Genomic DNA, 57,671 nt, shown 5'->3' on the forward strand with positions numbered 1-57,671 from the left:
ATGACTAAAACTGCTCAATCGGTATGGGAAAACTGTTTGTCTTTTATAAAGGACAATATTCAAGATCAAGCATACAAAACTTGGTTTGAACCAATCAAATCAGTTGAGCTAACCGACAACGCGTTATACATTCAAGTACCAAGTAAATTTTTCTATGAATGGCTCGAAGAGCATTACGTAAAATTATTGAAAGTTGCGCTTACCAAAGAACTGGGAAAAAACGCAAAGTTACTCTATAAAATTAAAATGGAGAACACTTATGGAAATAAACAGCCTTTTACCGAGCAGCTGCCAAGTTCCAACAGAGTTCCGATGAAACCGCAAGAGGTTGATGCTCCGTTTAAAAACTTAAATCCTGAACTTAAAAATCCGTTTGTAATTCCGGGGATCAGAAATTTAAAAATTGAATCACAGTTAAATCCTAATTATAGTTTTGACAATTTCCTTGAAGGAGACTCCAATCGTTTGGCTCGTTCTGCAGGTATGGCTGTTGCCAACAAACCTGGAGGAACATCCTTTAATCCATTATTGATTTTCGGAGGAGTTGGATTAGGAAAAACACACCTTGCACACGCTATAGGTGTGGAAGTAAAAGATAAATATCCTGAAAAAACGGTTTTATACATTTCTGCCGAGATTTTCACACAACAATATATTGATTCGGTAAAAAAGAACAATCGTAATGATTTCATTCATTTTTATCAATTAATCGATGTTTTAATTATTGACGACGTTCAGTTTTTATCCGGAAAATCAGGAACACAGGACGTATTTTTCCACATTTTCAACTATTTGCACCAAAACGGAAAACAGGTAATTCTAACTTCTGACAAGGCACCTGTTGACATGCAGGATATTGAACAGCGTTTGTTGTCTCGTTTCAAATGGGGACTATCTGCTGAATTACATCAGCCGGATTACGAAACCAGAATTTCGATCTTAAAAAACATATTGTATCGTGATGGTGTTGAGATGCCGGAAGATATTATCGAATACGTAGCACGCAATATCAAAAGTAATGTTCGAGAATTAGAAGGAGCTATTATTTCCTTAATCGCTCAGTCTTCTTTCAACAAAAAAGAAGTTACTATTGAATTGGCCAAAAGTGTTGTAGAGAAATTTGTTAAAAACGTAAAGAGAGAAATCTCTATCGATTATATCCAAAAAATTGTATCTGATTATTTTCAGCTTGATATCGAAACGCTTCAATCGAAAACTCGAAAGAGGCACGTGGTACAGGCGAGACAATTGGCCATGTTTTTTGCAAAGAAATTCACAAAAGCTTCCTTAGCAAACATTGGCTCACAAATTGGAGATCGCGACCACGCCACCGTATTACACGCTTGCAAAACAGTTGATAATTTAGTTTCTACAGACAAACAATTCAAAAAATTTGTCGAAGACATTAACAAAAAACTAACGCTATAAACGCGCACCATGCCAGTAAAAATCTTAATGGTTTGTTTGGGGAACATTTGCAGATCCCCTTTAGCTGAAGGTATTTTAGCTTCAAAATTGCCCAAAAATAACTTCATCGTTGACTCAGCCGGAACCGGATCCTGGCATGTAGGCCACTCCCCTGACAAACGATCTATAGCAGTTGCCAAAAAAAAAGGCCTCGACATTGGAAACCAAAAAGGAAGACAATTCAAAACTGCTGACTTCACTACTTTTGATTACATCTATGTGATGGATTCTTCGAATTATGACGACGTTATCAAACTGGCTCAGAACGAAGCACAAAAAAATAAAGTTTGTCTAATTTTAGACGAATTATTTCCGGGCGAAAATGTAGATGTCCCGGACCCCTACTTCGGTGTCACCAACGGATTTGACAATGTATATCAGATGTTAGACGAAGTAACCGATATCATCTCGAAGAAACTTATCGAAAAACACTTATAAGTTCTTCTTTTTCTAACAACATAAAAAGACATATATGAAACTTCTCGGAAAACTTTATTTAATTCCAACAACAATGGGGGAAAGCGATCCGATGGATGTTTTACCTCAAACTGTTAAAAGAAGTATTGATTTTATAGACCACTATATTGTTGAAAACGAAAAAACGGCCCGTAAATCAATAAAAGCGGTGTCTCCAGAGAAAAAACAATCCGAACTAATTCTTTTTACGCTTAACAAACGTACAGAGCCAAGCGAACATTTAGACTTCATCAAACCTTTACTCGAAGGAAAAAATGTGGGTTTAATGAGCGAAGCCGGTTGTCCCGGAGTTGCCGATCCAGGTGCTGTAATTGTAAAACTGGCACATGAAAAAGGAATTCAAGTAGTACCATTGGTTGGTCCGTCTTCTATTTTATTGGCTATGATGGCTTCTGGTATGAACGGCCAAAGTTTTACTTTCAACGGTTATTTGCCAATTGATAAAGACGAGAAAAAATCGGCATTAAAGTATTTTGAAAAACTGTCTCAGGATAAAAATCAGTCGCAGCTTTTTATTGAAACACCTTATAGAAACAACAAATTAGTGGAAGACATTTTGCAAATTCTGAATCCTTCAACTCATCTTTGCATTGCAACCGATATTACCCTTCCAACGGAATTTATTAAAACTATGCGAGTTTCTGATTGGAAAAAATTGAAAGTTGATTTGCATAATCGACCAACGATTTTCATTATTCATAAAATGTAAAAAACATTATTTATGAAAAAATTATTATTCCTTATTTTAATTTGTTTTGCACAGAATATGTTTTCTCAACACAAGGAAGTTAAGAAGTCCCAAGATGATTTACGAGACAATCTGAAAAATTACAAAGAGGAAGAAATAATTATTGATGAAAATCACATCTATAATACTGCTGGATTAGAAATTCTTCCCAGATTTCCCGGAGGACAGCAAGCACTGGATAAATTTATTAAAGAAAATTATAAAAATCCAAAAGATAAAACACTTATAAGGAAACGTATATGTAACTTTTATAATTGAAAAAGATGGCTCATTAAGTGATATAAAGTATTAAGAGATATTGGTTCCGGAACTGGCGCTGAAGCTATTCGTGTTTTAAAGACTTCTCCAAATTGGATTCCCGGAAAACAAAACGACAATGTTGTTAGAACTTTATATTCATTACCCATTTCTATAAATAATTTCTATAAATAATTTCTTAAAGTAATTATTTATAGAAATAAAAATTACCTTATATTGTACTCAAAAGTTTCCCCTAATCAAACTTTATCATGAGTAAACTCCCAAACATTACCACCAGTATTTTTACAGTCATGTCTAAAATGGCGACGGAACACAATGCGATTAATCTATCACAGGGATTTCCGAATTTTCCTGTAGACGAAAGATTAACTGACATACTGGCAAAACTCACAAAAGAAAACGTGCACCAATATACTCCAATGGCCGGTTATCCGCCATTGATGGAGCAAATCGCAAAATTGGTTCAAACCTCCTATAACCGAATCATCAGACCCGAAGCCGAAATTCTGGTTACGGCCGGAGCTACTCAGGGAATTTTTACTACCATTCTGGCTTTGGTAAAAACAGGAGATGAAGTCATCATCTTAGATCCGAGTTATGATTCGTATGAATCTCCAGTTTTATTATGTAATGCAAAACCAATTCGTGTCGCGCTAAATGACGACTATACTCCTAACTGGGAAACGATAGCAAAAGCCTGCTCTTCAAAAACGAAGATGATTATCATCAATAATCCGCACAATCCCACAGGAAAAATTTTAACTGAAGATGATTTTCTTCAACTTGAAAAATTATTAGAGCAACACCCGGATGTTCTGGTATTATCTGATGAAGTTTACGAATACATCACTTTTGAAGAAAAACACATTTCGGCACATACTAAAGAATTTCTTTTAAATCGCTGTATCATGGTTTCATCTTTCGGAAAATCATTTCACATTACCGGCTGGAAAATTGGTTATACCGTTGCTCCGAAACATTTAATGAACGAGATCAAAAAAGTACATCAATTTCTGGTTTTTAGCGTGAATAGTATTTCACAGGCAGCTATTAGCCAGTATTTAGAAATTGTTGACGTCAGCCTGCTTGGGAAATTCTATCAGGAAAAAAGAGATTATTTTCAGAAACTGCTTCAAAACAGCCGATTTGAATTAAAACCTTGCGAAGGAACTTATTTTCAGGTGGCTTCTTATGCCGGCATTTCAAATGAAGACGATGTTACTTTCTGTAAAAATTTAATCACCGAACATGGAGTTGCTGCAATTCCAATTTCTTCTTTCTATTCCGATCACAAAGATCAAAAACTAATACGTTTTTGCTTTGCCAAAGACAATTCTACCCTCGAAGCAGCTGCAAAAAAACTATGTGATATTTAAAGTTTATCAAAAATTTATAACATTATTATGCGTGCATCCTATTTATTTAATTAATATTGTAATAAAAAGAAAATCATATGAGCTATACAGATAAAATGTTAAGAGATGACGCTTTAAAAGGCAAAGTCATTGTTGTTACAGGCGGAGGAAGCGGTTTAGGAAAAGCTATGACCAAATACTTCCTGGAATTAGGGGCTCAGGTAGCCATTACTTCAAGAGATTTAGAAAAGCTTAAAAATACTGCTACTGAACTTGAAACTGAAACCGGAGGAAAATGTTTACCGCTTCAATGTGACGTTCGTCATTACGAAGAAGTAGAGAACATGCTTCAGGAAGTTTTAAAAACTTTTGGAAAAGTGGATGTTCTTTTAAACAATGCTGCCGGAAACTTTATCTCGCCAACAGAACGTTTATCTGCGAATGCTTTTGATACTGTTATTGATATTGTATTAAAAGGATCTAAAAACTGTACACTGGCTTTTGGTAAACACTGGATTGACACCAAACAAACCTCTGCTACGATTTTAAATATTGTTACGACTTATGCCTGGACAGGTTCGGCATACGTAGTGCCAAGTGCTACTGCAAAAGCAGGAGTTTTAGCTATGACTCGCAGTTTGGCAGTGGAATGGGCAAAATACGGAATCCGTTCTAACGCAATTGCTCCGGGGCCTTTCCCTACAAAAGGAGCCTGGGACCGATTATTACCGGGAGATTTGGCCGAAAAATTCGACATGGCCAAAAAAGTACCATTGAAACGCGTAGGTGACCATCAGGAATTGGCTAATCTGGCTGCATATTTAGTTTCAGATTTTTCAGCTTATGTAAACGGAGACGTTATTACAATTGATGGTGGTGAATGGCTAAAAGGTGCCGGACAGTTTAATCTATTGGAAGCAATTCCCGAAGAACTTTGGGACCAGCTTGAAATGATGATTAAAGCAAAAAAGAATAAATAATTACAAGTGCTTACTAAATTCAGAATACTTTTTTAAAACTATACTGATTGCACGAAATCCCGATGGCCTTGCTATCGGGATTTTTTTTGTATAACTAAAAATCATATTACCAAAATAGTAGTAGAAGTACCTCTGTGCGCATTTCCCTATATCGAGCACCACATAGAAAAATCAAAATTACTATTTGATTTACACAATTCACAATTTACTCAATCAATCCGGGATCTCTATTAAACTTCTACTTATAAACACAATTTTAAAGTTCGGATTCCATTATCAATCCAGTTAAATTATTATTTTTGCCGTACAAATATATAACACAAATTTTATGCTCATTATTGGACTTGCAGGAGGAACAGGAAGTGGAAAAACGACAGTAGTACACCAAATCATGAATGAATTACCGGACACTGAAGTGGGCGTAATTTCTCAGGATTCGTATTATAAAGAGACTACCAATTTGTCGTTTGACGAAAGAGCATTAATCAACTTTGACCACCCGCGTGCGATAGATTTTGAATTACTGGTAAAGCACCTTAAAGCACTAAAAGCTGGCGAAACTATCGATCAGCCTGTATATTCTTTCATACAGCACAATAGAACTGATGATACGGTTTCAACTCACCCGAGAAAAGTTATGATTGTTGAAGGAATTTTAATTTTAACAAATCCGGAATTACGTGATCTTTTTGACATTAAAATCTTTGTTCACGCAGATTCAGACGAAAGATTAATCCGACGTTTAAAAAGAGACATCTCAGAACGTGGACGTGATATTGACGAAGTTTTAACTCGTTATCAAAACACTTTAAAACCAATGCACGAACAGTTTATAGAACCTTCTAAAGCTTTCGCGGACATTATCATTCCAAACGACAAATACAATACCGTTGCAATTGATGTTGTCCGGGCTGTAATTAATCAACGAATTTTATAATTTTTATTGTAAATTTATTGCATCAAAATTAGAAGATCCATTTAACCTTTTGTGCCTCACAACGGCACAAAAGGATTATCACTTCTACCAGAATCAAAAACACCAATCGAAATTACACAACACAAGCGGTTAAATAAAAACTAAAATGAAAAACCCATATAAAGACAAAAAATGGTTCAAACTCCTAGGCAACAAATATGTTTGGGTGTTATTATTTTTTGTAGTATGGATGTTATTCTTAGATAATTATTCTTATTTTGATCATCGTTTTCTGGACAACCAAATCCACGAATTACAAGACAATAAAAAATACTATCAGGACGAAATAAAAAAGGATCAGGAACAGATCAAACAGCTTAAAAATCCTGAACAAATAGAGAAATATGCTCGCGAGAAGTACTTTATGAAAAAAGACAGCGAAGATATTTACATCATCCAATTTGAAGGAGACACCATTCAAGATAAAGAATAACCCGAAAAAACACCCAATGGCCACTACCCTATTCGACGATTTTAATCCGATTTCATCCAAACAATGGAAACAAAAAATTCAGTTTGAATTAGATGGAGCCGATTACAACCAGACTGTAATTTGGAATTCTCCCGAAGACATTCAGGTAAAACCATTTTACCACAGTGATGAATTCACAAAAGCTGTAACTGTACAAACTCAAGTTTCAAATTTTAACATTTGCCAGAACATTTTTGTTTACGATATAGAGAAATCGATTCAAAGAGCCATCAATACTCTTGAAAGAGGTGCTGAAAGTTTACGTTTTACAATCGAAAATGAAACCACTGATATTCAAAAATTACTAGAGGCACTTCCTTTAGAAAACAGAATCGTTTACTTTAATTTGAATTTCATTTCAATCGATTTCGCACAACTACTAGACCGCATATCAATTCAAAAGAAGGCGACTTTTTATTGTAACATCGATCCTATTGGTCATTTAGCAAGAGAAGGAAACTGGTTTACAACAGCCGAGAAAAGCAATTTTGAGACCCTCGAAAAAATAATAAAAACTGTAACCAATATATCCATCTTAAGTATAGATTCGGGTTTGTATCAAAATGCCGGCGCTAATATCACACAGCAAATCGCATACAGTTTAGCACATGCTAATGAATACCTGAACCTATTTCCTAATACGACCCAACCAATTGTTTTTGAAGTATCAGTAGGAACCAATTACTTCTTTGAAATTGCAAAACTTCGCGCATTACGAATGCTTTTCGGATTAATCGCCGCGGAATACAATTCAGACTTAAAATGTCATTTATTGGTCACTCCAACCAAACGAAATAAAACGATTTACGATTATAATGTTAACATGCTGCGTACCACAACAGAATGTATGTCGGCTATTTTAGGTGGTGCAGATGCTGTAGCCAACTTACCTTACGATTCTTTGTACCATAAAGACAATGAATTTGGTGATAGAATTGCCCGCAATCAATTGCTGGTTTTAAAACACGAAAGCTACTTTGACAAAGTCGATAATCCGGCTGACGGCAGTTATTATATTGAAAGCCTTACCCTGCAGCTCGCAGAAAAAAGCTTAGCACTGTTTAAAGACATCGAAGCAAACGGAGGTTTCTTAAAACTTTTGAACGACGGATCGATCAAAAAGAAAATTCAGGAAAGTGCCGCAAAAGAACAGGAATTATTTGACTCTAAAAAAGAAGTTTTGTTAGGAACAAACAAACATCCCAACAAAGAAGACAAAATGAAACATGACTTAGAATTGTTTCCTTTCGTAAAAGTAAAACCCCGAAAAACATTAATTACTCCAATAATAGAAAAAAGACTGGCCGAAAAACTGGAGCAGGAACGCTTAGAACTTGAATAATCTTTTTAAAGTAATTAATTAAACCCTACAACGAAGAGTCTCCATGATTAGAAAAGACCTCACACATATTACGTTAGATATCAACAGTGCAAAGTTAGACGTGCAGGTGCCTGACTCAGAATCCTTACTTGAGAACTTTACAACAGCCGAAGGTATTGAGCTCAAAAAGAAATACGCTGAAAAGGATATTGAAGATTTAGAGTTCTTGAATTTCGGAGCCGGATTTGCACCCAATTTACGCGGCCCCTACGCTACAATGTACGTAAGACGTCCGTGGACGATTCGTCAATATGCAGGATTTTCGACCGCAGAAGAAAGCAATGCTTTTTACAGAAGAAATTTAGCTGCCGGACAAAAAGGACTTTCCATTGCTTTTGACCTACCAACCCATCGAGGTTATGATTCAGATCATGAGCGGGTAGTTGGTGATGTTGGAAAAGCTGGAGTAGCAATCGATTCTGTCGAAGACATGAAAGTATTGTTCGATCAGATTCCACTTGACGAAATGTCGGTTTCGATGACGATGAACGGAGCCGTTTTACCTATTATGGCTTTTTATATTGTTGCAGCCGAAGAACAGGGTGTATCTATTGAAAAACTATCCGGAACCATCCAAAACGATATCCTGAAAGAGTTTATGGTGCGTAATACTTACATTTACCCACCAACTCCTTCGATGAAAATCATTGCTGATATTTTTGAATTTACGAGCAAAAAAATGCCAAAATTCAATTCTATTTCTATTTCGGGATATCACATGCAGGAGGCCGGTGCTACTGCTGATATTGAATTGGCTTATACCCTGGCCGATGGTCTTGAGTATATTAGAACCGGACTTTCAACCGGAATGACTATTGACGATTTTGCTCCAAGATTGTCTTTCTTTTGGGCCATTGGAATGAATCACTTTATGGAAATTGCCAAAATGAGAGCAGGTCGAATGATCTGGGCAAAATTAGTACAACAATTCAATCCTAAAAGTGACAAATCTTTAGCCCTGAGAACACACTGTCAGACGAGTGGCTGGAGTTTAACAGAACAGGACCCTTTTAACAATGTAGCCAGAACTTGTATCGAAGCAACCGCGGCAGCTTTTGGAGGAACACAGTCACTGCATACCAATGCATTGGATGAAGCTATTGCTTTACCTACTGACTTCTCGGCAAGAATTGCCCGTAATACCCAAATCTTTTTACAGGAAGAAACTAAAATTACCAAAACCGTTGACCCTTGGGGAGGAAGCTATTATGTGGAGAGCTTAACCGATGAAATACTCAAAAGCACCTGGAAACTTATCGAAGAAGTAGAGGAATTAGGCGGTATGACAAAAGCCATTGAAGCTGGAATTCCAAAATTAAGAATCGAAGAAGCGGCAGCGAGAAAACAAGCAAGAATAGACAGCGGACAAGATATAATTGTAGGTGTAAATCAATATCGCTTAGAAAAAGAAGATCCTTTGCATATTCTGGATGTTGACAACCAAATGGTCCGCAAGCAGCAAATTGATCAGCTTAAAACAATTAAAGAAACCAGAGATACTGAAAAAGTAAATCAATCACTCGAAAAATTAATTCATTGTGCAAAAACCGGAGAAGGAAACTTATTAGCAATTGCAATTGAAGCCGCCCGAAACAGAGCGACTTTAGGAGAAATTAGCGATGCTCTTGAAAGTATATTCGGCAGATTCAAAGCACAAATTAAATCCTTTAGCGGTGTGTATAGTGCAGCAATAAAAAACGACGAAAATTTTGAAAAGGCAAAACAATTAGCAGATGCCTTTGCTAAACAAGAAGGAAGACGTCCCCGAATTATGATTGCAAAAATGGGGCAAGACGGACACGATCGAGGTGCAAAAGTAGTCGCTACAGGTTATGCCGATGTAGGTTTCGACGTAGACATAGGTCCGCTTTTTCAGACGCCGGCTGAAGCTGCCAAACAAGCTGTTGAAAATGACGTACACATATTAGGTGTTTCATCACTTGCTGCGGGGCATAAAACTCTGGTACCTCAGGTAATTGAAGAGCTTAAAAAACACGGACGAGAAGACATTATGGTTATTGTGGGCGGAGTAATTCCGGCACAGGATTACCAATTTCTCTTTGATGCCGGAGCAGTAGCAGTATTTGGTCCCGGGACAAAAATTAGTGAAGCTGCTATTAAAATCTTAGAAATTCTAATTGACTAACATAAAAAAATCCCGAGTTTATCGGGATTTTTTGTTCTTTTGTTTGATGTTTTTTAAGGGTGTATTGTAGCGTTACTATCGGCTTCAATATAAGAAAGATCATAACCTGCAAAGGCTTTCAGGTAACTTTTTAATGAAGTTCCATAAGCATCCCTAAAATGCCTGCCTCCGTTATTCTTAAAAAAGTTTTTAACTGAACCGGCACCTCCAAGATGTGCAGCGGCTAAAATACCAGACTCGGTAATTTCAATACCACTGATCACTTTCCCTTCATACTTTTCGATTTCATTACGCAAAATCCATTTGTTTTTGGACAATAGCGCAATAAAAGCTTTTTCCTGTAAGGCAGGATCCTTTAAAAAGGCTTTGTTGTTTCGAACACCAATCGCTCTCAGTGCCTGAGTCCCAAATTGATATTTCCCCATATAACCAAGTGAATTTACCAAACGGTATTTTCCTTGAGATTCTTTAAAAGCCACTGCTTCTTTGAAACCAATAAGACGTTTTCCGGTAAATGGGGTGTTTAATTTGTGCAAGGTAGGATAATCATCCTCTTCCTGCGATGGAAATAAGTATTCAGATCCATCTGTTTTTTCTATTAGAAACCACGGTTTGGTTTCCAGATTAAAGGGTTTAAAACCCAAAGTCAAAAATGTAATAATAACGATCAAACTCGCATAAAAATACCACTTCTTTATCATAAATTGTTTTTCTTCAAAACGCTGTCACCTTTTTGAAATTTCTACGGTGCAAAGGTAACAAAAAACAAACAATACTGATAATCAATAAGTTAAGGTTTTCTAAAAATAGAAGACATGTGCTTTCAGCCCTTTATTGGCGGAGTATTCGAGAGTTGGAGCCGGAATTTTTATAGTGTTAAAAACAGAAAAAATAGTTTTCAAAAAATGCGATTTTGTTTCAATTTTCGTCAAATCTACGTCAAAACTAAGATAAATCTGACGAAATATTTCAGGGTTTTGAGCGAAATCCAGATTATCTTTTTGTAAATTTCCTGTTAACATTCCCTCCGCTCCATAACCAAAAGCGAGATTTAACCACTTTGGAATTTTGCTTTGTTTTGCGAAAGAATGAAGGTTTACAGAAAGCCAATAGGTTTGTCCATTGTAATCTTTTAAGACCTCCTCATTTAACGAGCTTCCCAATACCTTAGGCCTTAAATTTGCGTAATGTGTAGTATGAAAAGAAAATTTTGGAATAATACGCTGTTCTTTCCAAAGTAATTCTTGAGAAACATATAAGGCAGTACCGGTTGCATTGGCAATAATATCACCTGAAGAAGCACCCCATTCGGCCGAAAAGCCATCCAGAACTTCAACAGCCGTTAAAAAAGCAAAACCCAAACCTGCTCCGTAAATCAGTTGCTTTTTTTGATTGGCACCACTCCAATTCATCATTTCAGCGCCAAACCTTCCCAAATGATATGCTGAATACATATGCCCTACTTTATCCATCTGAAGCCATTCGTTATTATCATTTATAAAATGAAAATTAGAACGCGGATAATCGGCATACCAAAGCTGATTTAAACCCAGTAAGGTTACTGAAGCCAGAGCAGCTTCAGTAACGATAACTGTATTTTGTCGTTTCTTATTTAAGCTGTCCGAAGGGGTTAAAAAACTTTCGTACCTTCTTTGGGCATTCACAGAAAAAATACCCGACAACATCAAAACCGATAAGAAAAATATATTTTTAAAACTCAAAACTATCTTGTTACGCCCTGACTAGCAATCCAGTCTGAATATTTTTTTGCATTTACATTATGTTCGGCTAAAGTAGCAGCAAATTCGTGGTATCCGAAACGTTCAACACTAGCGCAAAAATAAATATAATCGTTTTTTTCCGGATTTAAAACCGCTTCGAGAGCTGTAATATCAGGCATCGCGATCGGTCCCGGAGGAAGTCCAATATTCACATACGTATTGTACGGAGATCTCATAAGCAAATCGTTGTAGAATACTCTTTTGATAACCTGATCAAAATTGTTATCTCTTAGTTTTAAAGCATAAATTACAGTCGGATCTGCCTGTAATGGCATTTCTAAACGCAAACGATTCAAATAAACACCGGCAATACGAGGTCTTTCATCTTTTTTTACTGACTCTTTGTGAACGATCGAAGCTAAAATAGTAACCTGAACTGGAGTTAATCCTTGTTTTTTTGCCTTTTCAATTCTCTCGGCCGTCCAAAAATTATGGTATTCCTTGATCATTTTATCACGGAATTTCTCTGCAGAGGTATTCCAGTAAATTTCATACGTATTCGGGATAAACATGGCAAAGACGTTGTCTTCGTTGAAACCGTTTGCTGCCAAAAATTCCGGATCTTTAAAGGCTTTCATCAAAGACAAACTGTCGGCTTCGATTTCAGAACCTACTCTTCCTGCAAAATTTTCCAGACGCTCCTGATTGTTAAAAGCCAATTTTACCGGAACATTAGAACGCATAGCACGAACCAAATCCATATTATTCATATCTTTTTTAAGCAAAAAACGACCTGACTTTACATTTTCAGGATAACTTCTTTTGCTGGCCACCATTTCAAAATCCTCAAAATTCTTGATATAGGGCTCTAATATTTTCTTCACATCGGTATAATTCGCTCCTGTTGGAACATACACGTACAATTCTTTTTCCTCGAATTTGGTATTGGCACTAAAGATTTTACTAATTAAAATAAATCCGTAAACCATTAAAACTGAAATTACGGCAACAGCAGTTAACGTGATGATTTTTTTTATGCTCAAAGTTTTAAATTTAAATGTGTTTGTTAATTAACTGAAACATTGCTTCGTCCTGATACTGGTTGTGGAGCAAAATCCAATCTTTCTTAATTCCTATTTTCTCAAAGCCAAATTTAGTAAAAAGAGCTACACTTGCTACATTTCCCACAGCAATATTTGCATATAATTGGTGCAAATTTAAATTACGAAATGCATAGTTAATTAAAAGCCCTAATGCCTCAGATCCAACTTTTTGATTTCTGTTTTCATCCTTCTGAATGACAATTCCAATACCTGCTCTGTTGCTTTTTGGATCAAACTCAAACAAATCAATTAATCCAATCGCCGGAAAGTCCTGATCCTGACAAATAGCCAAACGCAGTTGCTTGGCCTCATAAATATCCTGTTGTGCATTTTCAAGATACTGACGTATCAAAAACCTGCTGTAAGGGGTTTGTGTGTTACTCACTTCCCAAATGCTTTCATCATTTTCCATAGCATACACAAATTCCAAATCATTGGGTTCTAATGCACGCAGATAAATCGAGTCGCCTTTGAGTGTTATCATGTAATTTTAGATTGTAGATTGCTGATTTTTGAATGGTCTTTGTGCTCTTTGTGATTAAATTTCAATAGTTCCTTTGAAAACAAATTTAGCAGGTCCTGTCAAAAAAACATTGGTAAAATGATCTCCAGATTTGTCAAAAGAAACGACCAGTTTACCGCCTTCAACATTCAGATTAATGGAAGTTTCATTTGTTAAACCAATAGCATTCATCGCGATTGCTACTGCGGTTGCTCCTGTTCCGCAAGCCAAAGTTTCATCTTCAACACCTCTTTCATAAGTACGCAATGAAAAGGTACTGTCATCTACTTTTTTCACAAAATTAATGTTACTTCCTTTTTCTCCGTATAACTCACCATAACGAATTGCCGCACCATTTTCTTTCACATTGTAATGCTCTAAATCATCCACAATCTGCACATGATGTGGCGAACCAGTATTTAAAAAAGTATAAGAATCATTCTTTTGCACTTCATCAACATCAATCATCTGCAATGAAACAATAGCATCCTCCCCTACCGAAGCATGATGCAAACCATCGGTCGCAATAAAAGTAGTTTTATCTTCAATCACCCCCAATTGATTAGCAAAAGCGACCAGACAACGGCCACCATTTCCACACATCGAACTCTGATTACCATCTGAATTATAATAGACCATTCTAAAGTCGGTTTCGGTATCATTTTCTAACAAAATAAGTCCATCCGCACCTATCCCGAAACGTCTGTCGCACAAGCGTTCAATCAATTTAATATTTTCTTTTGGGAAGAACTCTGATCGGTTGTCAATCATAACAAAATCGTTCCCTGTACCTTGGTATTTATAAAATTCTATTTGCATTTTTTTTACATTAATAAACACAAAAGTACGAACAAATAATTAATGAAATGTTAATCAATGTTAAAGAGCGTTAAACCGTTTTATCAAATAATTTTTTGAAGTATTTTTACGTTAAAATAACCAATAATATAAACTGTAATATGAAAAGATTTTCAACCTTATTTTTAGTTTCACTACTTAGTGGTGCAACTACCCTTGGTGCTTACAAATTATTATTTGAAAGCAACAATTCTTTTTTTGGAAGAGGAAATTCTGTTGTTACTCTTGCCCCAAATTCATTTGGAAGAAACGTAGCCTTATCTGCCGAAACGGTTGATTTTACAGCAGCCGCAGATAAAACCATTCACACTGTGGTTCACGTAAAAAATGTTTCGCGAAGAACAGTCAGCAACCCAATGATGGAATTTTTCTACGGTTACGGAGGTCAACAGCAACAAGAGCAAGTTGGAACCGGATCCGGAGTTATCATTTCAGAAGACGGATACATTGTAACCAATAATCATGTGATTAAAGATGCTACAGAAATCGAAATCACTTTAAACAATAAAAAGTCATACAAAGCTAAATTAGTTGGTACCGATTCTAAAATGGATATTGCCTTACTAAAAATTAATGCTGATGAGAAATTACCTTATACCGCTTTTGCCAATTCTGATTCTGTAAAAATCGGAGAATGGGTTTTGGCAGTAGGGAATCCGTATAATTTAACTTCTACTGTTACAGCCGGAATTGTTTCGGCAAAAGCCAGAAATCTGGATACAAACGGAATCCAGTCTTTTATTCAGACGGATGCCGCAGTAAATCCCGGAAATAGCGGTGGTGCCTTAGTAAATACCAGAGGCGAACTGATTGGTATTAACACAATGATATCTTCGATGACAGGTTCCTATGTAGGCTATTCGTTTGCCGTTCCGTCTAATATCGCCCGCAAAATAATCGAAGACATTATGGAATTCGGGAATGTACAAAGAGGTATCTTGGGTGTTGAAGGTGGCGAATTAAACAGTACCGCTTCTAAAGAATTAGGAATTACAGAAACACAAGGTTTCTACATTAGTAAAGTATCCAAAAATTCCGGCGCTGAAAAAGCTGGGCTTGGTAAAGGAGATATCATCGTTAAACTTGACGACCAAAATATTGCAACTTATGCAGATTTATCAGGTTACATCAACACAAAACGCCCGAATGATGTCGTTAAGGTAACCTATATCAAAGATGGAAAAACCAAAACAGTACCGGTAACTTTAAGTAAAAATGAATTTTTCAGTACCGAGTTTAAAGGAATCGAATTAGAAAATATCGATGCTTCGGATAAAAAGAGATTCAAAATTGATTATGGTGTAAAAATCAGAAGCATAACCAACGAAAATTTAATGCAGTATCAAAATGAACTGCAAGGCAATATCATCTTGAGTATTGATAATGTAAAAGCAACCAATATAGAAACGGTTTCTAAACTTTTAAACAGAAAAAATGACGGACAAAGTGTACGTCTTGAAATGATTAGTAAATCGGGTGAAATTCTCCGAATTATTATTTAAGTCTCCCTTTTACAGTCTCAGTTTTCAGTCTCGATTTACAGTTTGTTTTCCACTGGAAACTGCCAACTGAGACTGAAAACTCATAAAAAAGTCATCTTAGAAATAAGGTGACTTTTTTGTTTTCCTTCACAAATGAACTCCCATTTTCATTATCATAAGCTCATTTTTTAACTAATTAGGAAAAAATATTTTTTATACAAATTTCAAAAATAAATCATAAAATAGTTTACGAAATCGATTGAAATGGGTACTTTTGCGCAAAATTTAAAAATATTCGTGTATTTATTTTTTCAATTTAATCAATTATGAGCAAAAAATCTTTGTACCAAAAAGAGGTATCATTACAAGTCGACCGAAGAAGAGCTGGTGTCGAATTAATTAAAATCATAAGCGATTTATGGTATGACAAATCCATTGAGATGGTTCTTTTCAAAAACCAATTACTGGATCAAAATGTCAGCGATATTATCAATTTGCATCAATATGCCGGTGAATTTGTAGGCAAGCCTATCACCATTTTTGATTCAGTTGAAATCGCCAGAGTAGTTTTATCTTTAGATCTTCCACCTGCAAAATTAGATCTTGGAAAACTAACTTATGAATATCGTTTGGAAGATGAGAAATATCCTGATGCGCGATATTTTGTAATCGACAAATTGAAAGAAGCAAAATCTTCTGAAGAAATTCAGCCAAAAGATGTTGTTTTATATGGTTTTGGAAGAATTGGCCGTTTATTAGCCAGAGAATTAATGTCTAAAACCGGCAAAGGAAATCAATTGCGACTGAGAGCGATTGTTACCAGAGACAAAAATGACGCTTCGACATTAGAGAAAAGAGCTTCTCTTTTAAGATACGATTCAATACATGGAGATTTTCAGGGGTCTGTTACAGCCGATCCAAAGAACAATGCATTAATTATCAACGGAACCACCGTTCATATCATTACAGCAAATTCACCGGAAGAAATTGATTATACTTTATACGGAATCAATCAGGCCTTAGTTATTGACAATACCGGAGCTTTTACAACAGAAGAAGCTTTAAAAAGACACTTAACTTCTAAAGGAGCCAGTAAAGTTTTATTGACTGCACCTGGAAAAGGAGTTCCAAATATTGTTCATGGAGTTAACCATAATGAATACAATCCTGACGAAATTGATATTTTCTCTGCTGCATCCTGCACAACAAATGCAATTACGCCAGTCTTAAAAGCTGTCGAAGATACATTAGGTGTAGTAAAAGGACATTTAGAAACTATTCATGCCTATACAAACGATCAAAATTTGGTCGACAATATGCATAAAAAATACCGTCGTGGAAGAGCTGCAGCTTTAAACATGGTAATTACCGAAACTGGTGCGGGAAGTGCAGTTGCAAAAGCATTACCATCATTAGAAGGAAAATTAACTTCAAATGCTATTAGGGTTCCTGTTCCAAACGGTTCTTTGGTAGTTCTGAATTTAGAAGTTAAAAAAGCAACTTCAATCCCGGCGATCAATAAAATCATGAAAAAATACGCTTTAGAAGGCGAATTAGTAGAGCAAATCAAATATTCATTGAATAACGAATTGGTTTCATCTGACATTGTAGGAACGTCAGCTCCTTCAATATATGACAGTAATGCTACAATTGTATCTAAAGATGGAAAAAACATTGTATTGTACATTTGGTACGATAACGAATACGGCTATAGCCATCAGGTAATTCGTTTGGCGAAATACATTGCAAAAGTAAGACGTTTTACTTACTACTAGGATATACCAAAACCATCCATACTGCAAAAGCCATCAAGTTTTCTTGGTGGCTTTTCTTTTTTCACTTTAAGTTATTTCAATCCTGCTCATCTAAAACAAATTCACAACATTTCCGAAATTATATAGGCAAAACTGTAGTGCTCTTTACTTCAGAAATAACAAAAACAGTATTGATAAGCGAAACCTCAGGAAGAACAGCTAATTTTTTCTGATGAAAATGATGAAAGCTTTCCATATCAGGAATGATCACTTTTAACATATAATCAAAATTTCCTGAAACATAGTTACACTCAACCACTTCCGGTAAATTTAAAATCGATTGATTGAATCCTTCCGATGTATCATAAGTCTGTTTTGTTAGAGTGACCTGACAATAAACCGTCAGATTGTTACCGAGTTTTTTTTTATTTAAAATAGAAACATACTTCTCTATAACTCCTTCTCTTTCAAGACGTTTCACCCGATCATGAACAGGTGTCAGAGACAGGTTTATTTTGTTTGCGATATCTTTTAAAGTATAGTGCGCATTTTCCTGTAAAAGTCGTAAGATTTTCTTGTCAATATCATCTAAAGCCATAACGAAAACGTTTTCATTGATTAATAAAATTTAGTCATTTTTTCTTTTTAGAGGCAATTTAATTTCCTTAAACAGTATATTTTTCTGTAAAAGTAAAAAATAAAATAATATTTTCTTATTTATTACTCATTAATCAATAATATATTCTCTATCTGTAGTTTTGTAAAACAATTTCAACAAAAAATAAAAAAGATAACAAAATGATAATAGGTGTTCCAAAAGAAATCAAGAATAATGAGAACCGTGTAGCATTAACTCCAGCAGGAGTTTCTGAAATGAAAAAACACGGACATACTGTTTATGTACAAGCTACTGCCGGTTTAGGAAGTGGTTTCGGTGACGATGAGTATGCAAATGCAGGTGCGGTAGTTTTAGGAACTATTGAAGAAGTATATGCAATTGCTGAAATGATTATTAAAGTAAAAGAGCCTATTGCTTCTGAATATCCATTAATCAAGAAAGATCAATTATTATTCACTTATTTCCACTTTGCTTCATCAGAGCCATTAACTCATGCTATGCTTGAAAAAGGTGCTGTGTGCTTGGCTTACGAAACAGTTGAAAAAGCTGACCGTAGTTTACCATTACTAGTACCAATGTCTGAAGTTGCAGGTCGTATGGCTATCCAACAAGGAGCAAAATATCTTGAAAAACCATTAAAAGGAAGAGGAATTCTTTTAGGAGGTGTTCCAGGCGTTCCACCAGCAAAAGTATTGGTTTTAGGAGGAGGAATCGTAGGAACTCAGGCTGCTAAAATGGCTGCTGGTTTAGGTGCACAGGTTACTATTATGGACTTAAGCTTACCACGTTTACGTTATTTAGATGATATCATGCCAGCTAACGTGAACACAGAAATGTCTAACCACTACAACATCACTAAAGCAATCGCTACAGCTGATTTAATTGTTGGTGCCGTTTTGATCCCAGGAGCAAAAGCACCTCACCTGATCACTCGTGATATGTTAAAATTAATGCGTCCAGGAACTGTTGTTGTTGACGTAGCTGTAGATCAGGGTGGATGTATCGAAACTTGTACTCCTACAACTCACGAAAACCCAACTTTCATTATTGATGATATTGTTCACTATTGTGTAGCTAATATGCCGGGAGCTGTTCCTTACACTTCTACTTTAGCTTTAACAAATGCTACTTTACCATATGCTGTACAATTAGCAAACAAAGGATGGGAAAAAGCTTGTAACGAAAATGAAGAATTGAAAAAAGGATTAAACATCGCTAATGGAAAAATCCTTTACAAAGGAGTTGCAGAAGCTTGGAATCTACCTTTCAACGAAGAAATAGTGTTAACAAACGCATAGTGTTAACACTAAAATAAGTGCTTACTAAAACACTATCAAAAGGCTTTTCTTAATTGAGAAGCCTTTTTTTATACCTATAAAAAAACCTGTCATGAAAAACAAGACAGGCTTTTTTTATTATTTTATAAGTATGAACTATTTTTCATCCAAAACTTCCTGCAAAACTTTTGCTTCGGTTCCATTTGGAAAAGTTACTTTAATTTTTTGTGCAATTGTTGGAGCAATTTCTGTAATGGCTTTTTTATCATAGGATTCTCCTTTTTTAATGTGCCATCCATAAAAAATAGCAGGAACGTGAGTATCATAACTATAAGGCGTTCCGTGTGATGTTCCTGTAGTAGAATATTCAATATCTCCAGGCTTATCCAAAATAATTAAATCTCCATTTTGAGTTACATCGTACCCTTTTGCTACAAAATCAAGGTAATAATCTTTACCGGAATTGGCTAAAATTTCTTCCTCTGTATATACTCTTTTAACTTGCGGCTGTGAAATTAAAAACTCTTTAAAAATCTGTTTCACTTTTACTAAATCAAGTCCTTTTTTCTTAAGAACCGGCTTATTCAAAAATACGTTAAAATTAGAATAATTTAAAATCAAATCCACACCAAATGTTTTTGTTGAAAAATCCTGAAGACTCTTTTTAACATCCTTAGCAGGGTAGTTATTGACATTGTACTTTCTGTCTTTTAAATAAATTACATTCTCAGCGCCCGCATGGTCAGCTGTTAAAAATAACAGATAATTATCTTTCCCAACAGTCTTATCTAAATAATTCAAAAAGTCAGCAATCGTCTGATCCAATCTCAAATAAGTATCCTGAAGCTCCATTGATCTTGGCCCAAGTAAATGTCCCACATAATCTGTAGAAGAGAAACTAACCGTTAGAAAATCTGTTATACTATCTTTTCCTAATTCTTCTTTCTCGATAGCTTTCATAGCGAATTCTGCCAACAAATCATTACCATAAGGTGTAGCTCTTAAGATCCCTGCATCATTCTTCTCATACATAGTTTTTAAATCATAAGGAAAAACAGGTGCGGCACTTCCATACAACTTCCCCTCATACGGATTATTATCAGGCAGACTCTCATTATAAACCGAAAGTGGCTTATACAAATCCCATCCCTTATTGATATACGGCATATAATGTTTTTCATTATTGAATTCTGAAACCCATTCCGGAAGTTTCTCACCGTAAAAAGTACTTGAAATAAAAGAACCCGTCTTGCTGTACCAAAATGCCCAGTTAGCAAAATGTCCAGCTGGTAAAATCGCTCCACGATCCTTAAGACTCATACCAATCACTTTTCCTTCAAAATTAGTTGCCATTCTAACTTCATCGGTAATAGTAGTACTTTGCAAGTTTTTAGGCGACATAGCACCTTCTTCCACTGTACCATCTCCTACTGTTTTCACACCCGCATCGTCAGTACAGTACGTTTCTTTACCAAGCGTTCTGCTAAACCATTCATTTCCTACAATTCCATGAGTCGCAGGCGTAGTACCGGTATAAATAGAGGCATGCCCCGGCGCAGTATACGTAGGCATATAATTATAATGCATATTTTGAAAAGTATATCCATTATTCATCAATCTCTTAAATCCATTCGATGAAAAATCATCTGAGAATCGATACAAATATTCCATTTTCATCTGGTCTACCACAATACCTACCACCAACTTAGGGCGCTGTTGAGCACTTAAATTTGAAATCACAAATAATGTCAACAATACAATAGTTTTTTTCATACTTAAATTATAATATTTAAAACAAAAATACTGATTCACTTTTAAAAAAGTCTATCACAACAACTTAAAAAACTAAAATTGACCATATTTTAACAAAAACGGAGTTCATAAAAATAAGTATGGCGTTTCCCTTCGGGTCGGGCTGTACGCTAAATCTTTTGCGATAGAAGTTTTAACTGATTTAAGAAAATGTTTGCTAAACTTTTCTTTTGCTCTCCAAGTCACAAAGACGCGAAGTTCATTTCAATCAGATGCTGTTAAACTTTTTAAAGTAACTCCGCTAGGAGTCTAATATTGGTAACCACAGGTAACACTCACAACCTGCCCATCATAAAGGTGTCCCGTAGGGACTACACTATCAAGTAGCATAAAAAAAACCTCAAGGAATCTCTCAAAATACATAAAACAAAAAACCCTATCCGATTTGGATAGGGTTTTTAAAAGAAAGGCGACGACATACTCTCCCACATAACTGCAGTACCATCTGCGCAGGCGGGCTTAACTACTCTGTTCGGGATGGGAAGAGGTGAGCCCCGCCGCAATAACCACCTTAAGGTTTTTAGTAATTAGTCCTTAGTGCATAGTAATTAGTCCTTAGACTCTTTACTAGCTACTTTTCACTAATTACTGCTCTTGCGCGAGCAAATATCTTAACATACTGAGATAAAGAAAAGTACTTTTATTTACTATTTTAGAAAGTTTCTTCTCTCCCGATTTGCATCGGGAGAGAAAAGGGTGTACATAAGCTTACGGATTATTAGTACTACTCGACTATGACATTACTGCCTTTACATCTATAGCCTATCAACGTGGTCATCTTCCACGATCCTTAAAAGAAATCTCATCTTGTGGTGGGTTTCGCGCTTATATGCTTTCAGCGCTTATCCCTTCCAAACGTAGCTACTCTGCGGTGCCCCTGGCGGGACAACAGATACACTAGAGGTTTGTCCAATTCGGTCCTCTCGTACTAGAATCAGATCCACTCAAATTTCTAACGCCCACAGTAGATAGAGACCGAACTGTCTCACGACGTTCTGAACCCAGCTCGCGTGCCACTTTAATGGGCGAACAGCCCAACCCTTGGGACCTTCTCCAGCCCCAGGATGTGACGAGCCGACATCGAGGTGCCAAACCCCCCCGTCGATATGAGCTCTTGGGGGAGATCAGCCTGTTATCCCCGGCGTACCTTTTATCCTTTGAGCGATGGCCCTTCCATGCGGAACCACCGGATCACTATGCTCTACTTTCGTACCTGATCGACCTGTATGTCTCTCAGTCAAGCTCCCTTATGCCATTGCACTCTACGCACGGTTACCAAGCGTACTGAGGGAACCTTTAGAAGCCTCCGTTACTCTTTTGGAGGCGACCACCCCAGTCAAACTACCCACCAAGCAATGTCCCCCACAACGCGGGGTTAGGCTTCAGATAAACAAAGGGTTGTATTTCAACAATGACTCCACAACGCCTGGCGACGCCACTTCACAGTCTCCAACCTATCCTACACATCATTTATCCAAAGTCAATACTAAGCTATAGTAAAGGTGCACAGGGTCTTTTCGTCCCACTGCGGGTAAACGGCATCTTCACCGTTACTACAATTTCACCGAGCTCATGGCTGAGACAGTGTCCAGATCGTTACACCATTCGTGCAGGTCGGAACTTACCCGACAAGGAATTTCGCTACCTTAGGACCGTTATAGTTACGGCCGCCGTTTACTGGGGCTTCAATTCAATGCTTCTCCGAAGATAACATCTCCTCTTAACCTTCCAGCACCGGGCAGGTGTCAGGCCCTATACTTCATCTTACGATTTTGCAGAGCCCTGTGTTTTTGATAAACAGTCGCCTGGACCTCTTCACTGCGGCCCTGTATTACTACAGGGCGACCCTTCTCCCGAAGTTACGGGTCTATTTTGCCTAATTCCTTAGCCATGAATCTCTCGAGCACCTTAGGATTCTCTCCTCAACTACCTGTGTCGGTTTACGGTACTGGTACTAATTACCTGAAGTTTAGAGGTTTTTCTTGGAAGCCCTTAGGCGCACTATCTCTTTGTCCGAAGACGCCGAGTACTATCGTATTTCCCCAAGCCGTGTGGATTTGCCTGCACAGCTTATAGGTAGGTACTTCAACGAACTATTCCGTCAGTTCGCGGCGCTTTCATCACTCCGTCACCCCATCACAGTAATTAGTAGTACGGGAATATTAACCCGTTAGCCATCGACTGTCCCTTTCGGGTTCGCCTTAGGACCAGACTAACCCACAGCTGATTAGCATAGCTGTGGAAACCTTAGTTTTTCGGTGTGCGGGTTTCTCGCCCGCATTATCGTTACTTATGCCTACATTTTCTTTTCTAACCAGTCCAGCATACCTGACGATACACCTTCAACCCTGTTAGAATGCTCCCCTACCACTTAGAGTAAACTCTAAATCCATAGCTTCGGTAATACACTTATGCCCGATTATTATCCATGCTCGTCCGCTCGACTAGTGAGCTGTTACGCACTCTTTAAATGAATGGCTGCTTCCAAGCCAACATCCTAGCTGTCTGGGCAGACAAACCTCGTTCTTTCAACTTAGCGTATATTTGGGGACCTTAGCTGATGGTCTGGGTTCTTTCCCTCTCGGACTTGGACCTTAGCACCCAAGCCCTCACTGCTGAGAAACATTATATAGCATTCGGAGTTTGTCAGGAATTGGTAGGCGGTGAAGCCCCCGCATCCAATCAGTAGCTCTACCTCTATATAACTTTACGCTCAGCGCTGCACCTAAATGCATTTCGGGGAGTACGAGCTATTTCCGAGTTTGATTGGCCTTTCACCCCTACCCACAGGTCATCCGAAGACTTTTCAACGTCAACCGGTTCGGTCCTCCACTGTGTGTTACCACAGCTTCAACCTGCCCATGGGTAGATCACACGGTTTCGCGTCTAACACTACTGACTAAAGCGCCCTATTCAGACTCGCTTTCGCTACGGATCCGTGGCTTAACCACTTAACCTTGCCAGCAACGTTAACTCGTAGGCTCATTATGCAAAAGGCACGCCGTCACCCCACGAAAGGGCTCCGACCGCTTGTAAGCGTATGGTTTCAGGATCTATTTCACTCCGTTATTCACGGTTCTTTTCACCTTTCCCTCACGGTACTGGTTCACTATCGGTCTCTCAGGAGTATTTAGCCTTAGCGGATGGTCCCGCCAAATTCAGACAGGGTTTCACGTGCCCCGCCCTACTCAGGATACCACTATCTATTATACTCGTTACCCATACGGGGCTATCACCCTCTTTGGCTCGACTTTCCAGTCAATTCCGGTTCCTTGTACATAAAATATCGTGGTCCTACAACCCCAACATTGCCGTAACAACATTGGTTTGGGCTAATCCGCGTTCGCTCGCCACTACTTACGGAATCACTTTTGTTTTCTTCTCCTCCGCCTACTTAGATGTTTCAGTTCAGCGGGTTTGCCCACCTATCGGTGTACTATGTCTTCAACATAGTGGGTTGCCCCATTCAGGTATCTACGGATCAATCGGTGTGTGCCCGTCCCCGTAGCTTTTCGCAGCTTATCACGCCTTTCATCGCCTCTGAGAGCCTAGGCATCCCCCATACGCCCTTATTTTGCTTATTGTACCAATCTTGTTACTTAAAACAAGACCGTTTTTTTTTGTCTTTTACAATAAATTGTAAAAAACGCTTTCTACTTTTTATTATTTTCTTATCTCAATATGTCAATGAACTTTAACAATTAATAATTATCAATTGATAATTGTCAATTATTTCGTGGAGAATAACGGAGTCGAACCGTTGACCTCCTGCGTGCAAGGCAGGCGCTCTAGCCAGCTGAGCTAATCCCCCATTTCTTAAATCTTAGATTGTAGAATTCAGATTTTAGATTTCTTTTTTCTTCTCTAATTTCTTTTGGTGAATTCCAACTTCCAGAATTTCCTTTTTTAAGCTAACAGTCTTTTTTATTTCCTTAATCTTTAAATAGTTTAATACTTAAAGCTTTCAATCTTTAAAAAGTAGTCCCGGGCAGACTCGAACTGCCGACCCCTACATTATCAGTGTAGTACTCTAACCAGCTGAGCTACGAGACTCTGTTTTACTTAATTTTCATTATTTTTTAAATTAACAGCAAGAGTAAGTGAATGTTGTGATTCAGAACCTTCTAAATTAACATCTTTTTTCCTCAACGTGTGTTTCCACTAACATTTGAGGCTCTAGAAAGGAGGTGTTCCAGCCGCACCTTCCGGTACGGCTACCTTGTTACGACTTAGCCCTAGTTACCAGTTTTACCCTAGGCAGCTCCTTGCGGTCACCGACTTCAGGCACCCCCAGCTTCCATGGCTTGACGGGCGGTGTGTACAAGGCCCGGGAACGTATTCACCGGATCATGGCTGATATCCGATTACTAGCGATTCCAGCTTCACGGAGTCGAGTTGCAGACTCCGATCCGAACTGTGACCGGTTTTATAGATTCGCTCCTGGTCGCCCAGTGGCTGCTCTCTGTACCGGCCATTGTAGCACGTGTGTAGCCCAAGGCGTAAGGGCCGTGATGATTTGACGTCATCCCCACCTTCCTCACAGTTTGCACTGGCAGTCTTGTTAGAGTTCCCGACATGACTCGCTGGCAACTAACAACAGGGGTTGCGCTCGTTATAGGACTTAACCTGACACCTCACGGCACGAGCTGACGACAACCATGCAGCACCTTGTAAATTGTCTTGCGAAAGATCTGTTTCCAAACCGGTCAATCTACATTTAAGCCTTGGTAAGGTTCCTCGCGTATCATCGAATTAAACCACATGCTCCACCGCTTGTGCGGGCCCCCGTCAATTCCTTTGAGTTTCATTCTTGCGAACGTACTCCCCAGGTGGGATACTTATCACTTTCGCTTAGCCACTGAAATTGCTTCCAACAGCTAGTATCCATCGTTTACGGCGTGGACTACCAGGGTATCTAATCCTGTTCGCTACCCACGCTTTCGTCCATCAGCGTCAATCCATTAGTAGTAACCTGCCTTCGCAATTGGTATTCCATGTAATCTCTAAGCATTTCACCGCTACACTACATATTCTAGTTACTTCCTAATAATTCAAGTTTAACAGTATCAATGGCCGTTCCACCGTTGAGCGATGGGCTTTCACCACTGACTTATTAAACCGCCTACGGACCCTTTAAACCCAATGATTCCGGATAACGCTTGGATCCTCCGTATTACCGCGGCTGCTGGCACGGAGTTAGCCGATCCTTATTCTTACGATACCGTCAAGCTGCTTCACGAAGCAGTGTTTCTTCTCGTATAAAAGCAGTTTACAATCCATAGGACCGTCATCCTGCACGCGGCATGGCTGGATCAGGCTTGCGCCCATTGTCCAATATTCCTCACTGCTGCCTCCCGTAGGAGTCTGGTCCGTGTCTCAGTACCAGTGTGGGGGATCTCCCTCTCAGGACCCCTACCCATCGTAGCCTTGGTAAGCCGTTACCTTACCAACTAGCTAATGGGACGCATGCTCATCTTTTACCGTTGTGACTTTAATAGTGATCTCATGCGAGACTGCTATGCTATGAGGTATTAATCCAAATTTCTCTGGGCTATCCCTCTGTAAAAGGTAGATTGCATACGCGTTACGCACCCGTGCGCCGGTCTCAAGTTCCGAAGAACTCTACCCCTCGACTTGCATGTGTTAAGCCTGCCGCTAGCGTTCATCCTGAGCCAGGATCAAACTCTTCATCGTATATTTTTTATATTATATTGCGATGCTTTATCTATCGGTTCTTTTCAAATCTCTCGATTCATTTACTCTTATTCTTTTGTTTTAACATCTCTGTTAAAACGGCTGTCAATTCAATATGTCTACGAACGTGTATTTCTTTTTATTGTCTCGCCTGTATCTCAAAGCGGGTGCAAAAGTAGAAAACTTATTTCTAAATGGCAAGAGTTTTTTGAAGTTTTTTTTTAAGAAAATTTAATTTCCTTTTTCCTTCTTTCTCCTTCCAATCTCTCAATGAGCTTCCCGTGTTTTGCGGGGTGCAAATGTAATATCTATTTTCAAATCTCACAAGCTTTTTCGAATCTTTTTTTGAAAATCTCTTTTCGCTTTTATTCCTTTGCTTGTCAGTATTTCAGTGAACGTCTATCGCTGTTGCGGGTGCAAAAGTAGACACTTTATTCACTTAAACAATAGCTTTTTCAAACTATTTTTAATCTTTTTTCAAACTTTATCTTAACACTCTGATAACACCCCTTTTACAAATTAAACTATTTTCAGGTTTGAAAGGTTTTTCCTTAGTGAATTAGATTCAGCACAATTCCATCTTACCAAACACCCCGATTTTACTAGTCTCGCAAAGGCGCAAAGACGCCAAGTTTTGCTTTTTTGCCTCATTCTCTTTTGAAAACCCATGCCCTAGCCCCGATAGAAGTGGAAATCCTTTTGCTTTTTCCTTTAAAAAGCAAAAGATTGAAACGCATAGCGGGAGAAAGCTCCTAAATACTCAAATTCCAAATTCTAAATTTTAAATTGCTTAGCCTATTCGCTAACACTCGGGGCCAAATTCCAAAGACTTCGACTTCGCTCAGCCGGACAATAGTTACTCTTCTATATAAACTGCAGAGTCAGCAGCATACAACCTTACCTTATATATAGGAGAGAACAAAAAACAATATACTCCCCAGAAACCTATCTCCAGAATTAACAAACACACTCTTATATATAGTAGTAAAAAATACACTTGAGGATAATTATAAATATTACTCTTATATATTAGTATAAACATGTATATATGTATTGTATGTATTTTTGTAATGCCTTATATTTGCATTCACAAAATTATAAACAATGATTAAGATTACTTTACCCGACGGGTCAATTAGAGAGTTTGCTTCAGGCGTAACTCCGATGGAGGTTGCAAAAAGCATTAGTGAAGGATTTGCAAGAAACGTGATTTCGGCATCTTTTAATGGTACAACAATTGAAACCGAAACTCCATTGACGACCGACGGTAGTCTTATTTTATATACCTGGAATGATGCCGAAGGAAAAAAAGCTTTTTGGCATTCGACTTCGCACGTAATGGCTCAAGCGCTTGAGGAATTGTTTCCTGGAATTAAATTAACTCTAGGACCTGCAATTTCGAATGGTTTTTATTATGATGTTGATTTTGAAGACCAGAAAATTACTGATGCTGATTTTAAAAAGATCGAAGATCGCGTTTTGGAGATCTCTAGAGGCAAACACGAATTTAAAATGCGTCCGGTTAGTAAAGCGGATGCATTAGAACTATATAAGGATAACGTTTACAAGACGGAATTGATTTCAAATCTTGAAGACGGAACTATTACATTTTGTGACCATGCTACTTTTACTGATTTATGTAGAGGTGGACATATCCCTAATACTGGTATCATCAAAGCTTTTAAAATTATGAGCGTTGCCGGTGCTTACTGGAGAGGTGATGAAAAGAACAAACAGCTGACTCGTGTTTACGGAACTTCTTTCCCAAAACAAAAGGATTTGACTGAATATCTTGAACTTCTTGAAGAGGCTAAACGTCGTGATCATCGTAAACTTGGCAAGGAACTTGAATTATTTGCTTTTTCTCAAAAAGTGGGCCAAGGCTTACCTTTATGGCTACCTAAAGGCGCTGCGCTTAGAGACCGTTTAGAGCAATTTTTAAAGAAAGCTCAGAAGAAAGCTGGATACGAACAAGTTGTTACTCCACATATTGGACAAAAAGAGCTTTATGTTACTTCTGGTCACTATGCTAAATATGGCGCTGATAGCTTTCAGCCGATACATACTCCTGCCGAAGGTGAAGAGTTTTTATTAAAACCAATGAACTGTCCTCACCACTGTGAAATATACAATGTAAGACCTTGGTCATATAAAGACTTACCTAAGCGTTATGCTGAATTTGGCACTGTATATAGATATGAGCAATCTGGTGAATTACACGGTTTAACTCGTGTTAGAGGGTTTACTCAGGACGATGCGCATATTTTTTGTACTCCAGAGCAATTAGATGAAGAATTTAAAAAAGTAATCGATTTGGTACTTTATGTATTTGGCTCGTTAGGTTTTGAAAACTTTACTGCTCAAATTTCTTTGAGAGATAAAGAGAACAGAGATAAATATATTGGTTCCGATGAGAACTGGGAGAAAGCTGAAAATGCCATTATTAATGCCACAGCTGACAAAGGATTGAATACTGTTGTAGAATATGGCGAGGCTGCTTTTTACGGTCCGAAGCTTGACTTTATGGTAAAAGATGCTTTAGGAAGACAATGGCAATTAGGAACTATTCAGGTTGACTACAACCTTCCTGAGCGTTTTGAATTGACTTATAAAGGTGCTGATAATGAATTACATCGCCCTGTTATGATTCACAGAGCTCCTTTTGGATCGATGGAACGTTTTATCGCAATTTTACTAGAACATACTGCAGGAAATTTCCCACTATGGTTAATGCCGGAACAAGCTATAATCTTGTCTTTGAGCGAGAAATATGAAATATATGCTAAAAAAGTTTTAGATTTGCTAGAAAATCACGAAATTCGCGCCCTAATTGACAACCGAAGCGAGACTATTGGTAAGAAAATTAGAGATGCAGAAATGCAAAAAATACCGTTTATGCTTATTGTAGGTGAGGAAGAGGAGAAAAACGGAACTATTTCGATCCGTCGTCACGGGCAAGAAGGAAAAGGGAATATTACAGTTACAATTGATGAATTTGTCGCTATTGTAAACGAAGAAATAAAAAAGACATTAAAAGTTTTTACAGTTTAACTTAAATTATAAAGTCATAGCAATAAGAAGCAACAGAGGTTACCAACCTCGAGTAGAAAAAAAGGATGCACACAGAATAAACAATAATATTCGTGGCGTACAAGAAGTAAGATTAGTAGGCGAAAACATCGAACCAGGTGTATTTAAGCTTGCTGAAGCTTTACGATTAGCGGATCAATTTGAACTGGATTTAGTTGAGATTTCGCCAAATGCTGAGCCACCGGTTTGTAAAATCATGGATTACAAGAAATTCGTTTACGAACAAAAGAAACGTGATAAGGTGTTAAAAGCTAAGTCTACGCAAGTTGTCGTAAAAGAAATTCGATTTGGTCCTCAAACGGATGAGCATGATTACGAATTTAAAAGAAAAAATGCAGAGAAGTTCCTTAAAGAAGGTGCTAAGCTAAAAGCATTCGTATTCTTTAAAGGACGTTCTATCATCTATAAAGATCAGGGTCAGATTTTGTTATTACGTTTGGCAACGGATCTGGAAGAGCATGGTAAAGTTGAAGCGATGCCTGTTTTGGAAGGAAAGAGAATGATTATGTTCATTGCTCCGAAGAAAAAGAAATAAGTCTTAAAGTCGAAAGTCTTAAAGTCAAAAGTCACAAACTGACTTTTGACTTTTGACTTTTAAACTTTCAGACCAAGATATAAGTAAGTAAGAATAAATTAAAACACTAGGAAAAATGCCTAAAATGAAAACAAAATCTAGCGCCAAGAAACGTTTCAAAGTTACTGGTTCTGGAAAGATTAAAAGAAAGCATGCTTTTAAAAGTCACATCTTGACTAAAAAATCTAAAAAACGTAAATTGGCTTTGACACACTCAGCGCTAGTTCACTCAACAGATATGAAAAGCATCAAACAACAATTAAGAATTATCTAATAATTCTTTAGGTTAAAAAATTATTTATATAACCTTGGAGTACGGCTTTTAAGTTCCTTTGATTCAATTCAGGACGCCTGCTACAAAAACACATTAAAATTATGCCAAGATCGGTAAATTCAGTTGCTAAAAGAGCAAGAAGAAAAAAAATAATGAAGCAAGCCAAAGGTTTCTTTGGTAGACGTAAAAACGTTTGGACAGTTGCTAAGAATGCGGTAGAGAAAGCGATGAGCTACGCTTACCGTGACAGAAAACAGAATAAAAGAAATTTCCGTGCTTTATGGATTCAACGTATCAACGCTGGAGCTAGATTAGAAGGAATGTCTTATTCTCAATTCATGGGGAAAGTAAAAGCTAATGGAATCGAATTGAACCGTAAAGTTCTTGCAGATTTAGCAATGAACCACCCTGAAGCTTTCAAAGCAATACTTAATAAAGTAAAATAAACGTTTTATAAACTCAATTTAGATTACTTACTTATCATAGAAAAACCATCTCGTTTAAACGGGATGGTTTTTTGCTTTATACAGGTTTGCCAAATTCTAATTTTTAAACCTACATTTGTATAAAACCTGTAAAAATGTATACTGCTCTTTTTTCACATATAGAAAAGTTTGTATCCCTCGAAGCTTCTGAAATTGATCTTTTAGAATCAGCCTTAAGTTTAACAACTATTAAAAAGAAAGACCACGTACTCCAAGAAGGACAGGTTTGCAACACTTTGTATTTTATCATAAAAGGATGTATGCGCCAATATATCATTAATTCCAAAGGAACAGAACAAACATTGCAATTTGGAATTGAAAGCTGGTGGATTACAGATTATCTAAGCTACCACAACCATGTTCCTTCTCACTTTTATATTCAGGCTGTAGAGAATTCTGAAGTTATCGCATTAGAAAAATCTGTACTGGAATCTATATTCATTCAAATTCCGAAATTGGAGCGCTACTTTCGTATTGTCTCACAGAAGTCATTTGGAGCAGCACAAATGCGAATTAAATTCCTCTTCACGATGTCGGCAGAAGAAAGGTATCATCACTTTAATAATCTGAATCCTGAATTCGTTCAGCGCGTTCCGCAATACATGCTTGCCTCCTACCTTGATTTCTCAGCTGAATTTATGAGTAAAATCAGAGCAGGGAAAGTCTAGGCTGTATTTCTTGAAGTAGTTCAAGTTTTTCAAAGTAGATATCCATGATCTTTGTATCAAACTTTTAAAAACACTTAAAATGAAACCAAGAATCGTTATCCCAACAGCAGCTCCTCAAGCATATCAAGCATTACTTAGCTTAGAAAAATACATTTCAACTACTTCGCTCACACCTGTACACAAAGAGCTAATTAAAATTCGTGCTTCACAAATAAATGGATGTGCACATTGCATTAACATGCACACCATTGACGCACGTAAACACGGTATCTCTGAACAGCGTATTTATCTACTAAGCGCCTGGCGTGACGCAGATATTTATACTGAAGAAGAAAAAGCAATTTTAGCTCTAACAGAAGAAGTAACTTTAATTAGCCATCACGTTTCTGATGAAACCTATCAAAATGCCGCAAGTTTATTCAGTGATCAGTACCTTGCCGAAATTATACTCGCAATCATTACGATCAATTCTTGGAATAGAATAGCCATTACAACAGGATTGAGAGTTTTATAGTTCTTTTGAGAACAAATTAACCTACTAATACAGACAAAATCTTCATTAAAAGAAGGCTTTGTCTGTATTTACTTATGAATAAATCTCGTAAAATAAAAAATAAAATTTAAATAAAAACAGGTATTTATACGCTTTTTTTTTGGAGCTTTAATTCTTTAATTTTGGCTCATGATACCTTACAGAATGCGGACTTTCCTATATATTATCTTCACTTTTTTATTACTCATATCCTGCCAGAAAAAGACTTCAAATACTCCAAAACCAAGAAATACAAAATCTGAAGTTAAACAAACGGCCCTAACCGCTAATCGTTTCTACAATCATAAAGAATTTGACAGCGCCTTTTTTTACTACAATAAACTGAAATTTATCTGCAGCCCCGTAACTGATTCGGAGAACTATATCACTTCACTAAACCGTATGGCAGAGATCCAGCAAGATCATGCTGATTATACAGGCAGCGAGAATACTATCAAAGAAGCACTACCCCATCTAAAACATATAAAAAAACAATCACAAATTTGGAATACTTACGTCATCTTAAGTATCAACTATTTAAATACCTACGATTATAAAAATGCCATACTTTATAATCAAAAAGCCCTCCGGTTAAAAACAGAAGAGTGGAGAAAGTTAGCTACCAAAAACAATATTGCGGTGATCTTAATCGAAGAAAAAAAATACTACGAAGCACTCCAGATTTTCTTGTCTCTAATAACAAAGAAGGAAGTAGTAGATAATGATGAATTCCAGGGAAAAGCTTTAGACAATATTGGATTCTGTTATTATAAAACGCATGACTTAGATGAAGCTTTATACTATTTCAAAAAAAGCCTCAAAATAAGGAAAAGGCAAAATCTCTCTTTTGACTTAGGGAAAAGCTATCAGCATTTTGCTAAGTTTTACGAAGAAAGCAATCCTGCATTAGCCAAACAATATATGCTTTTAAGCTATGAGAAATTTAGTCGTATCAATAATGTTGATGAACGTCTATCTTCATTAAAACTAATCATCAAAAATAGCTCTAATCGGGAATTAAAAAAGCACTCTATTATTTACGTGAACCTAATTGACAGTATCTTCGAAATTCGACAAAAAGCCAAAAACCAATACGCTAAAATTAAATATGACTCAAGAAAAGAGAAGAATGAAAATTTAAAACTCAAAACTCAAAAAGTAAAAAACGAAATACAACTGGAAAAACAAAGAAACAGAAATATTATCTCGTATATTACTATTGCTTTCTGTTTAAGTTTAGTTACTGTTCTCTACTTCTATCTGACCTCAAAAGGCAATAAAGTAAAAATAGAAGCTACTTATAAAAGTGAAACACGAATTGCAAAAAAACTACATGATGAATTGGCAAATGACATTTATCACACCATGGCTTTTGCCGAAAACAAAAATCTATCTATAGCAGAGAATAAAGAACAATTAATGAATAGTCTGGAAGCAATATATTCCCGAACACAAGACATCTCTAAAGATAATAATCTCATTGTAACTTCAGAAAATTACATCCTTAATCTAAAAGAGATGATTACCGGATTCAATACTCCAAACATCAATCTTTTGTTAAATGGTATAGAAACTATCAATTGGAACGAAATTGAAAAGAACAAAAAAATAACCATCTATCGAATATTACAGGAGTTACTTGTAAATATGAAAAAGCATAGTGCAGCAACTCATGTGGGTATCACCTTTAAAAAAACAGACAAAACGGCAATGATTATCTATACTGATAACGGAAAAGGAATTGATCTTAATACTATAAGATTTAAAAATGGCCTTCACAATGTTAAAAGCAGAATTCTGACAATAAAAGGAGAAATTGATATTGATTCGGCAAAGCAAAGAGGCTTTAAAGTAGTAATAAAATTCCCATTGCGATAATGAAGCTCTCTAATTATATAAAAAATAAAATTTTAGTGGGACGTATTCTCGCATTGTTGATCCTATCATCAGTTGCGGTGGCATTTTCATATCAATTTCAAAAAACTGAAACCAACGAAATACGCATCGCAAATAAAAAAAAATCTGCCGAAATAAAAAAAAATATCAATCAGGGTGACAAACTATTCGACAAAGGAGCCTACGCCGATTCCTATTTTTATTATAAAAAAGCCAGTCAGTTATGCAAACCTATAGATAATTATGCAGATGAATATGTTTACTCCTACTTATCCATCGCTAATCTACAACAAAATATGAGCAATTATATTGCTTGTGAAGAATCGATTGCAATGGTTTTGCCTCATCTAAAAAAAACAAGCAAGCCAAAATTTACATACAACACTTATACCCTCTTAGCATACAATTACTATTTTACTTACGATAATCATAATGCATTAATCTACCATAAAAAAGCATTAAAATTGGCTACCTCTTCATACAAAAAGGCAGTAATTCTATGTGATATATCCAACATTTATCTCAATCAAAAAAAATACAAAAAAGTTATTGATATACTGGAACCTTTAGCAGCAAAAAAAATCAGACATGAAAGCGATTCAGCAAAAACAGATAATGCGTACGCCATTCTATTAGAAAATCTTGGATACTGTTACTATAAAGTTGGAGATCCACGAGCCATTGACTGTCTTCAAAAAAGCACAGCTATAAAACTGAAGTTGAACGAACACTATGAATTGGTTAGTTCATACAATAATCTTGCTTTGTATTATTCCAAAACAAATCCCGCACTGTCAAAACTATATACTGAAAAGGAATATCACACGGCCTGTAAAATAAATTCGGCTACATTTAAGGCAAACTCATTATCATCTTTAATTACAAAAACGGAAGGAGCTGAATTAAAAAAATATTCGTTGGCCTATATCAAAATAATAGACAGTATCACTATTGCCAGAAGAAAAGCCAAAAATCAATTTTCGACAATTAAATACAGTTCAAATCAGAATAAAGAAGAGAACCTGCAACTTAAAGACCAAAAAGCAGAAAACGAATTACAGTTAGAAAGACAAAGAAAACGAAATATTATTTCATACATTATTATATTTTCCACTACTATGATAAGTTTATTAGTCTTTGTTCATCTAATTTCCAAAAGCAGAAAAGAAAAGAACGATGCTATTCTTCAAAGTGAAATTCGAATATCAAAAAAACTTCACGATGAATTGGCACAAGATGTCTATCAAACATTAAAATTCTCAGCACATGCTGATCTAAATCAAGAAGAAAACAAAGACCAGCTATTAAATAACCTCAATACAATTTATTCAAAAGCACGAAATATTTCTAAAGAAAACAGCTCAATTACAACTGACGAAAATTACAGTAGCGCTTTAAAAGAAATGATTTCGGGATTTAAAACAGTCGATCTTAATATTATTCTGAATGGTTACGATCAAATTCCCTGGGATGAAATTGAAAAAAGTAAAAAGATTATACTATACAGAATCCTTCAGGAACTATTTGGGAACATGAAAAAACACAGTCAGGCAACCTTAGTTAACTTAAATTTTAAAAATATTGAAAAAAAAATAGTTGTCGTTTACAATGATAACGGGGTTGGAGCCTACAATAGATCAATAATTTTAAAAAATGGACTACAAAATGTGGAAAGCCGTATTAAAACCATAAATGGAAATATTATTTTTGACTCCAATTCTAAGACAGGTTTTAAATTAAGTTTCAATTTCCCCATATAAACAAAATAATATGTTCACAAAAGTTTTAGTTGCCGAAGATTTAGACGGTATAAGCATCGCCGTAATTCAAGCACTTGAAGAACTAGAAGTTCCCATAATTGATCACGTCAAATATTGTGACGACGGATTAATTAAAATAAAAAAGGCAATTAAAGATAATGAGCCGTACGATTTGTTAATCACTGATTTATCTTTTAAACAGGATCATCGTAAAATTAATTTAAACGGTGGTGAAGAACTAATTGAAGCGGCAAATGAAGTGCAGCCCAAATTAAAAAAAATAGTATTCTCTATTGAAGACAAATCTTATCGTATAAAATCACTCTTTTTTGATTTAGGTATTAATGCCTACGTCTCTAAAGGACGAAATAGTATTGCCGAATTAAGAAAAGCAATTGAAGGAACTTTTAGAAATGAAGAGAGAATACTTTCTTCAGATCTGTCTTTTAGTTTTAACGAAAAAGTATTGTTTGAAATTGAATCTTACGACATTTCAATTTTAAAACTTCTGGCACAAGGTTACATATTAGATAATATATCAAACGAATTTAAAGCGTCTTCTATTACTCCAAACGGAACCAGCAGTATTGAAAAACGCATCAATAAATTAAAAATTTACTTTAAGGCAAACAACAATGTACACCTAATTGCCATTGCTAAAGACTTTGGCTTAATCTAATTTTTAACCTTTTTTACGGTTTCCCGTAAGGAAATGGATTTTAATAAATCTATTTTTGTGTGGAATCTATTAGTCAACTAATGAAAATCAAACACAAAAATAGTTTTAAACGAAATTTTCTACAGGTTTTTGTTTCAAAGATTAATACAACCAAAAACAAGATCATAATGAAAACAATGTTACTTTGTCTTTTTCTGTCTTTAAGTTTTGCTTTCGTTTCTGAAAAAACAGGATGGTTAGAAGTAGACTGGAAAATCATTTTTATACCAGCACTACTTGTTTTGCAAATTATAATAATTGGTACCGCTTTAAAAAACAGGTATAAAAAGCATTAAACATAAATTTACTGATACTGAAAATTTCAATGAGAATTTGTCAAAGAAAGATTCTCATTGAAATTAAAAATACTATTTACTTACACAATAGTCAAATTTTGAAATGCTTATATTTGATTCTTTAAATACAGCATGAAACATATATTAAGCTTTACTTTCCTCTTTTTTTCAATTCTCACCTATTCACAAACTAAAATTCTATCCTGGAATATTGAGAACTTAGGAAAATCAAAATCCGAATCCGAATTAAATTTCATAGCAAATACTGTTCTTGCTTATGATATTATTGCAATTCAGGAAGTCGTTGCAGGATACGGTGGTTCACAAGCTGTTGCAAAACTTGTTGCACTTTTAAATAATAAAGGAACTAAATGGGATTATACCATAAGTAATCCAACAAGCGGTAACAGTTATAAAACAGAACGTTATGCTTTTATCTGGAAAACCAGTAAAGTAAAACTGAAAGGAAATGCGTGGCTGGAAAAAAAATACCATTTAGAAATTGATCGCGAACCTTATCTGGGAACTTTTGAAATCAATAAAAAAACGGTTACATTGGTTAATTTTCATGCTATTACTAAAAAAAAACAACCCGAAACCGAAATCAAATACTTTAAACTGCTGCCAGAGGAATATCCTAATTTAAATTTGGTATTTATTGGTGATTTCAATTGCCCGCAATCTCACTCTGTATTTACTCCGCTAAAAAAAATGGGATATAATTCTATTTTACAAAATCAAAAAACTACCCTAAAACAAGAATGCAAAGAAACGATCTGTCTGGCGTCAGAATTTGACAATATTTTTTATCACAAAAATTCGCTAACCTATCTTAATTCCGGTATAGTTTCATTCTACAAAAAATTCAATTCGCTCCAGGAAGCGCGAAAAATATCTGACCATATTCCAATTTGGATCGAATTTTCACTGAATTAAACTATGTTTTCAGCTTTTTCTTTTTTGCTGCGGGAAACAAAACATTATTTAGAATTAAACGATACCCGGGAGAATTAGGATGCAAATCTAAAACAGTAGGAGGATCTCCCACCTGATGTTGGAAGTCTTCAGGATCATGACCTCCGAAAAAAGTAAACATTCCTTTTCCTTTTTCTCCATGAATGTATCTTGATTCCCCATTAAGCTCGCAAGTCCCCATTATTAAAACATTAGATTTTATCAAATCGGTATCAAATGAGGTAGTTTGTCCCATAAATCCTTTCACCAACTGTGTATGATTCTGGCATAACATACTAGGTATTGGATCCCATTTTGCAGAAAACTCCATTAAAGAAAAATAATCTTTCTCCATAGGAATCTTACGTTTTGAAGTCATGTCTATATCTGAGAATTCATAAACCTCTGGTCTACGTTCTAAGGTAAAATCTTTAAATGCAAATGAATTTCCGTAATTCAATTTTGATTGATAATTAGATTCGCTGGCATCACCGTCAAACATAGCTTCACAAATATCTACTCCATCTGCCGAAAGCGCAATATCAAAACTATCCGTGGCAGAGCACATTGCAAACATGAATCCACCTCCAATTACAAAATCTCTAATTTTTTTTGCAACAGCACCTTTTTCCTGAGAAACTTTAGGGTATCCTAATTTTGCAGCCAAAGCCTCGGCATCTTTTTTCTGCTCAATGTACCAGGGCGTATTTTTGTAAGCAGAAAAGAACTTACCATATTGCCCGGTAAAATCTTCGTGATGCAAATGCAGCCAATCATAAAGAAGCAGCTGATCACTTAAAACCTCTTCATCATAAATTGGTGTAAATGGAATTTCGGCATATGTTAAAACTAATGTTACAGCATCATCCCAAGGCTGTTTCCCTTTGGGTGTATAAACTGCAATTTTAGGTGCTTTTTCTAAAATAACAGATTCCATATTTTGAGAAGGACTTGAAATATCATTTAATATGGAAGCCTCTTCAGCATCTGAAAGAATTTCAAAACTCACACCTCTAATCTTACATTCTTTACGAATTTCATCGGCATCCGGAAGCAAAAATGAGCCACCACGATAATTTAAGAGCCAACTTGCTTTATAATCCCTACTTAAACACCAATAGGTAATTCCGTATGCTTTCAGATGGTTCTGTTGTGTAGTCTCGTCCATTGGAAGCAAAATAAACGAGGCCTTTGCTGTGAACGAAAGTAGCAATATGAAAATATAAACTAAGCACTTCTTCATTAGAATTTTATTTTAGTAAAGATATAAAGGAACCTTTGAAAAACACAACAGATGTTTTGGTTTTATAAGGTTAAAAATGTTAAAAAAAACTTGAAAATTATTATGCTCAATTGCTAAAATCACGTAGAAACACCTATTTCACAAAAGCACATTATCCTTACATTTGCTCTCCCCGGTCATCAAAATAATCAATGAAAAAGACAAAGGCATGAAGCTTAATGATGGTAATAAAGAACCAAAGGGACTGAATATGATACAAAAAATAGGAATCGTTGTACTTGTGTTAATTATAGTTTTGTACTATGCACTTTCAATACATTACTTAACGAGCTAATAGACTTAGATTGTTAAAACAGCAATTTCATTCTGAATCGCATAGACTACCAAACCGGCAATATTCTTAGATTCAGTTTTAAGTAGTAAATTGTTACGGTGCCCTTCTACGGTTCTGGGACTCAAATACAGATGGTCTGCAATTTCTGAAGTTGTTTTTTGCTGACAGATAAGCTGAAGAATCTCTATTTCACGCTGCGAAAGAAAGCCCGTTTCCAGATTTCCTTTTGGAGTCTTGCTGGAGATGATTGTTTCCTGAATAGTTTGAAGGACGCTTTCGTTATAATAAAAACCTTTTTTGGCAACCTGATTGATGGTATGAATTAAATCTTTTGGAGTAGTATTTTTTATTAAATAAGCCACTGCTCCCACCTGAATCATATTGGCAATAAATGATTTTGTGTCATAACTGGTCAGCGCAATGATTTTAATTTCAGGAAATGATTTTCGGATAATTTTTGTAGCCTCGACACCATTTAAAATTGGCATCTTCAAATCCATGATAATAATTTCTGGCTTAATCACACAATTATCTAGATTTGACAGAAGTTCTTCTCCGTTAGATGCTTCAAAGATAATATCGATATTATCTTCTCTTTGCAATAAAAAAGCAATTCCTTTACGGAATAAAACTTCGTCATCGACTAAAGCAATTTTAATAGCGGCACTCATTTGATTTTTGTTTTTGGTCGTTTGGTAAGCCGAAATTACAAAATATGAAGCGAAAAAAAGTACTACAACCGCATTATATTAAGTAAAAACCCAATTTATTACCATATTTTAACCTAAAAAGTAAAAACGACGCTAATTCCTTTGCCAATTTCAGAATGAATTTCGATTGTTCCTTTCAAAAAAGAAATACGGCTATCAATGTTTTTCATCCCTAATCCTTTCTGATTTTCGGAATTCTCGGTATCAAAACCAATTCCGTTATCTTTATAATAACAAGTCTGAATTTCATCTTCCATCTTAAAATCAATCCAAATTTCAGTTGCTTTTCCGTGACGTAAAGAATTGTTCATTAGTTCCTGTAAAATTCGGAAGACATGCAAATGACGATCAATATCTTTAGGATCAAATTCAATTTCATTGTAATAATGCACTTCTACCTTCTTGCTGCTTTCAAACTCATCACAAAGTTCTCGTACACCGGCATTCAGACCAAATTTTTCAAAAACAGGGGGCAATAAATTATGTGCAATTTTTCGGGAGTTCTCGAGTGCTCTTGCGGTAAGACTTATAATGGTCCCTGTAATCTCACTGATCTCTGCTTCGGTTAAATTTGGAGACGAGAGTATATGTGAATTTAATGATACAATATTCAGTTTAGAACTGATATCATCATGCAAATCCTGTGCAATTCTTTTTCGTTCTTCTTCCTGAGTCACAATAACGGCATGTACTTGTTCTTTACGGTATTGAATTTCCAGATCTCTTTTTTCTACTTCTTTCTGGATAATTTTCTTTCTGGAAAAATAAAAAAACGCAATTAAAAAAAAGGCCACAATCATAAAAAAACATGATGTGTACAGGATTATGGCAACTATCTCTTTTTCGTAAACCGGGCTTCCACTCATATCTGGTTATTTATTTTCTTTTTTGGGTTAAAACTTACTTTCCATTCATATAAAATAAAAAGATAATATACCATTACAAAAAAAGCATTTAGTCTCCATGTAAAATATTTCAAATCATCACTTAATCCGAGGGTAAGATTACCAACTAAAAAAAGAACTGTACTTACCAGTAAGTAAAAAGACAATCCAATTGTAAAGTAATAATACTGCCTGTCATCCGTTAGCATATTATAAAAATGCAATAAAGCATAAACAACGCTTAATAAAGAAGTCGCTGTAATTGCAAACAAGTTAAATTTAAAAAATTGATCTGTATTAATTAAACACTGAATGGCCAGAACTAATAACATAAACGTCAAACTCCAGTCTACAAATGCTTTTTGTCTTTTAATTCCTAAAATTGATTTATAAAACAGGCCTAATAAAACCATTTGTCCGATAAAATAAGTATTTACAAGGAACAAATTAATAATCTGAAAGCGATACAGCAGCTCCATCGTGAATTGAATAACAAACAAAAACACAACATAGGCTGTAAAAAAAACATTAGCTTTTTCCTTAAGGAAAAAGCTATATGTATATAAAATCAGGTTGACTAACAGTACAAAATAACCTGAAAATATTAGAAAATTATCCATTTATTATTGGTTCATTGGACTATCTGGATCAGTGTATGGCGGACATGGACGAGATGCATCGTAAAGGACATCTTCTCCATCACCAGCAGTTCTTGCACCTGCAAAAGATTGCTGTTGTTTGAAAACATCTACATAAATACCTGTTTTTGGGTTCAGTTTTGTACCAACAAGCATTAAATTTTGCTCTCCTGCATTATTAATACCCACATAAGCACGTACTGCATCAATATCCTGATCCAATACCAGTTTTATACTCTCTAATGGAATTAAATAAGCATCAACTTTCTTTTTATTATCTTCTTTTGCATTTCGAAATTTTCTGGCCCATTCCTGACCTACAGCTAAACTGACTTCAACTGATCCTAAGTTTTTTTCTTCTGACATAATTTAAATTTGTTTTTGGGTTAAAATTTAATTTAGAATTGCTTTGTGCAATTGTTTGGCTAAACTACAGAATTTTCTAGGAAAAGTATTAATATTTACACATAAAAAAAGCCTCAAAATGAGGCTAAATTGTTTTATTAAAACGGAACATCACTGTCGTCGTCGTCGTCGTTTAAGTTACTACCAAAAGCTTCATTGGCAGAAGGCAGGTTTTTAGTTATAAAAGGATTATCCTCATGATTCATTTTAGACGGTAAATCATCATAGCTACCTGAAAAATCATCAAGGTTATCAAACTTACCAAGATGTCCGATAAATTTCAATCGAATGTTTTCAATACCACCATTACGGTGCTTAGCAATCATTATCTCTGCCTGACCTGCAGTTGGTGATGCTTCATCATCATCCCATTCTTCAATTTTATAGTATTCCGGTCGGTATAAAAACGATACAATATCGGCATCCTGCTCAATCGCTCCAGATTCACGAAGATCTGAAAGAAGTGGACGCTTACTTGATCCACGCGTCTCAACAGCACGTGATAACTGCGAAAGTGCAATTACCGGTACATTTAACTCTTTTGCCAGGGCCTTTAAATTTCGGGAAATTGTAGAGATTTCCTGCTCACGATTTCCTCCTCCTTTATTATTTCCTCCGGCAGTCATCAATTGCAAATAATCGATGATTATAATTTTGATACCATGCTGTGAAACCAAACGACGGCATTTTGCCCTTAAGTCAAAAATAGAAAGTGACGGTGTATCATCAATAAACAAAGGAGCTTTTTCTAGGTTTTTCACCTTGGTACTCAACATTTCCCATTCGTGAGGCTCTAATTTACCTGTACGTAGTTTCTCTGATGACAATCCTGTTTCGGAAGAAATAAGCCTCGTAATCAGCTGAACGGAGGCCATCTCCAGCGAGAACAAAGCCACTCCGTGCCCGTACTGAATTGCGATATTTCTCGCCATCGAAAGTACAAATGCTGTTTTTCCCATCGCAGGTCTCGCTGCAATAATAATTAAATCACTGGGCTGCCATCCAGAAGTCAGTTTATCCAGATTAGTAAAACCAGTCTCAACGCCACTTAAACCTTCTTGTTTCGCAATTTCTTCGATCTTCTTTTTAGCCTGAAGTACTAAACTCTGAGCTGTTTCAGAACTACGTTTGATGTTTCCCTGTGTTACTTCATACAATTTTGATTCGGCCTGATCAAGCAAATCAAATACATCTGCAGTTTCATCATAAGATGCTTCGATAATTTCAGATGAAATTCGAATTAAACTTCTTTGAATGAATTTTTGAAGAATAATACGAGAGTGAAATTCGATATGCGCCGAAGAGGCAATTTTTTGAGTCAGCTGAATTAAATAAAAATCTCCTCCGGCCAATTCTAATTTTCCATTCTTCTTCAATTGAGTCGAAACAGTCAACAAGTCAATTGGCTGTGTTTCGGTAAAAAGCTGAACGATCGCTTCAAAAATAAATTTATGCGAATCTTTATAAAAAGCATCAGCCTGCAAAATATCAATTACATCATCAACCCCCTTTTTATCAATCATCATCGCCCCAAGCACAGCCTCCTCTAAATCAAGAACTTGCGGTGGAAGCTTTCCTTTTTCTAAACTAATAATTGTGGTTTTATCTACCTTTACAGGATTTACATTTTTGAAATTTTCCATATAGCGAAAGTAACAAAATTTAAAAAAAAATTGCTATTGAGTTATAACTATTAATTGTTTATAAATATGTTTTTTTTGTTCATAACCAAAAAAAAATCCGAAACTGTAAGGCTTCGGATTCTAATTGATTTGTAAGAATTTACTCTTTATACTCTCCCATCTTACTGTATTTGTCCATTCTTTGGGCAATCAGATCATGTGTTGATAAGTCTTTCAATTCATTATATCCTTTAGTGATGTACTCCGCCACTGTTTTAAAAGTAGTTTCGCGGTCATAGTGTGCTCCACCTAATGGTTCCGGGATCACATCATCTACTAATTTTTGCTTTTTCATATCAGATGAAGTCAATTTTAAAGCATCCGCAGCACGTTCTTTGTACTCCCAGCTTTTCCATAAAATTGAAGAACAAGATTCCGGAGAAATTACAGAATACCAAGTATTCTCCAACATGTATACTTTATCTCCAACACCAATTCCTAATGCTCCTCCCGATGCTCCTTCACCAACAATGATGGTGATAATAGGAACTTGTAAACGAACCATTTCAAAAATGTTTCTGGCGATCGCTTCTCCCTGTCCTCTTTCTTCGGCTTCAAGTCCTGGGTATGCACCCGGAGTATCTACTAAAGTTAAAACCGGAATTCCAAACTTCTCCGCCATTTTCATCAAACGCAAAGCTTTACGGTATCCTTCAGGGTTTGCCATACCAAAATTACGATACTGACGTGTTTTTGTATTAAAACCTTTTTGCTGACCAACAATCATAAACGACTGACCATTTACTTTTCCTAATCCGCCAACCATCGCTTTATCATCTTTAAAGTTTCTGTCTCCATGAAGCTCTAAAAATGTATCTCCACAAATTGCTTTGATGTAATCTAAGGTATAAGGTCTATTTGGATGTCTTGACAGCTGAACTCGTTGCCAGGCTGTAAGATTTTTGTATATTTCTTTCTTAGTTTGTTCTAATTTCTTGTTGATTTCCTTGCAGGTAGGTGTTACATCAACATCAGATTCTTTTCCAATTATAACACACTTTTCTAACTGTTCTTCAAGTTCTTTTATTGGAAGCTCAAAATCTAAATATTCCATGGATTTTTGAATTTTGTTTGTAAATCGAACCGCAAATATAAAAATATTATATCATTGGTTGAATTAAATCGTATTTAAAATATAAAAATGTAATTTAAAAATAAGGAAATTATTACACTTCTTTCTTATTTTTATAATGTTTAAAAACGCCATTTAAGATAACTGTAATTACGATTATCAGGGCGCCAATATAAAATTCCGTGCTCATTTTTTCTTTTCCGCCAAGGATAAAATAGGCTAGTACAATTCCGTAAACCGGCTCTAAATTAGTCGTTAACATCACTGTATAGGGAGTTAACTTCTGCATGACTTTCACCGAAGCTGTAAAGGCATAAGCGGTACAAACCGAAGCCAAAAGAAGTAATAAACCCCAGTTATTTAGGGACATGGTAAAAAAGTCAGCATTGAATTTTCCCTGTACTAAAAAATAAATTGAAATAAAGAAAACTCCCGCAGCAAACTCATAAAAGGTAATTACCGAAGGGTCATGTTCTGTTATTAATTTTCCATTCATTAAAGTAAACAAAACACCCAGAATAATAGCTACCAATGCATAATACATACCATGCAGATACTTCACCTCTACCTTCATTATTAACGCTAAACCTGCTATAATAATCAATCCGAAGAATACCTCGTAGAATAAAATCTTTCTTCCGTAAAAAAGCGGTTCTAACAACGACGCAAAAAAGGCACCTAAGGAAAATATGGAGAGCGTAATAGAAACATTGGAAACATGAATGGCTCTAAAAAAGAAAATCCAATGAAGAGCAATCAACAGTCCCACAAAAATTAGCTTCGCAAAAGAGCTGGCCGAAATTATAAAAGATTGTTTCTTGTACACAATAAAAGCGGCTAGAAAAACTCCTGCAAGAAGCATTCTGAACCAAACCAAATTTTCGGCATCAATGGTTATTAAAGCGCCCAAAATGGCTGTAAAACCCCAAATAAAAACAATTAAATGAAGATTTAAATAACTTTTTAAATTATCGTTTCGCATTACGTAGTAGGTAAACTGCCAAAATTCCGAAAACAATATTCGGAAACCAAACAGCTAATAAAGGTGAAAAGGTAGATTTTTCGGCAAGTGTTCCAAATATTTTATCAAAAAACACAAATGAAAAGGCTATTGCAATTCCGATAGCCAAATTGGTTCCCATACCACCGCGACGTTTCATTGACGAAACTGCCACAGCAATAATTGTGAGGATAAAAGCAGAAACGGGTACACTGTATTTTTTATACAGTACGACTAAATAGGTATTAATATTTCCCGAACCTCTTTTACGCTCTTTCTCAATAAAATCGATTAGTTTGCCCAATGGAAGAGTCTCTGCAATGTAAACTACCGGAGTTAAATCGGCCAGCTCAAATTTGAAAGCCACCCTTTTTTCCGGATTTTTTTCGATCTGATCATTTAATTCTCCCAGCGTTCTTTTTGTATAATCGTACAAATTATAGGTCTTTGTTTTAGGATCCCATTTAATACGGCTTGCGGTAATTTTATACATTAACTTTTCACCTTCAAAATGCTCTAACGTAAAATTAAAAGCCGTTTTAGATTCTTCATTAAAGCTATTGACAAAAATAAAATCGTTGTCGTTAATCTGCCTGTATACGTTTGTATTTTCACCACGCATCAACTGCTTCCCATTTCCTTTCAGATAGGTATACCTGAAGTTATTAAAACCTTCGCTGGCTGCGGGAACAATAAAAAAACCCATTAAAAGCACAAAAACCGAAACGATTGAAGCACCAATAATATAAGGTCTTAAAAAACGTGAAAACGAAATCCCGGAACTTAAAACCGCAATAATCTCGGTATTATTTGCCAGTTTTGAAGTAAACCATATTACCGACAAAAACAAAAATATCGGAAACAGAGAATTCGCAAAATATACCGTAAAATTGTAATAATAGATTGCAATTGCGCTAAACGGAATTTTATTTTCCAACATCTTATTCACCTTTTCAGAGACGTCAATTACAATTCCAATCGGAATAAATAATAAGATCATCACCGAAAATGTGGCTAAATATCTTTTTAAAATATACTTATCTATTATCGTCAGCATATATTGTTTTGTTTGTTTTTGTTTAAGGTTTCAAGTTTCAGGTTCTGCTTAGAACTTGAAACCTGAAACCTCAAACTTGAAACTTTTTTAAAGTCTTTGACTCATATTTTTAACCATCATTTCTTTCCATGGTCTAAAATCGCCTGCTAAGATATGTTTTCTGGCTTCACGAACCAACCACATATAGAAACCAAGGTTATGAATTGTTGCAATTTGTTTTCCTAAATATTCATTTGCTGCAAACAAGTGGCGTAAATAGGCTTTTGTATATTCTGTATCTACAAAAGTATGCCCCATTTCGTCAATTGGAGAAAAATCAGCTTCCCATTTTTTATTTTTGATGTTGATCGTTCCGTTTGCTGTAAACAACATACCATTTCTGGCGTTACGGGTTGGCATTACACAATCGAACATATCAATTCCTAAAGCAATATTCTCCAGTATATTAATCGGAGTTCCAACACCCATTAAGTAACGAGGTTTGTCTTCCGGTAAAATTTCACAAACCACTTCGGTCATAGCATACATCTCTTCTGCAGGCTCCCCCACAGACAAACCTCCAATAGCATTTCCTTGTTGTCCTGCATTTGCAATATACTCTGCTGACTGACGACGCAAATCTTTATAAGTACTTCCCTGAACAATTGGAAAAAATGTCTGCTCGTACCCATATTTATAAGGTACTTTATCCAAATGGTTAATACAACGATCTAACCAACGGTGGGTCATGTGCATTGAACGCTGTGCGTATCTGTAATCACATGGATAAGGTGTACATTCATCAAAAGCCATAATAATATCGGCTCCAATGGTACGTTGAATTTCCATTACACTTTCCGGTGAAAAAAAGTGATATGAACCATCAATATGTGATTTAAACTTTACTCCTTCTTCCTTAATTTTTCTGTTATTTGAAAGTGAATACACTTGGTACCCACCAGAATCAGTCAAAATATTACGGTCCCAATTCATAAATTTATGCAATCCGCCTGCTTTTTCAAGAATTTCAGTCTGCGGACGTAAATACAAATGGTAGGTATTTCCAAGAATAATATCCGGATTGATATCCTCTTTAAGTTCGCGTTGGTGTACCCCTTTAACAGAAGCCACTGTACCAACAGGCATAAAAATAGGCGTTTCGATTACGCCGTGATCTGTAGTAATACTTCCCGCTCTTGCTTTAGATTGCGGATCTTTTTGTAATAAATCAAACTTCATCTGTTTCTTTTTTCAGTCGGCAAAGATAGGCTAATTTCAGGAAAATCTAAGTAGTTAATTTGTCAATTGAAAAATTAGATCTTTTAGATAGCTAGATTATTAGAATCCTGGATTCTTAGATTGTTAGACTGATTAGATAATTCCGATAATGAACCGCATTGATGTTTAATCTTTAAAACCTGAAACTTGGAACCAGAGATTAACCGTAAAACAAAAAACGCAACTATTCAATAAAAAAAAATTAAATTTGATAAAAACCACAGATTAAGAAATCAGCAGATTTGTGCACAGAAAAAATAAAAGACAAATACAATGAATTTAGCTCAAAAACTTGGATATCCTGAAAACACCAAACTGTTAATCATTCATGCCGACGATGCCGGTTTATCCCATTCCGAAAATCAGGCCACAATAAAAACACTTCAAAATGGCTTTGTAAATTCCTACAGCATCATGACTCCCTGTCCGTGGTTTTTCGAGATGGCCAATTTTGCCAAAAACAATCCCAAATACGATTGTGGCGTCCATCTCACACTTACCTGCGAATGGGAGAATTACAAATTCGGCCCAGTTCTTCCGCTTTCAGAAGTTCCAAGTTTAACCGATCAAAATGGCCATTTCTATAAATCCAGAGCTGATTTTAAAAATCATGCAAAACCATCAGAAATCAAAAAAGAACTAACCGCTCAAATCGAAAAAGCATTACAATTCGGAATACAACCTACCCATTTGGACTCACACATGTGCAGTATTGGTGTAACTCCTGAGATTTTAGAAATCTACAAAGAACTTGGAAAACAATACAACTTACCGGTTTTTATCAATAAACAATTTGTTGAATCCATCAGCTTATCTAACGAAGAGTACAACTTCGAAGACATGCTTTTGACCGATAATCTTTTAATTGGATATTATAACGATTTTGAAAAAGGGGAATTAAGAGATTCGTATTCCAAAGCCTTGGAAAATGCTATTCCGGGTTTAAATGTGTTCTTGTTACATCCCGCCTATGACGATTTTGAAATGCAGGGCATCACCGTAAACCATCCAAATTTTGGTTCGGCTTGGCGCCAAATCGACTTTGACTTTTTCACTAGCGAAGAATGCGGCAGAAAACTAAAAGAAAATAACATTCAATTGGTTACCTGGCGAGAGATTGGATCAATTAAATAATTAGAAAATTAATCAATTATCTTTTTTGAAATCTCACAAAACCCTAATAACAAACAAAACGGCATTTGAAACCATGGCCAGCCTATTTTTGACTTTATAAAAACAAAACACCCTTTTTCTCTTCATATCGGCACAAAAAAGAGGGATAAATTCAACTTTACAGCAAACTAAACCCTAAAATCATTTGTCTCCCCGCAAAATAAAAATTACTTTTGCACCAGTTTAACTTTTACACATAAAATGAAGCCTAACACACAACAATTAAGCGATTTAACTATCCAAGTAAGAAGAGATATTCTTCGAATGGTACATGCTGTCAACTCAGGTCACCCAGGTGGTTCATTAGGTTGTACTGAATTTTTGGTAACACTGTACCAAAACATTATGGAGCGCAAAGAAGGTTTTGATATGGACGGAATCGGAGAAGACATCTTCTTCCTTTCAAACGGACATATTTCTCCTGTATTTTATAGCGTACTAGCACGTAGCGGTTATTTCCCTATTTCAGAACTTGCCACTTTTAGATTACTAAACTCACGTTTACAAGGACATCCAACAACTCACGAAGGATTACCTGGAGTTCGCATGGCTTCTGGTTCATTAGGACAAGGTTTATCTGTAGCTCTTGGTGCAGCCCAAGCAAAAAAATTAAATGGTGACAATCATTTGATTTACACTTTACACGGAGATGGTGAATTACAAGAAGGTCAAAACTGGGAAGCTATCATGTATGCTTCTGCCAAAAATGTAGACAACCTTATTGCAACTATCGACGTTAACGGAAAACAAATTGACGGAACAACTGACGAAGTTTTAGCAATGGGAAGCCTACGTGCAAAATTTGAAGCTTTTGACTGGGACGTTCTTGAAATTAAAGAAGGAAACAATATCGAAGCTATCATTTCGGGTTTAAACGACGCTAAATCAAGAACAGGAAAAGGAAAACCAGTTTGTATTTTGTTATATACAGAAATGGGTAACGGAGTTGATTTTATGATGCACACACATGCATGGCATGGTAAAGCACCAAACAACGATCAGTTGGCAAGTGCTTTAGCTCAAAACACATCAACTTTAGCAGACTATTAAAAACAGCTTTAAGCCTTAAGTAGTAAGCTTTATGCCTATTACCTACAGCCTATTGCGTACAGCAAAAAAACAAAAATGAAAAAATATACAAATACAGGAAGTAAAGATACTCGTTCGGGTTTTGGAGCGGGAATGACTGAACTAGGTCAAAAAAACGAAAAAGTTGTAGCATTATGTGCTGATTTAATTGGATCATTAAAATTTGATGATTTCAAAAAAAATCACCCGGAACGTTTCTTTCAAATCGGTATCGCTGAAGCAAATATGATTGGTATTGCTGCAGGTTTAACAATTGGGGGAAAAATTCCTTTCACAGGAACTTTCGCTAACTTTTCTACAGGAAGAGTTTACGATCAAATTCGTCAGTCAGTTGCTTACTCTGATAAAAATGTAAAAATTTGCGCTTCTCATGCTGGTTTAACACTAGGTGAAGACGGAGCAACACACCAAATCCTTGAGGATATTGGATTAATGAAAATGTTACCAGGAATGACTGTAATCAATACTTGCGATTACAATCAAACTAAAGCAGCTACTTTAGCATTGGCAGATCACCATGGTCCTGCTTACTTGCGTTTTGGCCGTCCGGTTGTACCTAACTTTACACCTGCTGACGAACCTTTCGTAATCGGAAAAGCAATCTTATTAAATGAAGGAACTGATGTAACCATTGTTGCAACAGGACACTTAGTTTGGGAAGCTCTTATCGCTGCCGAAGCTCTTGAAGCAAAAGGAATTTCTGCTGAAGTAATCAACATCCACACTATCAAACCCCTTGACGAAGAAGCCATTCTAAAATCATTGGCTAAAACAAAATGTGTGGTAACTGCAGAAGAGCACAACATTCTTGGAGGTCTTGGAGAAAGCGTTTCAAGAGTATTAGCTTTAAACAATCCTGCACCGCAAGAATTTGTAGCTGTTAACGATAGTTTTGGCGAATCCGGAACTCCGGAACAACTAATGGAAAAATACAAATTAAACAACCAGGCGATTGTTGAAGCTGTAGAAAGAGTTATCAAAAGAAAATAATTATTTCATTTTCTTACTTTATAAAGAATACCCCGAAAAGTGATTTTCGGGTTTTTTTTGTTTTTATCTCCAGGCTTTGGAAAAAAGAGCAAAGAGAACAGAGTCCCCCTAAACCTCTGCAAAGAAACACATACCCTTATGAACTACTTAGCTTTCTTTTTCTGTATGTTTAAAAAAATCCATCCTATTTACAACCCGAGCAATAGCGAATTAGCAAAGCAAATCTGCGAGAAACAAACCTTTAAAAACTTCCCCAATTTGCAAACTCAAATAAATAAAAATTCTATCTGCCAATCATAAAAAAACCTCGAAATCAATTTCGAGGTTTAAATTTATTTGATACAAGCTAAAAATTAATTCTGCTTATAAGGATAAGTATTATCCAAATGAATTCTCGTTCTACCAGGTGTTGTATAATCTTCACTAATAAACTTACGCGGATTTGTTAAAGATTCTGGTTTAGCAGGATCTGTAAGCGCCCCTGTTGGCCTTCTTGGCACTCCCCAAATTTCAGATTCATTAACATTAGGTGTAGATGGATTATCCAAAATCGGATCATAAGGATAGTATTTACTCAAACCAGAATAAGACGCATCCAAAGGTTTAGTAATCTCATAACGGGTAGTAAAACCATCATTATCATCGTCCTGATCTAAGAAATCAGGAATTCCATCACCATCTGTATCATCCAAATTTTTAGGAGCCTTAGGATACAACGTTGTATTTCTATAATCATAAACATAACCATCTCCGTTAATATCTTCCTGATAATCAAAAAGTCCATCAGGATTCGGAATTAAAGCACCAGTACTGGCGGAATAACCATTATTTTCGTGATCTAATCTTTTAAGATCGTATAATTTAATAGTAAAAATCAAAGGAGAATAAGCTGGTATCGAGCTTGATGCAGGCGGATTCGCATAATAACCTAATCCTGAAGGAATAAACAACACTCCAGCCCCAAAGTCCTTACGACTAATACTTCCATCAGCATTAGTAGTACTTGTTCCTATTTTAAACTGAGGAAAAATCTCGCTCCACCCCATAATAACCCCGTATAAATCCTGAGTCTCGTTTGTATATATGACCTGCTCAAATAATGTAGTGGTTAACTGCTCAGGATCTGTAGCTGTTTTTTCAACTCGTTTTAAATATTCCCCTTTATAAGCAGTTAAAACTCCATCTGTATTCAATGGGGACAAACCAGTACCTTCTCTTAAAACCAAATAATACATTTTGTATTTTATCCCATGTAAATCTACATCTCTAGTCAGCAACTTAGGAAATGTAGCACTATTTAAATAAGACATTATTGAAGGCTGAGTCGCCACATCAGTAATCTTTGTAAATGTAACATCCTGATCTGTTACATCTCCAGGCTTATTAACCACCGTAATATAATTGGTCTTTAAATATTCCTCAATATTTACATTATCAATATTAAATTGTTCCTGATAATCCTTTAGAGGAGCTATCTCCGTCTCATCATCATCCTTTTTATTACAAGAAACCAACGAAACACCTGCAAGCAATAAAATAAAATAATATTTAAATTTATTCATTATTGTTAATTTTTTAGGTGCGCAAGATACAATATTGATTTATTTTTGTAAAGATTTTAACTTTGATTTTAGAAAAATTATGAGAATAGACAAATACCTCTGGTGCGTGCGATATTATAAGACCAGAAACATGGTTACGGAAGCCTGCAAAAAAAACCATATCACTGTAAATGGACAAGTTGCAAAGCCATCCAAAGAGGTTTTTCCTACCGACAGAATCACCTTTAGAAAAGATCAGATAACCCAAATTATAACCGTACTCGACATTCCTGAAAGCCGTGTTGGAGCAAAACTGGTTGACATCTACCGAAAAAACGAAACTCCGGCAGAAGTTTATGCCCATTTGGAATTACTAAAACTGTCCAAAGAACATTATCGTAAAAGCGGCACAGGGAGACCTACCAAAAAAGACCGTCGGGATATTGATGAATACGGCAATGAGATTTTTGACGAGGAAGAAGAAGTTTAAATTCCAATTTCTAAAATCCAAATTCCAAAATTTATGTCTGTAAAAATTTCAGACAGGTAAAATCCTAAAATTCAAACCTCAACACTATGATCTCAAAATCCCTTTCCCAACATTGGAATTTGGGATTTAAAAAATTAAAAATTCCATTATCAAAATTGGAATTTGAGTTTTTTATATTGGAATTTAAATTTAGTTATCTTAGCAAAAAATTAAATCATGAGCAAAAACATCATCTTAACCAATCAGGAAATCGAACACAAAATAAAACGTATCGCTTATCAGATATATGAAACTTTTGTTGATGAAGACGAAGTTGTAATTGCCGGAATCGCTTCAAACGGTTCTGTTTTTGCTCAAAAGCTTGCTTCGGCCTTAGCCAGTATTTCAACGCTTAAAGTTTCGCTTTGCGAAGTTAAAGTCGACAAACAAAATCCACAGTTGCCTATATCTACATCATTAACTAAAGAAGAGTACGAGAACAAAGGTCTGGTACTGGTTGATGACGTCCTAAATTCAGGTACTACATTAATATATGCTGTTCGTCATTTCTTAGATGTTCCACTTAAGAAATTCAAAACAGCAGTACTTGTAGACAGAAATCACAAAAAGTATCCTGTAAAAGCTGATTTTAAAGGAATCTCCTTGTCTACTTCTTTATTAGAACATGTGCAGGTCATTTTTGATGAAAACGGCGACAACTATGCCTTCTTAAGCTAAAATCGCTAAAATATCCTGAACCGTTTCTTCGACAGTTTTATCATCAACCGTGACCTTATATTGTGCATGGTTGTAATAAAAACTTCTGTCGAATAAATGTTTCGCTATAAATTCTTTCATTTCCTCTTCATTCATATCAGCGATTAACGGTCGTTTACTTTTATTATGAACTAACCTATCATACAAAGTTTCTATCGAAGCCTTAAGATATATCGAAACAACACCCTCTCCCTTTAATAATTCATGATTATTGGCATAACAAGGTGTTCCTCCACCTAAACCAATTATATTATTTTCTGAAGATTGGAGTAATTCTACAAACATTTCGTGCTCTAATTTTCTAAAATAGATCTCTCCATGTTGCTCGAAAATCTCATTTATTGATAAATTGACCCTGTTTTCGATACATTTGTCTAAATCCAGAAATGGAATATTTGTAATTTTTGACATATTTTGAGCAATCGTTGACTTCCCGCAACCCATATATCCTAACAATATGATTTTTTTCATTTTAATAATACCTTATAAACTAAGAGGTTGTAAATTTTGATTAAAAAAAGACAAATTTATAATAAATAAGCTTGGAAATAATAAAAAAAACTTCTTATATTTGCACCCGCGTTCAAGAAGCGAATATGACTCGATAGCTCAGTTGGTAGAGCACATCACTTTTAATGATGGGGTCCTGGGTTCGAGCCCCAGTCGGGTCACAAACTGTGATTCACAATATAAGTTTCTTGATAGCATTGACTCGATAGCTCAGTTGGTAGAGCACATCACTTTTAATGATGGGGTCCTGGGTTCGAGCCCCAGTCGGGTCACAAAAGGTCGAGTATTAATTTACTTGACCTTTTTTAATTTTTGGCCACGTGGAGAAACGGTAGACTTGCCATCTTGAGGGGGTGGTGCTCGTAAGGGCGTGTGGGTTCAAATCCCACCGTGGTCACTAAATAAAAAAACCTATTTCATCTTGAAATAGGTTTTTTTGTGTCTTTTTCAAACTACTTAGCAAGCTATTCTTTGCAAATATTAACGACTCACAAACCCCATGAAGTTAACGTAATGGAATTTAAACCATTTCAGTCGAATAAATTTAACCTCATCTTTTAATTTGGTTGTATGTAAACCCATTTATTATTCTCTTTTTTAATCAAAATAGCACCGTTGTAACCACTTTGAGTTCCATATTCTAAACCGGTAAGCAATTCAACAACAACTACTCCGTTTTGTTTTTTATTATCGAAACATACTCGTGAAAACTTAAGAATTTTATATTCTTGATCCGCAACAATTTTTACTTCAGAAATCTCAGACTGACTATATGGCTTTCTTAATTTGATTTTCCTCTTATCAAAATCCCTATAAACCAGCTCATTAAAACGATTTGATTTTACAATTCCATAAAATATTATGGAATCAGATTTTGAAAATTGATTATTTTTAAACATCCACAAATTATCTTCTTTTTCTTGTGCAATTGGAATAAGCGCATCGGAGAGATAAACATTTATATTTAATGAATCAATATTCGGTTTATAGACTTTAATATGATCTATTGAATCAGGAACATTCAATAATTTATTTAAGTCTTTTTTAATTAAAAAGTCATTACTAATATCTTCAATTGCTTTTAATTCTTCATTTTCGTATGAATAATCATCCTTACACCCAAGTAAAGCAATGACTAATAAAAAAATTAATAGAAATTTGTTCATTTTTTTTTGATTTTAAACTAAGCTAATATAAATAAAAAAAGATTTTATTAATTTACAAATCAATCATACTTCATTCAAATTCTGCAAATCCTCTAGAAGATAGTTCGAATTCTACACCGTGAGGTCACAAAAAAAAGGTAGAATACGCAAAACGCACTTTAGTTTTTTTTCTTATACCCTACGTTTCAACACATTACTTCTTTATTAAATTTAAGTTAAGAGAAGCTATGAAATATCAAAAATAACTTCTTATATTTGCACCCGCGTTCAAGAAAAGAATATGACTCGATAGCTCAGTTGGTAGAGCACATCACTTTTAATGATGGGGTCCTGGGTTCGAGCCCCAGTCGGGTCACAAAATTTGTGATTTAACAAAATACTTTTCTTGATAGCATTGACTCGATAGCTCAGTTGGTAGAGCACATCACTTTTAATGATGGGGTCCTGGGTTCGAGCCCCAGTCGGGTCACAAAAGGTTAGGTATTAATTTACCTGACCTTTTTTATTTTCCGTCCAATCGTGAAATAACACAACCATCCTCTATTAAAAACTCAAACTAATACAATAAGACAAATTCTTCCCGTCTCTAAATCCTAATCTTTAAAAATTGCTTTTCAGGTCCTTTTCTACAGGTAACATGAGAACACTTAAATATGACCCGATTGGAAACCCACAAGAGTACCTTACACTGCAAAAAAAGCAACATTTTTATATTTTACCATCATTTCGATTCCATACTTCAAATGTTGCTTTTATTCTATTTTTTTTAATTTTAGTATCACAGCATAGAAACCAAAATCTTTCGTTCTCCCTGAAAAGGTTCCCTGCCATGGGCCGTTAAAACATTATCAAGAACAAGCAGATCTCCTTTCTTCCAAGTAAAACAAACACTATGTTTTCTTGTAACTTCTCTTATTTCATCGAGATACTCCAACGGAATAAAACTTCCATCACCAAAACATGCATATTGAGGCATACTCAATACATCATCCTCATAGCAATCCATCAAAGCTTCATATATTTGCGGCGGATTAGTTGAAGGGTGAAACTGATCGGCTTGATTGAACCAGACCCACTCAGAAGAAACATGATGTTGAACTATCGCTTGTCTATTTTCAATTAGTTGCAAGCTATTATTACTACGCCATTTTATATCAATTTGATTTAATCTGCAATGTTCTTCGACCTCATATTTATTATCTGTTTCAAAAGTCTTCTGCCAAGAAACACCGGCACCGGCACCACCATTAAGATTTCTGATGTACCGAACACCCTTACTTTTAAATTCGTTTAACAATTCCTCCGAAAGATCATTATATATCTTTCTACTATCAGCAATGACT

Annotated in this window: 50 protein-coding genes, 7 tRNA genes and 3 rRNA genes (1 of these 60 running past the window's edge); 34 read left to right on the plus strand and 26 right to left on the minus strand. The window is 35.7% G+C overall.

From position 1 onward, the window contains the following. The 10 genes from dnaA to scpA all read left to right on the plus strand — a co-directional run bounded on the left by dnaA (window position 1) and on the right by scpA (window position 10,263). A complete protein-coding gene (gene dnaA / locus AC3IS6_RS00005; RefSeq protein ID WP_065451227.1) occupies window positions 1–1,428 on the plus strand; it encodes a chromosomal replication initiator protein DnaA in 1,428 nt (475 codons plus the stop codon). A gap of 9 nt (window positions 1,429–1,437) precedes the next feature. Further along, the gene (locus AC3IS6_RS00010) at window positions 1,438–1,905 is read left to right on the plus strand and encodes a low molecular weight protein-tyrosine-phosphatase (RefSeq protein ID WP_489162640.1); all 468 of its coding nucleotides are present in this window, start codon (window positions 1,438–1,440) and stop codon (window positions 1,903–1,905) included. 34 nt (window positions 1,906–1,939) lie between these two features. Further along, window positions 1,940–2,653, plus strand: a complete 714-nt coding sequence (locus AC3IS6_RS00015; RefSeq protein ID WP_291285519.1) for an SAM-dependent methyltransferase — start codon at window positions 1,940–1,942, stop codon at window positions 2,651–2,653. Window positions 2,654–2,665: 12 nt separating this feature from the next. Continuing rightward, the gene (locus AC3IS6_RS00020) at window positions 2,666–2,950 is read left to right on the plus strand and encodes a hypothetical protein (protein ID WP_489162642.1); all 285 of its coding nucleotides are present in this window, start codon (window positions 2,666–2,668) and stop codon (window positions 2,948–2,950) included. A gap of 251 nt (window positions 2,951–3,201) precedes the next feature. Continuing rightward, window positions 3,202–4,329, plus strand: a complete 1,128-nt coding sequence (locus AC3IS6_RS00025; RefSeq protein WP_489162643.1) for a methionine aminotransferase — start codon at window positions 3,202–3,204, stop codon at window positions 4,327–4,329. Window positions 4,330–4,406: 77 nt separating this feature from the next. Then, entirely contained in the window at window positions 4,407–5,288 is an 882-nt protein-coding gene (locus tag AC3IS6_RS00030) for an SDR family oxidoreductase (protein ID WP_055095442.1), read from the plus strand. A 328-nt stretch (window positions 5,289–5,616) separates the two neighbouring features. Continuing rightward, entirely contained in the window at window positions 5,617–6,225 is a 609-nt protein-coding gene (udk, locus tag AC3IS6_RS00035) for a uridine kinase (protein WP_173966195.1), read from the plus strand. A 145-nt stretch (window positions 6,226–6,370) separates the two neighbouring features. Beyond that, a complete protein-coding gene (locus AC3IS6_RS00040) occupies window positions 6,371–6,697 on the plus strand; it encodes an FtsB family cell division protein (protein ID WP_489162646.1) in 327 nt (108 codons plus the stop codon). 16 nt (window positions 6,698–6,713) lie between these two features. After that, the gene (locus tag AC3IS6_RS00045; RefSeq protein ID WP_489162648.1) at window positions 6,714–8,078 is read left to right on the plus strand and encodes a methylmalonyl-CoA mutase subunit beta; all 1,365 of its coding nucleotides are present in this window, start codon (window positions 6,714–6,716) and stop codon (window positions 8,076–8,078) included. A 43-nt stretch (window positions 8,079–8,121) separates the two neighbouring features. Further along, window positions 8,122–10,263 (plus strand): methylmalonyl-CoA mutase, encoded by a 2,142-nt coding sequence (gene scpA / locus AC3IS6_RS00050; protein ID WP_489162650.1) that lies wholly within the window; start codon window positions 8,122–8,124, stop codon window positions 10,261–10,263. 53 nt (window positions 10,264–10,316) lie between these two features. On the opposite strand, the gene AC3IS6_RS00055 is transcribed toward scpA, so the two are convergent. From AC3IS6_RS00055 to dapF, 5 genes are all read right to left on the minus strand, one after another. Continuing rightward, window positions 10,317–10,964 carry a peptidoglycan-binding protein LysM gene (locus tag AC3IS6_RS00055; RefSeq protein ID WP_264525065.1) on the minus strand — a complete coding sequence of 216 codons (648 nt, stop codon included), beginning with the start codon at window positions 10,962–10,964 and terminating at the stop codon, window positions 10,317–10,319. Between the two features lie 99 nt (window positions 10,965–11,063). After that, the gene (locus AC3IS6_RS00060; protein WP_489164941.1) at window positions 11,064–11,948 is read right to left on the minus strand and encodes a DUF2279 domain-containing protein; all 885 of its coding nucleotides are present in this window, start codon (window positions 11,946–11,948) and stop codon (window positions 11,064–11,066) included. A 38-nt stretch (window positions 11,949–11,986) separates the two neighbouring features. Continuing rightward, a complete protein-coding gene (gene mltG, locus AC3IS6_RS00065; RefSeq protein WP_489162652.1) occupies window positions 11,987–13,027 on the minus strand; it encodes an endolytic transglycosylase MltG in 1,041 nt (346 codons plus the stop codon). A gap of 10 nt (window positions 13,028–13,037) precedes the next feature. Beyond that, window positions 13,038–13,571 (minus strand): GNAT family N-acetyltransferase, encoded by a 534-nt coding sequence (locus tag AC3IS6_RS00070; protein WP_489162654.1) that lies wholly within the window; start codon window positions 13,569–13,571, stop codon window positions 13,038–13,040. Window positions 13,572–13,625: 54 nt separating this feature from the next. Further along, a complete protein-coding gene (dapF, locus tag AC3IS6_RS00075; RefSeq protein ID WP_489162656.1) occupies window positions 13,626–14,408 on the minus strand; it encodes a diaminopimelate epimerase in 783 nt (260 codons plus the stop codon). Window positions 14,409–14,548: 140 nt separating this feature from the next. On the opposite strand from dapF, the gene AC3IS6_RS00080 reads away from it, so the two are divergent. Both AC3IS6_RS00080 and AC3IS6_RS00085 read left to right on the plus strand, forming a co-directional pair. After that, window positions 14,549–15,949 (plus strand): trypsin-like peptidase domain-containing protein, encoded by a 1,401-nt coding sequence (locus AC3IS6_RS00080; RefSeq protein ID WP_173966204.1) that lies wholly within the window; start codon window positions 14,549–14,551, stop codon window positions 15,947–15,949. 305 nt (window positions 15,950–16,254) lie between these two features. Further along, a complete protein-coding gene (locus tag AC3IS6_RS00085; protein WP_489162658.1) occupies window positions 16,255–17,703 on the plus strand; it encodes a glyceraldehyde-3-phosphate dehydrogenase in 1,449 nt (482 codons plus the stop codon). A 118-nt stretch (window positions 17,704–17,821) separates the two neighbouring features. Here AC3IS6_RS00085 and AC3IS6_RS00090 read toward each other — a convergent pair whose 3' ends face one another. After that, complete coding sequence (locus tag AC3IS6_RS00090) at window positions 17,822–18,280, minus strand: Lrp/AsnC family transcriptional regulator (protein ID WP_489162660.1); 459 nt, start codon at window positions 18,278–18,280, stop codon at window positions 17,822–17,824. Window positions 18,281–18,480: 200 nt separating this feature from the next. On the opposite strand from AC3IS6_RS00090, the gene ald reads away from it, so the two are divergent. Beyond that, entirely contained in the window at window positions 18,481–19,599 is a 1,119-nt protein-coding gene (gene ald / locus AC3IS6_RS00095; RefSeq protein WP_489162662.1) for an alanine dehydrogenase, read from the plus strand. Window positions 19,600–19,734: 135 nt separating this feature from the next. Here ald and pafA read toward each other — a convergent pair whose 3' ends face one another. The 6 genes from pafA to AC3IS6_RS00125 all read right to left on the minus strand — a co-directional run bounded on the left by pafA (window position 19,735) and on the right by AC3IS6_RS00125 (window position 27,084). Continuing rightward, window positions 19,735–21,351: an alkaline phosphatase PafA gene (pafA, locus tag AC3IS6_RS00100; RefSeq protein ID WP_489162664.1), complete on the minus strand. Its 1,617-nt coding sequence runs from the start codon at window positions 21,349–21,351 to the stop codon at window positions 19,735–19,737. 443 nt (window positions 21,352–21,794) lie between these two features. After that, window positions 21,795–21,904 (minus strand): 5S ribosomal RNA (rrf, locus tag AC3IS6_RS00105). A gap of 184 nt (window positions 21,905–22,088) precedes the next feature. Beyond that, window positions 22,089–24,974, minus strand: a 23S ribosomal RNA gene (locus AC3IS6_RS00110). A gap of 153 nt (window positions 24,975–25,127) precedes the next feature. Then, window positions 25,128–25,201: transfer RNA gene (locus AC3IS6_RS00115), tRNA-Ala, on the minus strand. Between the two features lie 168 nt (window positions 25,202–25,369). Then, window positions 25,370–25,443: transfer RNA gene (locus tag AC3IS6_RS00120), tRNA-Ile, on the minus strand. A 127-nt stretch (window positions 25,444–25,570) separates the two neighbouring features. Beyond that, window positions 25,571–27,084, minus strand: a 16S ribosomal RNA gene (locus AC3IS6_RS00125). Together the 16S, 23S and 5S rRNA genes with 2 tRNA genes alongside form the textbook arrangement of a ribosomal RNA operon. Window positions 27,085–28,188: 1,104 nt before the next feature. Here AC3IS6_RS00125 and thrS point away from each other — a divergent pair. From thrS to AC3IS6_RS00180, 11 genes are all read left to right on the plus strand, one after another. Next, window positions 28,189–30,135 carry a threonine--tRNA ligase gene (gene thrS / locus AC3IS6_RS00130; RefSeq protein ID WP_489162666.1) on the plus strand — a complete coding sequence of 649 codons (1,947 nt, stop codon included), beginning with the start codon at window positions 28,189–28,191 and terminating at the stop codon, window positions 30,133–30,135. A 22-nt stretch (window positions 30,136–30,157) separates the two neighbouring features. After that, entirely contained in the window at window positions 30,158–30,709 is a 552-nt protein-coding gene (infC, locus tag AC3IS6_RS00135) for a translation initiation factor IF-3 (RefSeq protein WP_072974136.1), read from the plus strand. Window positions 30,710–30,824: 115 nt separating this feature from the next. Then, a complete protein-coding gene (gene rpmI, locus AC3IS6_RS00140; RefSeq protein WP_007810722.1) occupies window positions 30,825–31,022 on the plus strand; it encodes a 50S ribosomal protein L35 in 198 nt (65 codons plus the stop codon). Between the two features lie 101 nt (window positions 31,023–31,123). After that, window positions 31,124–31,468 (plus strand): 50S ribosomal protein L20, encoded by a 345-nt coding sequence (gene rplT / locus AC3IS6_RS00145; RefSeq protein ID WP_017498429.1) that lies wholly within the window; start codon window positions 31,124–31,126, stop codon window positions 31,466–31,468. 134 nt (window positions 31,469–31,602) lie between these two features. Further along, a complete protein-coding gene (locus AC3IS6_RS00150; protein WP_489162668.1) occupies window positions 31,603–32,175 on the plus strand; it encodes a Crp/Fnr family transcriptional regulator in 573 nt (190 codons plus the stop codon). A gap of 79 nt (window positions 32,176–32,254) precedes the next feature. Further along, window positions 32,255–32,689: a carboxymuconolactone decarboxylase family protein gene (locus AC3IS6_RS00155; protein WP_489162670.1), complete on the plus strand. Its 435-nt coding sequence runs from the start codon at window positions 32,255–32,257 to the stop codon at window positions 32,687–32,689. 168 nt (window positions 32,690–32,857) lie between these two features. Then, the gene (locus tag AC3IS6_RS00160; RefSeq protein ID WP_489162672.1) at window positions 32,858–34,585 is read left to right on the plus strand and encodes a tetratricopeptide repeat-containing sensor histidine kinase; all 1,728 of its coding nucleotides are present in this window, start codon (window positions 32,858–32,860) and stop codon (window positions 34,583–34,585) included. Continuing rightward, on the plus strand, window positions 34,585–36,363 hold the full coding sequence (locus AC3IS6_RS00165) for a tetratricopeptide repeat-containing sensor histidine kinase (protein WP_489162674.1): 1,779 nt from the start codon (window positions 34,585–34,587) through the stop codon (window positions 36,361–36,363). The genes AC3IS6_RS00160 and AC3IS6_RS00165 overlap by 1 nt, the downstream gene beginning before the upstream one ends. Before the next feature lie 10 nt (window positions 36,364–36,373). Next, entirely contained in the window at window positions 36,374–37,042 is a 669-nt protein-coding gene (locus tag AC3IS6_RS00170) for a response regulator transcription factor (RefSeq protein ID WP_173967615.1), read from the plus strand. A 167-nt stretch (window positions 37,043–37,209) separates the two neighbouring features. After that, entirely contained in the window at window positions 37,210–37,377 is a 168-nt protein-coding gene (locus AC3IS6_RS00175; RefSeq protein ID WP_157495921.1) for a hypothetical protein, read from the plus strand. Between the two features lie 132 nt (window positions 37,378–37,509). Then, window positions 37,510–38,313 (plus strand): endonuclease/exonuclease/phosphatase family protein, encoded by an 804-nt coding sequence (locus tag AC3IS6_RS00180; protein WP_489162677.1) that lies wholly within the window; start codon window positions 37,510–37,512, stop codon window positions 38,311–38,313. A 1-nt stretch (window position 38,314) separates the two neighbouring features. On the opposite strand, the gene AC3IS6_RS00185 is transcribed toward AC3IS6_RS00180, so the two are convergent. From AC3IS6_RS00185 to tgt, 10 genes are all read right to left on the minus strand, one after another. Then, complete coding sequence (locus AC3IS6_RS00185; protein WP_489162679.1) at window positions 38,315–39,574, minus strand: asparagine synthetase B; 1,260 nt, start codon at window positions 39,572–39,574, stop codon at window positions 38,315–38,317. 339 nt (window positions 39,575–39,913) lie between these two features. Beyond that, on the minus strand, window positions 39,914–40,579 hold the full coding sequence (locus AC3IS6_RS00190) for a response regulator transcription factor (RefSeq protein ID WP_173967612.1): 666 nt from the start codon (window positions 40,577–40,579) through the stop codon (window positions 39,914–39,916). A gap of 113 nt (window positions 40,580–40,692) precedes the next feature. Then, on the minus strand, window positions 40,693–41,484 hold the full coding sequence (locus AC3IS6_RS00195) for a sensor histidine kinase (RefSeq protein ID WP_489162681.1): 792 nt from the start codon (window positions 41,482–41,484) through the stop codon (window positions 40,693–40,695). Then, the gene (locus tag AC3IS6_RS00200; protein WP_489162683.1) at window positions 41,481–42,122 is read right to left on the minus strand and encodes a hypothetical protein; all 642 of its coding nucleotides are present in this window, start codon (window positions 42,120–42,122) and stop codon (window positions 41,481–41,483) included. The genes AC3IS6_RS00195 and AC3IS6_RS00200 overlap by 4 nt, the downstream gene beginning before the upstream one ends. 3 nt (window positions 42,123–42,125) lie before the next feature. After that, a complete protein-coding gene (locus tag AC3IS6_RS00205) occupies window positions 42,126–42,506 on the minus strand; it encodes a hypothetical protein (protein ID WP_489162685.1) in 381 nt (126 codons plus the stop codon). Between the two features lie 137 nt (window positions 42,507–42,643). Beyond that, window positions 42,644–44,188 carry a replicative DNA helicase gene (gene dnaB / locus AC3IS6_RS00210; RefSeq protein WP_489162687.1) on the minus strand — a complete coding sequence of 515 codons (1,545 nt, stop codon included), beginning with the start codon at window positions 44,186–44,188 and terminating at the stop codon, window positions 42,644–42,646. Between the two features lie 139 nt (window positions 44,189–44,327). Continuing rightward, window positions 44,328–45,281, minus strand: a complete 954-nt coding sequence (locus tag AC3IS6_RS00215) for an acetyl-CoA carboxylase carboxyltransferase subunit alpha (RefSeq protein WP_489162689.1) — start codon at window positions 45,279–45,281, stop codon at window positions 44,328–44,330. Between the two features lie 112 nt (window positions 45,282–45,393). Then, complete coding sequence (locus AC3IS6_RS00220; RefSeq protein ID WP_489162691.1) at window positions 45,394–46,281, minus strand: DMT family transporter; 888 nt, start codon at window positions 46,279–46,281, stop codon at window positions 45,394–45,396. Then, window positions 46,268–47,356, minus strand: coding sequence for an LptF/LptG family permease (locus AC3IS6_RS00225; RefSeq protein WP_489162693.1), 1,089 nt, complete (start codon window positions 47,354–47,356; stop codon window positions 46,268–46,270). Before AC3IS6_RS00225 ends, AC3IS6_RS00220 begins: the two co-directional genes overlap by 14 nt. Window positions 47,357–47,443: 87 nt before the next feature. Further along, window positions 47,444–48,574 (minus strand): tRNA guanosine(34) transglycosylase Tgt, encoded by a 1,131-nt coding sequence (tgt, locus tag AC3IS6_RS00230; RefSeq protein ID WP_041515562.1) that lies wholly within the window; start codon window positions 48,572–48,574, stop codon window positions 47,444–47,446. 312 nt (window positions 48,575–48,886) lie between these two features. Between tgt and AC3IS6_RS00235 the strand changes: the two genes are divergently transcribed. The 3 genes from AC3IS6_RS00235 to AC3IS6_RS00245 all read left to right on the plus strand — a co-directional run bounded on the left by AC3IS6_RS00235 (window position 48,887) and on the right by AC3IS6_RS00245 (window position 51,865). Continuing rightward, entirely contained in the window at window positions 48,887–49,747 is an 861-nt protein-coding gene (locus AC3IS6_RS00235) for a polysaccharide deacetylase family protein (protein WP_489162695.1), read from the plus strand. A gap of 240 nt (window positions 49,748–49,987) precedes the next feature. Further along, window positions 49,988–50,836 carry a transketolase gene (locus AC3IS6_RS00240; RefSeq protein ID WP_489162697.1) on the plus strand — a complete coding sequence of 283 codons (849 nt, stop codon included), beginning with the start codon at window positions 49,988–49,990 and terminating at the stop codon, window positions 50,834–50,836. Window positions 50,837–50,911: 75 nt separating this feature from the next. Further along, window positions 50,912–51,865, plus strand: coding sequence for a transketolase family protein (locus tag AC3IS6_RS00245; RefSeq protein ID WP_055091746.1), 954 nt, complete (start codon window positions 50,912–50,914; stop codon window positions 51,863–51,865). A gap of 353 nt (window positions 51,866–52,218) precedes the next feature. Here AC3IS6_RS00245 and bamM read toward each other — a convergent pair whose 3' ends face one another. Beyond that, a complete protein-coding gene (gene bamM, locus AC3IS6_RS00250) occupies window positions 52,219–53,427 on the minus strand; it encodes a BamM family beta-barrel-assembly machinery protein (protein WP_489162699.1) in 1,209 nt (402 codons plus the stop codon). A 79-nt stretch (window positions 53,428–53,506) separates the two neighbouring features. On the opposite strand from bamM, the gene AC3IS6_RS00255 reads away from it, so the two are divergent. After that, the gene (locus tag AC3IS6_RS00255; protein WP_489162701.1) at window positions 53,507–53,896 is read left to right on the plus strand and encodes an RNA-binding S4 domain-containing protein; all 390 of its coding nucleotides are present in this window, start codon (window positions 53,507–53,509) and stop codon (window positions 53,894–53,896) included. 216 nt (window positions 53,897–54,112) lie between these two features. Continuing rightward, the gene (locus tag AC3IS6_RS00260) at window positions 54,113–54,613 is read left to right on the plus strand and encodes a phosphoribosyltransferase family protein (RefSeq protein ID WP_489162703.1); all 501 of its coding nucleotides are present in this window, start codon (window positions 54,113–54,115) and stop codon (window positions 54,611–54,613) included. Here the strand turns inward: AC3IS6_RS00260 and AC3IS6_RS00265 are convergent. Continuing rightward, entirely contained in the window at window positions 54,605–55,123 is a 519-nt protein-coding gene (locus tag AC3IS6_RS00265; RefSeq protein WP_489162705.1) for a shikimate kinase, read from the minus strand. The genes AC3IS6_RS00260 and AC3IS6_RS00265 overlap by 9 nt on opposite strands. Window positions 55,124–55,250: 127 nt before the next feature. Between AC3IS6_RS00265 and AC3IS6_RS00270 the strand changes: the two genes are divergently transcribed. The 3 genes from AC3IS6_RS00270 to AC3IS6_RS00280 all read left to right on the plus strand — a co-directional run bounded on the left by AC3IS6_RS00270 (window position 55,251) and on the right by AC3IS6_RS00280 (window position 55,559). Then, window positions 55,251–55,323, plus strand: a tRNA-Lys gene (locus AC3IS6_RS00270). Window positions 55,324–55,361: 38 nt separating this feature from the next. After that, a tRNA-Lys gene (locus AC3IS6_RS00275) sits at window positions 55,362–55,434 on the plus strand. Window positions 55,435–55,476: 42 nt separating this feature from the next. Further along, window positions 55,477–55,559 (plus strand) — tRNA-Leu (locus AC3IS6_RS00280). Between the two features lie 160 nt (window positions 55,560–55,719). Here the strand turns inward: AC3IS6_RS00280 and AC3IS6_RS00285 are convergent. Beyond that, window positions 55,720–56,328: a hypothetical protein gene (locus AC3IS6_RS00285; RefSeq protein ID WP_489162707.1), complete on the minus strand. Its 609-nt coding sequence runs from the start codon at window positions 56,326–56,328 to the stop codon at window positions 55,720–55,722. Window positions 56,329–56,610: 282 nt separating this feature from the next. Between AC3IS6_RS00285 and AC3IS6_RS00290 the strand changes: the two genes are divergently transcribed. Both AC3IS6_RS00290 and AC3IS6_RS00295 read left to right on the plus strand, forming a co-directional pair. Beyond that, a tRNA-Lys gene (locus tag AC3IS6_RS00290) sits at window positions 56,611–56,683 on the plus strand. Window positions 56,684–56,724: 41 nt separating this feature from the next. Further along, a tRNA-Lys gene (locus AC3IS6_RS00295) sits at window positions 56,725–56,797 on the plus strand. A 309-nt stretch (window positions 56,798–57,106) separates the two neighbouring features. On the opposite strand, the gene AC3IS6_RS00300 is transcribed toward AC3IS6_RS00295, so the two are convergent. Further along, window positions 57,107–57,671, minus strand: partial view of a TauD/TfdA family dioxygenase gene (locus AC3IS6_RS00300; protein WP_489162708.1) — the 3' portion only. 380 nt of this gene lie beyond the right edge of the window; only the last 565 of its 945 coding nucleotides appear in the window; its start codon lies off the right edge, out of view — the gene reads right to left on this strand; its stop codon occupies window positions 57,107–57,109.

Source organism: Flavobacterium sp. KH_035 (genome assembly GCF_057839565.1).

What these genes read in the sequence shown, in the direction of transcription:
- AC3IS6_RS00040 (WP_489162646.1), top strand. Translation starts at nt 6,371, where the DNA reads ATGAAAAACCCATATAAAGACAAAAAATGGTTCAAACTCCTAGGCAAC.
- AC3IS6_RS00060 (WP_489164941.1), bottom strand. Translation starts at nt 11,948, where the DNA reads ATGTTGTCGGGTATTTTTTCTGTGAATGCCCAAAGAAGGTACGAAAGT.
- AC3IS6_RS00170 (WP_173967615.1), top strand. Translation starts at nt 36,374, where the DNA reads ATGTTCACAAAAGTTTTAGTTGCCGAAGATTTAGACGGTATAAGCATC.
- AC3IS6_RS00205 (WP_489162685.1), bottom strand. Translation starts at nt 42,506, where the DNA reads ATGTCAGAAGAAAAAAACTTAGGATCAGTTGAAGTCAGTTTAGCTGTA.
- AC3IS6_RS00155 (WP_489162670.1), top strand. Translation starts at nt 32,255, where the DNA reads ATGAAACCAAGAATCGTTATCCCAACAGCAGCTCCTCAAGCATATCAA.
- AC3IS6_RS00285 (WP_489162707.1), bottom strand. Translation starts at nt 56,328, where the DNA reads ATGAACAAATTTCTATTAATTTTTTTATTAGTCATTGCTTTACTTGGG.
- tgt (WP_041515562.1), bottom strand. Translation starts at nt 48,574, where the DNA reads ATGAAGTTTGATTTATTACAAAAAGATCCGCAATCTAAAGCAAGAGCG.
- AC3IS6_RS00165 (WP_489162674.1), top strand. Translation starts at nt 34,585, where the DNA reads ATGAAGCTCTCTAATTATATAAAAAATAAAATTTTAGTGGGACGTATT.
- ald (WP_489162662.1), top strand. Translation starts at nt 18,481, where the DNA reads ATGATAATAGGTGTTCCAAAAGAAATCAAGAATAATGAGAACCGTGTA.
- AC3IS6_RS00080 (WP_173966204.1), top strand. Translation starts at nt 14,549, where the DNA reads ATGAAAAGATTTTCAACCTTATTTTTAGTTTCACTACTTAGTGGTGCA.
- AC3IS6_RS00055 (WP_264525065.1), bottom strand. Translation starts at nt 10,964, where the DNA reads ATGATAAAGAAGTGGTATTTTTATGCGAGTTTGATCGTTATTATTACA.
- AC3IS6_RS00015 (WP_291285519.1), top strand. Translation starts at nt 1,940, where the DNA reads ATGAAACTTCTCGGAAAACTTTATTTAATTCCAACAACAATGGGGGAA.
- udk (WP_173966195.1), top strand. Translation starts at nt 5,617, where the DNA reads ATGCTCATTATTGGACTTGCAGGAGGAACAGGAAGTGGAAAAACGACA.
- AC3IS6_RS00150 (WP_489162668.1), top strand. Translation starts at nt 31,603, where the DNA reads ATGTATACTGCTCTTTTTTCACATATAGAAAAGTTTGTATCCCTCGAA.
- dnaA (WP_065451227.1), top strand. Translation starts at nt 1, where the DNA reads ATGACTAAAACTGCTCAATCGGTATGGGAAAACTGTTTGTCTTTTATA.
- AC3IS6_RS00245 (WP_055091746.1), top strand. Translation starts at nt 50,912, where the DNA reads ATGAAAAAATATACAAATACAGGAAGTAAAGATACTCGTTCGGGTTTT.
- AC3IS6_RS00085 (WP_489162658.1), top strand. Translation starts at nt 16,255, where the DNA reads ATGAGCAAAAAATCTTTGTACCAAAAAGAGGTATCATTACAAGTCGAC.
- rplT (WP_017498429.1), top strand. Translation starts at nt 31,124, where the DNA reads ATGCCAAGATCGGTAAATTCAGTTGCTAAAAGAGCAAGAAGAAAAAAA.
- AC3IS6_RS00255 (WP_489162701.1), top strand. Translation starts at nt 53,507, where the DNA reads ATGAGAATAGACAAATACCTCTGGTGCGTGCGATATTATAAGACCAGA.
- AC3IS6_RS00045 (WP_489162648.1), top strand. Translation starts at nt 6,714, where the DNA reads ATGGCCACTACCCTATTCGACGATTTTAATCCGATTTCATCCAAACAA.
- AC3IS6_RS00215 (WP_489162689.1), bottom strand. Translation starts at nt 45,281, where the DNA reads ATGGAATATTTAGATTTTGAGCTTCCAATAAAAGAACTTGAAGAACAG.
- AC3IS6_RS00160 (WP_489162672.1), top strand. Translation starts at nt 32,858, where the DNA reads ATGATACCTTACAGAATGCGGACTTTCCTATATATTATCTTCACTTTT.
- AC3IS6_RS00090 (WP_489162660.1), bottom strand. Translation starts at nt 18,280, where the DNA reads ATGGCTTTAGATGATATTGACAAGAAAATCTTACGACTTTTACAGGAA.
- dnaB (WP_489162687.1), bottom strand. Translation starts at nt 44,188, where the DNA reads ATGGAAAATTTCAAAAATGTAAATCCTGTAAAGGTAGATAAAACCACA.
- AC3IS6_RS00260 (WP_489162703.1), top strand. Translation starts at nt 54,113, where the DNA reads ATGAGCAAAAACATCATCTTAACCAATCAGGAAATCGAACACAAAATA.
- AC3IS6_RS00010 (WP_489162640.1), top strand. Translation starts at nt 1,438, where the DNA reads ATGCCAGTAAAAATCTTAATGGTTTGTTTGGGGAACATTTGCAGATCC.
- AC3IS6_RS00180 (WP_489162677.1), top strand. Translation starts at nt 37,510, where the DNA reads ATGAAACATATATTAAGCTTTACTTTCCTCTTTTTTTCAATTCTCACC.
- scpA (WP_489162650.1), top strand. Translation starts at nt 8,122, where the DNA reads ATGATTAGAAAAGACCTCACACATATTACGTTAGATATCAACAGTGCA.
- AC3IS6_RS00175 (WP_157495921.1), top strand. Translation starts at nt 37,210, where the DNA reads ATGAAAACAATGTTACTTTGTCTTTTTCTGTCTTTAAGTTTTGCTTTC.
- AC3IS6_RS00185 (WP_489162679.1), bottom strand. Translation starts at nt 39,574, where the DNA reads ATGAAGAAGTGCTTAGTTTATATTTTCATATTGCTACTTTCGTTCACA.
- AC3IS6_RS00200 (WP_489162683.1), bottom strand. Translation starts at nt 42,122, where the DNA reads ATGGATAATTTTCTAATATTTTCAGGTTATTTTGTACTGTTAGTCAAC.
- rpmI (WP_007810722.1), top strand. Translation starts at nt 30,825, where the DNA reads ATGCCTAAAATGAAAACAAAATCTAGCGCCAAGAAACGTTTCAAAGTT.
- AC3IS6_RS00025 (WP_489162643.1), top strand. Translation starts at nt 3,202, where the DNA reads ATGAGTAAACTCCCAAACATTACCACCAGTATTTTTACAGTCATGTCT.
- AC3IS6_RS00030 (WP_055095442.1), top strand. Translation starts at nt 4,407, where the DNA reads ATGAGCTATACAGATAAAATGTTAAGAGATGACGCTTTAAAAGGCAAA.
- AC3IS6_RS00240 (WP_489162697.1), top strand. Translation starts at nt 49,988, where the DNA reads ATGAAGCCTAACACACAACAATTAAGCGATTTAACTATCCAAGTAAGA.
- AC3IS6_RS00070 (WP_489162654.1), bottom strand. Translation starts at nt 13,571, where the DNA reads ATGATAACACTCAAAGGCGACTCGATTTATCTGCGTGCATTAGAACCC.
- AC3IS6_RS00020 (WP_489162642.1), top strand. Translation starts at nt 2,666, where the DNA reads ATGAAAAAATTATTATTCCTTATTTTAATTTGTTTTGCACAGAATATG.
- AC3IS6_RS00195 (WP_489162681.1), bottom strand. Translation starts at nt 41,484, where the DNA reads ATGAGTGGAAGCCCGGTTTACGAAAAAGAGATAGTTGCCATAATCCTG.
- AC3IS6_RS00225 (WP_489162693.1), bottom strand. Translation starts at nt 47,356, where the DNA reads ATGCTGACGATAATAGATAAGTATATTTTAAAAAGATATTTAGCCACA.
- pafA (WP_489162664.1), bottom strand. Translation starts at nt 21,351, where the DNA reads ATGAAAAAAACTATTGTATTGTTGACATTATTTGTGATTTCAAATTTA.
- AC3IS6_RS00220 (WP_489162691.1), bottom strand. Translation starts at nt 46,281, where the DNA reads ATGCGAAACGATAATTTAAAAAGTTATTTAAATCTTCATTTAATTGTT.
- AC3IS6_RS00265 (WP_489162705.1), bottom strand. Translation starts at nt 55,123, where the DNA reads ATGAAAAAAATCATATTGTTAGGATATATGGGTTGCGGGAAGTCAACG.
- thrS (WP_489162666.1), top strand. Translation starts at nt 28,189, where the DNA reads ATGATTAAGATTACTTTACCCGACGGGTCAATTAGAGAGTTTGCTTCA.
- AC3IS6_RS00235 (WP_489162695.1), top strand. Translation starts at nt 48,887, where the DNA reads ATGAATTTAGCTCAAAAACTTGGATATCCTGAAAACACCAAACTGTTA.
- AC3IS6_RS00190 (WP_173967612.1), bottom strand. Translation starts at nt 40,579, where the DNA reads ATGAGTGCCGCTATTAAAATTGCTTTAGTCGATGACGAAGTTTTATTC.
- dapF (WP_489162656.1), bottom strand. Translation starts at nt 14,408, where the DNA reads ATGCAAATAGAATTTTATAAATACCAAGGTACAGGGAACGATTTTGTT.
- bamM (WP_489162699.1), bottom strand. Translation starts at nt 53,427, where the DNA reads ATGAATAAATTTAAATATTATTTTATTTTATTGCTTGCAGGTGTTTCG.